Origin of the sequence: Methylocystis sp., from assembly GCF_050251305.1 — a bacterium.
Classification (GTDB): Bacteria; Pseudomonadota; Alphaproteobacteria; order Rhizobiales; family Beijerinckiaceae; genus Methylocystis.
The window spans coordinates 1-42,024 of record NZ_JBFWNB010000027.1; the positions used below are offsets into that span (position 1 = coordinate 1).

Annotated in this window: 47 protein-coding genes and 1 tRNA gene; 25 read left to right on the forward strand and 23 right to left on the reverse strand. The window is 62.9% G+C overall.

Annotated features, from left to right (window positions below; all coding sequences use genetic code 11):
* The 14 genes from AB7F41_RS10460 to AB7F41_RS10525 all read left to right on the forward strand — a co-directional run.
* On the forward strand, nt 1-1,626 hold a 1,626-nt coding region (locus AB7F41_RS10460), incomplete at its 5' end, for a peptidyl-prolyl cis-trans isomerase (protein ID WP_428406569.1).
* Entirely contained in the window at nt 1,623-3,152 is a 1,530-nt protein-coding gene (trpE, locus tag AB7F41_RS10465; protein WP_428381843.1) for an anthranilate synthase component I, read from the forward strand. The genes AB7F41_RS10460 and trpE, both read left to right, overlap by 4 nt.
* 47 nt (nt 3,153-3,199) lie before the next feature.
* Nucleotides 3,200-3,718, forward strand: coding sequence for a DUF6163 family protein (locus AB7F41_RS10470; protein WP_428381841.1), 519 nt, complete (start codon nt 3,200-3,202; stop codon nt 3,716-3,718).
* A 215-nt stretch (nt 3,719-3,933) separates the two neighbouring features.
* Nucleotides 3,934-4,434, forward strand: a complete 501-nt coding sequence (ldtR, locus tag AB7F41_RS10475) for a transcriptional regulator LdtR (RefSeq protein WP_428381904.1) — start codon at nt 3,934-3,936, stop codon at nt 4,432-4,434.
* Between the two features lie 150 nt (nt 4,435-4,584).
* Entirely contained in the window at nt 4,585-5,697 is a 1,113-nt protein-coding gene (locus AB7F41_RS10480; protein WP_428381839.1) for a site-2 protease family protein, read from the forward strand.
* Between the two features lie 60 nt (nt 5,698-5,757).
* Nucleotides 5,758-6,372: an anthranilate synthase component II gene (locus AB7F41_RS10485; protein ID WP_428381837.1), complete on the forward strand. Its 615-nt coding sequence runs from the start codon at nt 5,758-5,760 to the stop codon at nt 6,370-6,372.
* Nucleotides 6,373-6,443: 71 nt separating this feature from the next.
* A complete protein-coding gene (gene trpD, locus AB7F41_RS10490; protein ID WP_428381835.1) occupies nt 6,444-7,466 on the forward strand; it encodes an anthranilate phosphoribosyltransferase in 1,023 nt (340 codons plus the stop codon).
* 123 nt (nt 7,467-7,589) lie between these two features.
* On the forward strand, nt 7,590-8,429 hold the full coding sequence (gene trpC / locus AB7F41_RS10495) for an indole-3-glycerol phosphate synthase TrpC (RefSeq protein WP_428381833.1): 840 nt from the start codon (nt 7,590-7,592) through the stop codon (nt 8,427-8,429).
* Nucleotides 8,374-8,910, forward strand: coding sequence for a cyclic pyranopterin monophosphate synthase MoaC (moaC, locus tag AB7F41_RS10500; RefSeq protein ID WP_428381831.1), 537 nt, complete (start codon nt 8,374-8,376; stop codon nt 8,908-8,910). The genes trpC and moaC overlap by 56 nt, the downstream gene beginning before the upstream one ends.
* Nucleotides 8,911-8,978: 68 nt before the next feature.
* Nucleotides 8,979-9,905: a hypothetical protein gene (locus AB7F41_RS10505; protein ID WP_428381829.1), complete on the forward strand. Its 927-nt coding sequence runs from the start codon at nt 8,979-8,981 to the stop codon at nt 9,903-9,905.
* The gene (locus AB7F41_RS10510; protein WP_428381827.1) at nt 9,902-10,087 is read left to right on the forward strand and encodes a hypothetical protein; all 186 of its coding nucleotides are present in this window, start codon (nt 9,902-9,904) and stop codon (nt 10,085-10,087) included. The genes AB7F41_RS10505 and AB7F41_RS10510 overlap by 4 nt, the downstream gene beginning before the upstream one ends.
* Nucleotides 10,088-10,094: 7 nt before the next feature.
* The gene (locus tag AB7F41_RS10515) at nt 10,095-11,297 is read left to right on the forward strand and encodes a molybdopterin molybdotransferase MoeA (protein WP_428381825.1); all 1,203 of its coding nucleotides are present in this window, start codon (nt 10,095-10,097) and stop codon (nt 11,295-11,297) included.
* Nucleotides 11,298-11,388: 91 nt separating this feature from the next.
* Entirely contained in the window at nt 11,389-12,087 is a 699-nt protein-coding gene (locus tag AB7F41_RS10520) for a phosphatidylserine decarboxylase (protein ID WP_428381824.1), read from the forward strand.
* A 7-nt stretch (nt 12,088-12,094) separates the two neighbouring features.
* Nucleotides 12,095-12,946: a CDP-alcohol phosphatidyltransferase family protein gene (locus AB7F41_RS10525; RefSeq protein WP_428381822.1), complete on the forward strand. Its 852-nt coding sequence runs from the start codon at nt 12,095-12,097 to the stop codon at nt 12,944-12,946.
* Nucleotides 12,947-12,949: 3 nt separating this feature from the next.
* Here the strand turns inward: AB7F41_RS10525 and AB7F41_RS10530 are convergent, their stop codons facing one another.
* Together AB7F41_RS10530 and AB7F41_RS10535 are read right to left on the reverse strand one after the other, a co-directional pair.
* Entirely contained in the window at nt 12,950-13,150 is a 201-nt protein-coding gene (locus AB7F41_RS10530) for a PIN domain-containing protein (RefSeq protein WP_428381821.1), read from the reverse strand.
* Nucleotides 13,147-14,298, reverse strand: coding sequence for an alpha/beta hydrolase (locus tag AB7F41_RS10535; RefSeq protein WP_428381819.1), 1,152 nt, complete (start codon nt 14,296-14,298; stop codon nt 13,147-13,149). The genes AB7F41_RS10530 and AB7F41_RS10535 overlap by 4 nt, the downstream gene beginning before the upstream one ends.
* Nucleotides 14,299-14,594: 296 nt before the next feature.
* Here AB7F41_RS10535 and pqqB point away from each other — a divergent pair, with 296 nt between their 5' ends.
* The 4 genes from pqqB to AB7F41_RS10555 all read left to right on the forward strand — a co-directional run bounded on the left by pqqB (nt 14,595) and on the right by AB7F41_RS10555 (nt 18,395).
* Complete coding sequence (gene pqqB / locus AB7F41_RS10540; RefSeq protein WP_428381818.1) at nt 14,595-15,524, forward strand: pyrroloquinoline quinone biosynthesis protein PqqB; 930 nt, start codon at nt 14,595-14,597, stop codon at nt 15,522-15,524.
* On the forward strand, nt 15,521-16,291 hold the full coding sequence (gene pqqC / locus AB7F41_RS10545; RefSeq protein WP_428381816.1) for a pyrroloquinoline-quinone synthase PqqC: 771 nt from the start codon (nt 15,521-15,523) through the stop codon (nt 16,289-16,291). Before pqqB ends, pqqC begins: the two co-directional genes overlap by 4 nt.
* On the forward strand, nt 16,284-17,759 hold the full coding sequence (gene pqqE, locus AB7F41_RS10550; protein WP_428406570.1) for a pyrroloquinoline quinone biosynthesis protein PqqE: 1,476 nt from the start codon (nt 16,284-16,286) through the stop codon (nt 17,757-17,759). Before pqqC ends, pqqE begins: the two co-directional genes overlap by 8 nt.
* 231 nt (nt 17,760-17,990) lie before the next feature.
* Nucleotides 17,991-18,395: a flagellar export protein FliJ gene (locus tag AB7F41_RS10555; protein ID WP_428381812.1), complete on the forward strand. Its 405-nt coding sequence runs from the start codon at nt 17,991-17,993 to the stop codon at nt 18,393-18,395.
* Here the strand turns inward: AB7F41_RS10555 and AB7F41_RS10560 are convergent.
* The 4 genes from AB7F41_RS10560 to AB7F41_RS10575 are packed head-to-tail and all read right to left on the reverse strand — an operon-like array spanning nt 18,392 to nt 21,829.
* Nucleotides 18,392-18,970 (reverse strand): hypothetical protein, encoded by a 579-nt coding sequence (locus AB7F41_RS10560; protein WP_428381811.1) that lies wholly within the window; start codon nt 18,968-18,970, stop codon nt 18,392-18,394. The two genes, AB7F41_RS10555 and AB7F41_RS10560, sit on opposite strands and share 4 nt — an antisense overlap.
* Nucleotides 18,961-19,800: a DUF692 domain-containing protein gene (locus AB7F41_RS10565; RefSeq protein WP_428381809.1), complete on the reverse strand. Its 840-nt coding sequence runs from the start codon at nt 19,798-19,800 to the stop codon at nt 18,961-18,963. The genes AB7F41_RS10560 and AB7F41_RS10565 overlap by 10 nt, the downstream gene beginning before the upstream one ends.
* Nucleotides 19,784-20,707: a TIGR04222 domain-containing membrane protein gene (locus tag AB7F41_RS10570; RefSeq protein ID WP_428381807.1), complete on the reverse strand. Its 924-nt coding sequence runs from the start codon at nt 20,705-20,707 to the stop codon at nt 19,784-19,786. Before AB7F41_RS10570 ends, AB7F41_RS10565 begins: the two co-directional genes overlap by 17 nt.
* Nucleotides 20,708-20,716: 9 nt before the next feature.
* Nucleotides 20,717-21,829: a COX15/CtaA family protein gene (locus AB7F41_RS10575; RefSeq protein ID WP_428381805.1), complete on the reverse strand. Its 1,113-nt coding sequence runs from the start codon at nt 21,827-21,829 to the stop codon at nt 20,717-20,719.
* Nucleotides 21,830-22,012: 183 nt separating this feature from the next.
* On the opposite strand from AB7F41_RS10575, the gene AB7F41_RS10580 reads away from it, so the two are divergent.
* A complete protein-coding gene (locus tag AB7F41_RS10580) occupies nt 22,013-22,591 on the forward strand; it encodes a MerR family transcriptional regulator (protein WP_428381902.1) in 579 nt (192 codons plus the stop codon).
* 46 nt (nt 22,592-22,637) lie between these two features.
* Nucleotides 22,638-22,715 (forward strand) — tRNA-Pro (locus AB7F41_RS10585).
* Nucleotides 22,716-22,795: 80 nt separating this feature from the next.
* On the opposite strand, the gene AB7F41_RS10590 is transcribed toward AB7F41_RS10585, so the two are convergent.
* The 7 genes from AB7F41_RS10590 to AB7F41_RS10620 all read right to left on the reverse strand — a co-directional run bounded on the left by AB7F41_RS10590 (nt 22,796) and on the right by AB7F41_RS10620 (nt 28,731).
* A complete protein-coding gene (locus AB7F41_RS10590) occupies nt 22,796-23,839 on the reverse strand; it encodes a tyrosine-type recombinase/integrase (RefSeq protein ID WP_428381803.1) in 1,044 nt (347 codons plus the stop codon).
* A 5-nt stretch (nt 23,840-23,844) separates the two neighbouring features.
* Nucleotides 23,845-24,090, reverse strand: a complete 246-nt coding sequence (locus AB7F41_RS10595) for a helix-turn-helix transcriptional regulator (protein WP_109026432.1) — start codon at nt 24,088-24,090, stop codon at nt 23,845-23,847.
* A 181-nt stretch (nt 24,091-24,271) separates the two neighbouring features.
* A complete protein-coding gene (locus AB7F41_RS10600) occupies nt 24,272-25,303 on the reverse strand; it encodes a major capsid protein (protein WP_428381801.1) in 1,032 nt (343 codons plus the stop codon).
* Nucleotides 25,304-25,352: 49 nt separating this feature from the next.
* Complete coding sequence (locus AB7F41_RS10605; RefSeq protein WP_428381799.1) at nt 25,353-26,666, reverse strand: S49 family peptidase; 1,314 nt, start codon at nt 26,664-26,666, stop codon at nt 25,353-25,355.
* Nucleotides 26,663-27,451 carry a hypothetical protein gene (locus tag AB7F41_RS10610; protein WP_428381797.1) on the reverse strand — a complete coding sequence of 263 codons (789 nt, stop codon included), beginning with the start codon at nt 27,449-27,451 and terminating at the stop codon, nt 26,663-26,665. Before AB7F41_RS10610 ends, AB7F41_RS10605 begins: the two co-directional genes overlap by 4 nt.
* Nucleotides 27,452-27,618: 167 nt before the next feature.
* Nucleotides 27,619-28,116 carry a hypothetical protein gene (locus tag AB7F41_RS10615; protein ID WP_428406572.1) on the reverse strand — a complete coding sequence of 166 codons (498 nt, stop codon included), beginning with the start codon at nt 28,114-28,116 and terminating at the stop codon, nt 27,619-27,621.
* Nucleotides 28,117-28,206: 90 nt separating this feature from the next.
* Complete coding sequence (locus AB7F41_RS10620; protein ID WP_428381793.1) at nt 28,207-28,731, reverse strand: hypothetical protein; 525 nt, start codon at nt 28,729-28,731, stop codon at nt 28,207-28,209.
* A gap of 182 nt (nt 28,732-28,913) precedes the next feature.
* Between AB7F41_RS10620 and AB7F41_RS10625 the strand changes: the two genes are divergently transcribed.
* Nucleotides 28,914-29,189, forward strand: coding sequence for a helix-turn-helix domain-containing protein (locus AB7F41_RS10625; protein WP_428381900.1), 276 nt, complete (start codon nt 28,914-28,916; stop codon nt 29,187-29,189).
* A 475-nt stretch (nt 29,190-29,664) separates the two neighbouring features.
* Here AB7F41_RS10625 and AB7F41_RS10630 read toward each other — a convergent pair whose 3' ends face one another.
* From AB7F41_RS10630 to AB7F41_RS10650, 5 genes are all read right to left on the reverse strand, one after another.
* Entirely contained in the window at nt 29,665-30,597 is a 933-nt protein-coding gene (locus tag AB7F41_RS10630) for a hypothetical protein (protein ID WP_428381791.1), read from the reverse strand.
* Entirely contained in the window at nt 30,594-31,106 is a 513-nt protein-coding gene (locus AB7F41_RS10635) for a hypothetical protein (RefSeq protein WP_428381789.1), read from the reverse strand. Before AB7F41_RS10635 ends, AB7F41_RS10630 begins: the two co-directional genes overlap by 4 nt.
* Nucleotides 31,107-31,499: 393 nt before the next feature.
* Entirely contained in the window at nt 31,500-31,781 is a 282-nt protein-coding gene (locus tag AB7F41_RS10640; protein ID WP_428381787.1) for a hypothetical protein, read from the reverse strand.
* Between the two features lie 22 nt (nt 31,782-31,803).
* Nucleotides 31,804-32,244 (reverse strand): hypothetical protein, encoded by a 441-nt coding sequence (locus AB7F41_RS10645; protein WP_428381785.1) that lies wholly within the window; start codon nt 32,242-32,244, stop codon nt 31,804-31,806.
* Nucleotides 32,245-32,257: 13 nt separating this feature from the next.
* Nucleotides 32,258-32,587 (reverse strand): hypothetical protein, encoded by a 330-nt coding sequence (locus tag AB7F41_RS10650; RefSeq protein ID WP_428381783.1) that lies wholly within the window; start codon nt 32,585-32,587, stop codon nt 32,258-32,260.
* 476 nt (nt 32,588-33,063) lie between these two features.
* On the opposite strand from AB7F41_RS10650, the gene AB7F41_RS10655 reads away from it, so the two are divergent.
* Complete coding sequence (locus tag AB7F41_RS10655) at nt 33,064-33,375, forward strand: hypothetical protein (RefSeq protein WP_428381781.1); 312 nt, start codon at nt 33,064-33,066, stop codon at nt 33,373-33,375.
* A gap of 335 nt (nt 33,376-33,710) precedes the next feature.
* On the opposite strand, the gene AB7F41_RS10660 is transcribed toward AB7F41_RS10655, so the two are convergent.
* The 3 genes from AB7F41_RS10660 to AB7F41_RS10670 all read right to left on the reverse strand — a co-directional run bounded on the left by AB7F41_RS10660 (nt 33,711) and on the right by AB7F41_RS10670 (nt 35,700).
* A complete protein-coding gene (locus AB7F41_RS10660; RefSeq protein WP_428406573.1) occupies nt 33,711-34,229 on the reverse strand; it encodes a hypothetical protein in 519 nt (172 codons plus the stop codon).
* A gap of 152 nt (nt 34,230-34,381) precedes the next feature.
* Nucleotides 34,382-35,335, reverse strand: coding sequence for a hypothetical protein (locus AB7F41_RS10665; RefSeq protein WP_428381779.1), 954 nt, complete (start codon nt 35,333-35,335; stop codon nt 34,382-34,384).
* Nucleotides 35,332-35,700 carry a hypothetical protein gene (locus tag AB7F41_RS10670; protein ID WP_428381777.1) on the reverse strand — a complete coding sequence of 123 codons (369 nt, stop codon included), beginning with the start codon at nt 35,698-35,700 and terminating at the stop codon, nt 35,332-35,334. Before AB7F41_RS10670 ends, AB7F41_RS10665 begins: the two co-directional genes overlap by 4 nt.
* A 232-nt stretch (nt 35,701-35,932) precedes the next feature.
* Here AB7F41_RS10670 and fabG point away from each other — a divergent pair, with 232 nt between their 5' ends.
* Nucleotides 35,933-36,718, forward strand: a complete 786-nt coding sequence (gene fabG / locus AB7F41_RS10675) for a 3-oxoacyl-ACP reductase FabG (protein ID WP_428381775.1) — start codon at nt 35,933-35,935, stop codon at nt 36,716-36,718.
* A 29-nt stretch (nt 36,719-36,747) separates the two neighbouring features.
* Here the strand turns inward: fabG and AB7F41_RS10680 are convergent, their stop codons facing one another.
* Complete coding sequence (locus AB7F41_RS10680) at nt 36,748-37,680, reverse strand: ribose-phosphate pyrophosphokinase (RefSeq protein WP_428381898.1); 933 nt, start codon at nt 37,678-37,680, stop codon at nt 36,748-36,750.
* A gap of 242 nt (nt 37,681-37,922) precedes the next feature.
* Between AB7F41_RS10680 and mnmA the strand changes: the two genes are divergently transcribed.
* Nucleotides 37,923-39,155 carry a tRNA 2-thiouridine(34) synthase MnmA gene (gene mnmA, locus AB7F41_RS10685; protein WP_428381774.1) on the forward strand — a complete coding sequence of 411 codons (1,233 nt, stop codon included), beginning with the start codon at nt 37,923-37,925 and terminating at the stop codon, nt 39,153-39,155.
* A complete protein-coding gene (locus tag AB7F41_RS10690; protein WP_428381772.1) occupies nt 39,152-39,877 on the forward strand; it encodes a class I SAM-dependent methyltransferase in 726 nt (241 codons plus the stop codon). The genes mnmA and AB7F41_RS10690 overlap by 4 nt, the downstream gene beginning before the upstream one ends.
* Before the next feature lie 231 nt (nt 39,878-40,108).
* Here the strand turns inward: AB7F41_RS10690 and AB7F41_RS10695 are convergent.
* A partial coding sequence (locus tag AB7F41_RS10695) for a hypothetical protein (RefSeq protein WP_428406574.1) occupies nt 40,109-42,024 on the reverse strand: 1,916 nt, incomplete at its 5' end.

A 42,024-nucleotide genomic window follows, 5' to 3' on the forward strand; every position in this document is an offset into this window, starting at 1 on the left:
CGCCTGATCACCGAAGTCGCACTCGATCAGGAGGCGGGGCAGCTCGGATTGGCGATGAGCGACGAGACTGTTCAGCGTCTGCTGGCGTCGGAAAAAGTGTTTCAGGGCGCCGACGGCAAATTCGACGCCATGCGCTTCAAGCAGATCGCCAACGACGCCGGCTTCAGCGAACGCGGCTTCCTTGCCGATCAGAAGAACGCCTATCTCCGCAAAACCCTCACCGACATCGTCGTCGCCGGAGTCGAGCCGCCGAAGTTGATGGTCGAGGCGATTCATCGGTTCCGCAATGAATCGCGCACGATCGAATATTTCGTGCTGCCGCCGTCGCTGGTCGGCGCCGCCGCGACGCCGTCGGATGAAGAGCTCAAGAAATACTTCGACGAGCGCGAGCAGACCTTCCGCGCCAAGGAGTATCGCAAGCTGACGACGCTGGTCGTCAGCCCTTCCGCCATCGGCAAACCGGACAGCGTTTCGGCTGAAGAGGCGCGCAAGCTCTACGACGAGGTGAAATCGAAACGCTATGGGACGCCGGAAAAGCGCGATGTTCGGCAGATCGTCTTGAAGTCCGACTCGGAAGCCGAAGCCGCGCTCGCCAAGCTGAAGGCGGGCGCGGATTTCGACGCGCTGGCGGCCGAGCTCAAACTCAATCCGAAGGACATCAATCTTGGCCTGGTCGAACAGCGCGACTTCGGCGACGCCGCGGTCGGAGCGGCGGTTTTTGCGCTGTCCGCGCCGGGGCTGACCGAGCCGGTCCATACAGCCTTCGGGACCGTCGTGTCTCAGGTCAAGAGCATCACCCCCGCCGTCTACAACAAGACCTTCGAGCAGGCGGAGCCGGAGCTGCGCGCGGAAATCGCAGCACAACGCGCGACGCCCGAAGTGCGCAAGCTCCATGAACTCATCGAGGATCAGCGCGCCTCCGGCAAACCCCTCGCCGAAGCCGCAAAGGCCGCGGGACTGGAGACGCAAGTCTTCGAGGCCGTCGACGACGCCGGCAATGATCGCAGCGGCAAGCCGATCGCAAGCCTCCCGTCCGGACCGGACCTCGTCAAGGCGGCTTTTGCGTCCGACATCGGCGTCGACAACGACACCGTCGCGACGCGTGACGGCGGCTACGTCTGGTATGAGGTCGAAGGCATCGAGCCGGCGCGGCAGAAAACCTTCGAGGAAGTGAAGGAAGCGGTCGCCGACGCCATGCGCAGCGAAGCGGCGCAGAAGGCGCTCGCGGCCAAGGCGGACGAGGTCGTCGCCAAGCTGAACGCCGGTCAGTCGATCGAAGAGGTCGCCAAGGAGCTCGGGCTTCAGGTTCAGCGCGCGAATGACGTCAAGCGCGAAGCGCGGCCCGATTTCAACACCAACGTCATTGTCCAATTCTTCGATGTCGCGCCGCGCAACGCCGGCTCCGTCGTCGTCGACAATGGACGGCTTGTGTTCTTCGTTCGCGACTCGAAGACGCCCGTCTTCGACCCGAACTCGATCGAGTCGAAGACCATCGCGCAGCAGCTCAAGCCGGCGTTGAACAACGACTTGCTGGAGCAATATGTCGGCGGTCTGGAGAAAGCGCTCGGAGTCGACATCAATCAGCGAGCGCTCCAAGCTGCGACCGGAGCGGAACGCGACAGGTGAGCGGCGCGCTGTTCGAGCCTGATTTCGACGCCTTCGGCGCCGATTACGGGGCCGGTCGGCCGCAGCTCGTCGTCACGCGCCTCGTCGCCGATCTCGAAACGCCGGTCTCCGCCTATCTCAAGCTCACGCGCGACCAGCGCGGGGCGGCGTTTCTGCTCGAATCCGTCGAAGGCGGCGCCGCGCGCGGCCGCTATTCGATGATCGGCCTCGATCCCGACGTGATCTTTCGCGCGGTCGGCGACAGAGCGGAAATCAATCGCGCCGCGCTCGACGATCCAGGCGCCTTTACGCCCTGCGAGGCGGCGCCGCTCGTCGCTTTGCGCCAGCTCATCGCCGAGTCCGCCGTGCCGCTGGCGGTCGGAATGCCGCCCATGGCGGCAGGCGTCTTCGGCTATCTCGGCTATGACATGGTGCGCCAGATGGAGCGCCTCGCACCAGCCAAGGAAGACAGGATCGGCGCGCCTGACGCGCTTCTCCTGCGGCCGACGGCGATGATCGTCTTCGACACGGTCCGTGACGAAATATCTATCATCACGCCCGTTCGCCCGAAAGCGGGCGTGGCGGCGAAGGCGGCCTATGAGGCGGCGCTCGTGCGTCTCGACAAGGTTGTCGCAACGCTGGAGGCGCCGCTGGAGCATCGCGACGGCGGGGCGGATGCGCATCTTCTCGCCGAGGAGCCGGTTTCAAACACGCCGCAGTCGCGCTTTCTGGAGATGGTCGAGCGCGCCAAGGAATATATTCGCGCCGGCGACATCTTTCAGGTCGTGCTGTCGCAGCGGTTCACCGCGCCGTTCGCTCTGCCCGCCTTCTCGCTGTACCGCGCGCTGCGCCGCGTGAATCCGGCGCCGTTTCTCTGCTTTCTCGATTTCGGCGAATTCCAGATCGTTTGCTCAAGTCCCGAAATTCTCGTGCGCGTCGCCGACGGCAAGGTGACGATCCGACCGATCGCGGGCACGCGCTGGCGCAGCGACGTGAAGTCGGAAGACGAGCGTCTGGCGGCCGACCTTCTCGCCGACGAAAAGGAACGCGCCGAACATCTCATGCTGCTCGATCTCGGTCGAAACGACGTCGGTCGGGTGGCGCAGACCGGCACGGTGCGCGTCACTGACAGCTTCGCCATCGAGCGCTACAGCCACGTGATGCACATCGTCTCCAATGTCGAAGGCGAACTCGACGCGCGCCACGATTGCATCGACGCGCTTGCCGCAGGTTTTCCTGCAGGCACTGTGTCCGGCGCGCCGAAAGTGCGCGCCATGGAGATTATCGACGAGCTCGAAACCGACAAGCGCGGCATCTATGGCGGCTGTATCGGCTATTTCGGCGCCGGCGGACAAATGGACACCTGCATCGTGCTGCGCACGGCCATCGTGAAGGACGGCAAGATGCATGTGCAGTCCGGCGCCGGCGTCGTCTACGACAGCGAACCCGAATATGAACACCGCGAATGCGTGAACAAGGCGAAAGCGCTGTTTCGCGCCGCCGAGGAAGCGGTTCGCTTCGCGACGCGCGCGCGGCGAAGTCAGTAGCCATTCCGCGATAGCGCGCGGACAGCGAAAGGGCGACGGCGCATCTGATGGACGGCCCAACGATCTACGACGACGGCGACGATCCCTATCGCGCGATCCGCGTCGGCGAGCCGAATGGCGGCGACACGGCGAAATGGGGCGCGCTGCTGTCGCGCTTCATGCGCATCGTCGCCCTCTTCTGGCTCGTGCAGGGTTTGATGCAATGGCGGATCATCCTCGCCGCCGAACGTTCGATCTTCGAAACCATGCCGCAGAGCGCGGCCTTCGCCATCATCTTCTTCGCCGTGCTCGATCTCATCGCCGGCGTGGGTCTGTGGCTGGCGACGCCGTGGGGCGGCGTCTTGTGGCTGCTCGTGGCGAGCGCGCAGATTTTTCTCACGCTCAGCATGCCGGGGTTTTTTGTCGGCGGCTATTGGCTGATCAGCGTCAACGCCGTGCTGATCGCCATGTATTTCGGTCTGACCTTTGAGGCGGGACGCGACGTCGAAGCGCTGCGCATGCGCGAACGCCGCCGTCGCCGCAGATTTGACAGAAAATCGTCGAAACCTTCCGAGCCGCAGAATTGAAGCGCCCGCGCGCGATCGGCCACAAGGAAACGTTAGCGTAAATTGAACCTTTCGGTTCATCTCTCATTCACCGCAAACGGCCCTATCGGGGTAAACGGCCGATTCAGGCTGTTGTTTAAGCCGCCTTTCATCTGCCTCGATCTAATTTGATTTCATCGAAGGCCGAACAAGAGATGCGGGATGCATCCGCTGTGATGGAGAAGACGATGAGCGCCATGACGAACACCGCCCCTCAGATCCGCGAGGAGCGCGCCAGCGAGATCCAGCCGGTTTATCTCGAAGCGCTCACGCTCGTCGAACGCCTTCACCGTCGTCTGCTCGACGTCATCAAAGATGAGTTTGACCGCCGCGATCTCGGCGACGTCAATTCGGTGCAGGCGCTGCTGCTCTACAATATCGGCGACAAGGAGCTGACCGCCAGCGAGTTGCGCACGCGCGGCTATTATCTCGGCTCCAATGTGTCCTACAACGTCAAGAAGCTGGTCGAGACCGGCTATATGCATTACGCCCGGTCGCGCCTCGATCGCCGCTCGGTGCGCATCAGCCTGACCCCCAAGGGCAAGCAGATCCACGACATCATCGCGCAGCTTTACGAGAAGCACGCGCGGACGGTCGAGCAGATCGGCGGCGTATCCTGCGACGAGTTTCGCAATCTGAACACCTCGCTTTCGCGCCTGGAGCGCTTCTGGACCGACCAGGTCCGTTACCGCCTCTGACGCGACCTTCGATCCTTCTCGTCTCTCTCCTGTCGCCGGCAAGCGCCTTAAGGCCGCTTCGCCGGCGCTTTTCGTCTCCGCGCCGCTCTAGCGCGGGCCGCCCCTCAGTCCTATGTTACCGGCTGTTAACCACGACCGCGGGATGCCCAGATGCGATGGTCCCTCACGATCGGCTCCTTCAAGGGAACCGCCGTGCGCATTCACGTCACGTTTCTGCTCCTGCTGGGCTGGATCGGCTTTGCTGCCTATCAGCGCGGCGGCGCCATCGCGGCGCGAGACAGCGTTCTGTTCATCATTGCGATCTTCGTGTGCGTCGTGCTGCATGAGTTCGGCCACATATTGACCGCGCGGCGCTTTGGAATCGTCTCGCCCGTGATCACGCTATTGCCGATCGGCGGCGTCGCGGACATGGAAAAGATGCCCGAGAAGCCCGGTCAGGAGCTGCTGATTGCGCTCGCCGGCCCGGCGGTCAATGTCGTGATCGCGATCGCGCTGATCCTGTTTCTGGGCGCGGTCGACGTCTCCGACGCCATCAAGATCGGCGATCCGTCCGTCAATCTCCTCAAGCGCCTGGCGGCGGTGAATATTTTCCTCGCTGCGTTCAATCTGATCCCGGCCTTCCCGATGGACGGCGGCAGGGTGCTGCGGGCGGCGTTGTCGATCTGGATGGGGAAGGAGCGCGCCACGCGCATCGCCGCGCAGATTGGCCAGGGCTTCGCTTTTCTCCTCGGCTTCCTTGGATTGTTCGGCAATCCGCTGCTGCTCTTCATCGCGATTTTCGTCTATATCGCGGCGGCGGGCGAGGCGCAGATGACGTCGATGTCGGAAGCGGCCCGCGGGCTGAAAGCCGCCGACGCGATGGAGACGCGCATCGCCGTGATCGATCGCGCTTCGACCGTCCGCGAAGCGATCGACATTCTCCTGGCGACGTCGCAGGACGAATTCCCGGTCGTTGACGCCTCGCGTCGCCTGAACGGCTTCCTGTCTCGCGCAAATATCATCGAAGCCTTACGGGCGTCCGACCCGGGCGCGCCGATCGCGCCTTTCGTGCGCCAGGAGCCGCTGACGATCGACGGCCGCGAGACCATCGACGCCGCCCTGCCCAAGCTCACGGGCGGAGAGGCGGTCGGCGTCACCGACGCCGAGGGGCGGCTGCTGGGGCTTCTCACCCGCCAGTCGCTGGCCGAGATCATGATGATCAAAGACGTCAGGCCCGACTGGCGCTTCTCGCCGCGCAACGAAAGCCCGCCAACTGTTGCCTAAGGCCGCCCGGCGGCCTATTGCAACTCTCTGACCCGCGCAGGAGCGCCGAACCGCAGCCGAATGTCCAACGTCACGCTCATCGACAATTACGACAGCTTCACCTTCAATCTGGTCCATTATTTCGGCCAGTTGGGCGCGAACGTCACCGTGCATCGGAACGACGCCGTGTCGGTCGCCGAGGTGCTGGCCGGAGGGCCCGACGCGATCGTGCTGTCGCCCGGCCCGTGCACGCCGCATGAAGCGGGCATCTGCATGGACCTGATCTCGGCCGCCGCCGAGACCGTGCCGATCTTCGGCGTCTGCCTCGGCCATCAGTCGATCGGCGAAGTGTTCGGCGGCGACGTCATTCGCGCGCCGCTGCCGATCCACGGCAAGATGGCGACGATTCTGCACCGCGGCGACGCCGTATTTCGCGGCATCGAAGGACCTTTCCAGGCGACGCGCTATCACTCGCTGATCGTCAGCCGCGACACGCTTCCCGAGTGTCTGCAGATCACCGCGGAGACGCCGGACGGCCTCATCATGGGCCTGTCGCACAAGACCCTGCCGACGCATGGCGTGCAATTCCATCCCGAGAGCATCACCTCGCAGCACGGCCATAAGATCCTGCAGAACTTCCTCGACCTCGCGCGCGAATGGAACGAGGGGCCGCGGCGACGCGAGAAAGCGGCGTGAAGGCCCCCGTCGAGATCGGCCATCCGCCCTCCGCTGCCGGTCTGGCGCACGCTGATCGGCGCTGAACTGCGGTGAGCGAGGATTTCAAATCCTATCTCGCGGCGCTGGCCTCGGGCGCGCCGCTCGCCCGCGCCGAGGCGAAAGCGGCGTTCTCCCTGGTTTTCCAAGGCGGCGCCACGCCGGCGCAGCTTGGGGCCTTTCTGATGGGCCTGCGGCTGCGTGGCGAGACGATCGACGAAATCATCGGGGCCGCGGAAGCGATGCGCGCGGCGATGACGGGCGTCGAAGCGCCGCCCGGGGCGATCGACATCGTCGGGACCGGCGGCGACGGCGCCGGCACCTACAATATTTCCACTCTGGCGGCGATCATCGCCGCCGCCGCCGGCGCGATCGTCGCCAAACACGGTGGCAAGGCCGCCTCCTCGCGCTCGGGCGCATCAGACGTTCTCGGCGAACTCGGCGTGAAGGTCGGGATTTCGCCCGACGCCGCGCGCGCGTCGCTGCGGGACGCCGGAATCTGCTTCATGGCCGCGACCACGCACCATCCGGCCATGCGTCACGCCGCGGCGACGCGAAGCGAACTCGGCGTGCGCACGATCTTCAATTTGCTCGGTCCCCTGTGCAACCCCGCGCGGGTCGAGCTGCAGACGATCGGCGTCTTCTCCCGCGACTGGCTCACCCCCCTCGCCCGCGCGCTTCGCGAGCTCGGCGCGAAACGCGTCTGGCTGCTGCACGGCGACGACGGGCTCGACGAAGCCACGACGACCGGCGTCACCCATGTCGTCGCGCTCGAAGACGGGAAGATCCGGAGCTTTGAACTTTCGCCGGAGGACGCGGGATTGCCCCGCGCCACGACGCAGGAGCTTGTTGGCGGCGACGCGGCGCATAACGCCAGAGCCTTGCGCGCCGTTCTCGACGGCGCGAAGAATCCCTACCGAGACGTCGCGGTCCTGAACGCCGCCGTGGCGCTCGTCGTCGCCGGATGCGCCGCAAATCTGCGCGAAGGGGCGGCGCTCGCCGAATCCGCGCTCGATTCCGGCGCCGCGCGCGACAAGCTCAATGCGCTGATCCGCTGCTCCAATCGAGACGCCTGATCGGCCTTCGTCGCCGATCGGGATAGGATTGCGCCCGGTTATCGGCTATTCATGGGCAGCCGGCAGTCGGCGGAACGAATTCGAGCGAGGCGGTCGCGGCCCGCCTTCGCCGCAGGCAAGAAGATGACCGACATCTTAAGAAAAATCGAAACTTACAAGCGCACCGAAATTTCCGAGGCCAAGGTGCGCATGCCGATGGCGACCCTCGAACGGCAGGTGCGCGATCATGATCCTCCGCGCGGCTTCGTGCATGCGATCGAGCAGAAGCTGAACGAGCGGCGCATTGCGCTCATCGCCGAGATCAAGAAGGCAAGCCCGTCAAAGGGACTGATCCGCCCGGACTTCGATCCCCCGAAACTCGCGCGCGCCTATGAAGCGGCTGGCGCGGCCTGTCTTTCGGTGCTGACCGACACGCCCTCTTTCAGCGGACGGCTCGAAGATCTCGAAGCGGCGCGCAAGGCGACCCATCTGCCGGCGCTCCGCAAAGATTTCATGTTCGATCCTTATCAGGTCTATGAGGCGCGCGCGTATGGCGCGGATTGCATTCTCATCATCATGGCCGCAGTCGACGACGACGAAGCGCGGGCGCTGAACACCGCCGCGCATGATCTGCGCATGGACGTGCTCGTCGAAGTGCACGACGACAAGGAGCTGGAGCGCGCCTTGAAGCTGGAGACGCGTCTGATCGGCGTGAACAACCGCAATCTCCACGACTTCAAAGTGTCGCTCGAAGTGAGCGAAAGGCTCGCCGAGAAGATTCCGCGGGACAGGATCATCGTCGCCGAAAGCGGGATCGCGACCCATGACGACTGCCTGCGCCTCGAGAAGTCGCATATCTTCGCCTTCCTCGTCGGCGAAAGCCTGATGCGCAAGCACGACGTCGAATCGGCCGCGCGCGAACTCCTGTATGGCGGCGCGGCCCATCAGAATTCGGGCGCGCATCAGTCACCCGCCGGCGCATGACGTGAGCGCGCTGAGTCATATCGGCGCCGCCGGCGAAGCGCATATGGTCGACGTTTCGGCGAAGGCCGAGACGTCTCGCGTGGCGATTGCGCGCGGCTGCGTGGCGATGGCCCGCGAAACGCTGCGTCTCGCTCTCGAAGGCCAGGCCAAGAAGGGCGACGTTTTCGGCGTCGCCCGCATCGCCGGCGTCATGGCGGCGAAGAAGACGAGCGACCTGATTCCGCTCTGCCATCCCCTCCCCTTGTCGCGCGTCTCGGTCGAGATCGCGCCCGATGAGGCGTTGCCGGGCCTTCGGGTGAGCGCCGAAGCCTCCGTCACCGGCAGGACCGGCGTTGAGATGGAGGCGCTGACGGCCGTTTCTGTCGCCTGCCTGACGATCTACGACATGCTGAAGGCCGTGGATCGCGGCATGCGCATCGAAGGCGTCGAACTCGTCGAAAAGCGAGGCGGCAAGTCCGGCGACTGGCGACGCGCCGAATAATTCGACGGAGGCCGCGCGGCTCTGTATCGTCGTCCATGACATATTTGATGATTGGTGGAGGCGCCGCCATGCGGCTTTTATTTTCCGCCGTTGCGTTGCTGCTGCTCACGAGCGCGCCAGCCCTCGCCGAACGCGCGAGCGAATGCCGACGCCAGTGCGGCGCCGACGCGGCCTGTTATCGGCGCTGCATGGGAACCGCCTATCGACCCTATTCCGGCTGGAGCGGCCGGCATCGGTCCCGCGCCTACAGGCGCGTGCCGTCGTCGTTCAGCGCGCCGCAGACCATCGCGCCCTCGGAGGCGAGCGGCGACATTGGCGGACGGCCAAGCATCTTGGGCACGGCCTACGACTATCTCTACGCGCCCGGCGCAGAGTCGGCGGGCTACGGCCTCTATTCCTATGTGATCCTGCCTCGGCCAAATGACCGCGCCGTCGCCTTTCTGCGCGAACTCGTCGGCCGTTTTCCGGCGGCGTCGGACGTGGCGGAGTCCAAGGCGCGGATCAATATCCTCTACATTCCGACCAAGACGGGCGCGCGCGGGCAGGCCGCCTTTCCCGCCGACGTCGAGCCCGCCGTCGTCAAGACCTTCCTGAGCAGAAACTATGATTTCGCTATGGCGCAGCGACTGCTGTTCCATTTATGCGACAGGCCGGCACCGGCGGTGGCGCAGCTTTGCGCGAACGATCTTTCCGGCGGTCCCTATCTCCTCACCTACGCAACCCGGATCAGCGATCTCTCGCCCCTGCCGCCGCCGTTTCTATTCGTCGATCTGACCAATGTGCGTCCGCGCGCCTTTCCCTTGTTCGTTGCCGCCTACGCGGCTCAGGTCAAACGCCCCGAATTCGCCGACGGCGCAAGGCTCGCCGATTTCCGGCTCCAGCTCGCCAATATCATCCTGACCGCCGCCGATTGGGTGGAGCCTGTCAGCGCGGCGGTCGCCGACATCGCGCATCTCGTCGAGGCGCAAAAAAGCGGCGGGGAGGCGCCGAAATGAAATTTTCCCCTGCCCGCATCGTCGCGGTTTTTTTGCTGGCGCTCGCTCTTGGCGCAGCGTTCTCCTTCGCCTATCCCACCCTCGACATTGACGCGGCGCTTGCGACGGTGATCGTGCTCGTCGCGCTCGCGGTTGAAAGCCTGATCGCCTTCCTTTACCGCCGCGTCGCGAACCGGGGATAATTTTCGCGTGGATCAGCTTCTATCCGTTTCCGACGCCCTAGCGCGCGTGCTCGCCGGGGCGTCTCGGCTTGGCGAAGAGTCGGCGCCGCTGGCGCTGGCGCGCGGCCGCACGCTCGCCGCAGACCTCGTCGCCCGCCGCTCCCAGCCGCCGGTCGCCGTCTCGGCGATGGACGGCTTCGCGCTGCACGCCGCCGATCTTGCGGCGGCGCCGCTGCGCATCGTCGGCGAAAGCGTCGCGGGCTGCGCGTTCGAAGGCGCGCTCAAACCGGGCGAAGCCATTCGCATCTTCACCGGCGCGCCCGTTCCGCCGGGCGCGGACGCGATCCTGCTGCAGGAAGACGCCCGCGTCGCGGACGGCGTGCTGACTGCGAGCGCCCCGCCCGGCCCGCATATTCGCGGCGCCGGCCTCGACTTCCGCGAAGGCGCGGTCGCGCTCTTCGCCGGCGCGCGCCTTGGTCCCGCCGAACTCGCGCTTGCCGCGGCGATGAACCATGCGGCGGTCCCCGTCGCCCGACGCCCGCGCGTGGCGATCATCGCTTCGGGCGACGAGCTCGTGCCGCCGGGCGCCGCGCCAGGCCCGGCGCAGATCATCTCCTGCAACAATCTGGCGGTCGCCGCCATCGCCGAAGACGCCGGCGCCGAAGTGATCGATCTCGGCATTTTCAGCGACGATCTCGCAGAACTAGAACGCGGCATTGGCCTCGCCCGCGATGCGCGCGCCGACGTTCTGGTGACGCTCGGCGGCGCGTCAGTCGGCGATCGCGACCTCTTGCGGCCGGCGCTGGCGCGTCAGGGCATGTCGCTCGACTTCTGGAAAATCGCCATGCGGCCGGGCAAGCCCCTGATCCACGGCGCGCTCGGCGACGCCCGCATCCTCGGCCTGCCCGGCAATCCGGTCGCGTCTTTCGTCTGCGCGCTGGTGTTCCTTGCGCCTCTTCTGCGCGCCCTGCAGGGCGATCCCGACGCGGGAGCGGACCGCAGCGACGGGGCGATCGCAGGGAGCGACCTCCCCGCCAACAAGGGGCGGCGCGACTATATGCGCGCGCGGCTCGCCACGGACGAAAACGGCCGACTTGTCGCGACGCCGCAGCCGCTGCAGGACTCGTCGCTCTTGACCGAGCTGACGCAATCCCAGGCGCTGCTGATCCGCGAGCCGGGCGCTCCCCGCGCGGCGAAGGGAGACCCTTGCCGCATCCTACGGCTGCCGTGATCCGATCGGTCGCGCGCGCCGTGACTTTGGCGCTGCAACATGCCAAAGGAAGCGCGCGCGCTGAACGGAAGCGCGAGAAAAGCAGGCCCGCATGTCGATCATTGATTCCGTCCGTAAGTCGCTCGTCCCGATCCATCCGGAAGGCTATGTCTTCATTGCCGGCTTCGCCGCCGTCGCCTTCCTGCTCGACTGGCTGTCGCCGACGCTCGGCTGGATCGGCTTCATCGCCACCGCCTGGTGCGCCTACTTCTTCCGCAATCCGCCGCGGGTGACGCCGCTGCGCGAGGGGCTCGTCATCGCGCCCGCGGACGGCGTCGTCAGCGCCGTCGGCTTTTTTCTGCCGCCCGCCGAACTCGGACTGGGGGCCGAGCCGATGCAGCGCATCTCCGTGTTCATGAGCGTCTTCGACGTGCATGTGAACCGCGCGCCGATCACCGGCCGCATTTCGAAAATCGCCTATAAGCCGGGCCTGTTTCTCAACGCCGATCTCGACAAGGCCAGCGAGGACAATGAGCGCAGCGGCATGGTCATCGACGCCTCCTTCGGACGGTTCGGCGTGGTGCAGATCGCAGGCCTCGTCGCCCGGCGCATCGTCGGATTCGTCAAGGAAGGCGAACAGATCGGCGTTGGCGACCGCTTCGGCCTCATTCGTTTCGGCTCGCGCGTCGACGTTTACATGCCGTCATCTGCGCGGCCCATGGTGGCTGTCGGTTCGCGCGCCATCGCCGGCGAGACGATCCTCGCCGACATGACCGCCGGCGCCGCCGCGCTGACCTTCAAGGCGGGTTGACCAAACGATGGATGATCCCTTCTTTTCAGGGCGCGATGCGCAAGAGGGATCGCTGACTCCCTCGGAACGGCGCCGGCTGCGTTTTCGCAACATTCCGCTGCGCATCGTCCTGCCGAATCTCGTGACGCTCCTCGCGCTGTCGATGGGATTGACCGCGATCCGCTACGGCATCGAAGGACGGTTCGAGACGGCCGTCACCGCGGTGATGGCGGCGGCGGTGCTCGACGGACTGGACGGCCGCCTGGCGCGCGCTCTCAAGGGCACGTCGCGTTTCGGCGCTGAGCTCGATTCGCTTTCGGATTTCGTCGATTTCGGCGTTGCGCCGGGCCTGCTGCTGTATCTCTGGACGCTGCACGAAATCAAAGGACTCGGCTGGTTCGCCGTGCTCGTCTTCGCCATCGCCTGCGCGCTGCGTCTCGCCCGCTTCAATGTGACGATCGACGATCCTTCGAAGCCCGCCTGGCACGCCGAATTCTTTGTCGGCATGCCGGCGCCTGCGGGCGCGGTGACGGTACTCTTGCCGCTCTATCTGCATTTCTCGGTCTTGGAGCTGCCGGCCTCCAAGGCGATGACGCCCTTCTACATCGTTTATGTGCTGGGGATCGCCTTTCTCATGGCGAGCCGCATTCCGCATTTTTCCGGCAAGCGCATCGGGCGCATCCCGCGCGATCTTGTCATTCCGGTGCTTTTCGGCGTGGGCGTGACGGCGCTGCTGCTGGCGATCTATCCGATGGAGTTGCTCGCGGTGCTGAGCATCGCATTCCTCGCCGCCATTCCGCTCAGCGTGCGGCGTTACAACAAGCTGGCAAAGGCCGAGGCGGAAAGGGCGGCGCCGACAGGGGCGTCGGAAGCGCCGTAGCGCCTATGATTTGATCTTCGCGACGAAGAGCACGTCGGGCAAATCCTTGAAGTGCGCGTCGCATGTCAGGACATCCGCGCCATAATGCAGCGATGTGGCGTAGACGATCGCGTCAGCAGTGGCTAGATGATGTTTGGAGCATAGTTCCGCAGCGGCGAGCGCGATTTTCGTGTCGAGCGGCGCCACTACGCAAAGCAAGCTCATCGCGCCGCGAGCGGCGGCAGCGGCTGCGTCTCGATTTTCTGATTGAGAGGCGCTGGCGCGGCTTCAGGCGCAGGCGGCGGCTCGGCGCCACGCGCATCGATGACGGCCTGAGTCTCCGCTTCCCCCGGCCGCGGCGCCGTCAATTGCGCGCCGATCTTGCGCACCACGTCCGGCGCTTCGGCGAAGGCGCCGTGACCGACGAAATCCGTCGAGAATGACGATATGTCGTGCACGGCGACGCCGAGCCGATCGAGTTCCGCCTTGTCTTCGGGATTAGTCGGATTCATCGCGCCCAGTCGCGGACGGTCGCCGGCGATCCGCGACGAGAGCGACAGCGCGCGATCATTGTTGGCGACGAAGATCGAGACATGCCGGGGATCGACGCGCGCGACCTGTTGCCGGAAGACATTCAGATCGATGTCGGGCGCGGCGAGCATGACCTCGCCGAGCTTTCCGTCAAGATCCTGATGGCCCGACTGCGCGACGCCCCGCAGCGTCTCCATCGTCAGCCACGCGCCCATTGAGTGGGCGAGCACATGGATGCGCCCCACGCCCGGCGTGCGCGACAGATCGACAACGAGCTTTTCCAGCGCGTCGCGCGAGACGGTGGCGGCTTCCTTGTCGGATTCGTAGTTGAACAATCCGCCCCGGGAATTCCAGGCAAAGAGCGCGGGAACGCCAGAGAAGCGTCCGTCGGCGACGATCTGCGCCAGCCGGTAGCGCGCCTCATCGACGCCGGTGTTGAAGCCATGCACGTAAAGCAGCACGTCGCGCGAATTGCCGACGCGGCCGGAGACGTGCGAGGCGACTTCGCCGTAGAACTCCTGCTCGTCCATGTTGCGCTTCGACAGCACTGTGAAGTGACGCCGCTGATCGGCGCCGCCGAAGCTTGGCCGCTCGACATTGCCGGGGCGGTGATTGAGCGGAACGCCGATCGACGTCAGCGAAAAATGCGCGCGCCCGTCATCCTTGGCGCCTTCCGAACGCCGGGTCGAAGCGACGAAAAGCGCGACGTCCGCCGGTTCGCCTTCGGGCCCAGCGACGAGCGACACGGCGTTGCCGACATGGCCGTCCACCATGCGCATGCCGTCCGACACGCAGCCGGCAAGCGACGCCGCGGCGAAAAGCGCGCATAAGCGCGTCAGCATGTGCCTCCAAACGTTTCGCAAATTGATCGGCTCGATCCAGCGCCTGCTCGGAACTGCGTTCCTCTCGCGGCGCGCTTCGACCTGAGGCGCCTCGTCCTCTTCGCGCCTATTTGTGGCCCGAGAAAGCGACGAAACAGGGGCGACGCGCCCGCCGCAATTGGGAAAAAGTCTCGACATTTCATGACGGCGCGCAAATCGGTCGCACTTGCGCGAAGGCGGACCGCCTGCGCATAGTGCCAAGAAAACAACGTCAGGGAGAGCCGACGCCACGGCCCACAGCCGCGTCGGAAATGCAAATGCGGATCATAGTCTTGGGATCGGGCGCCGGCGGCGGCTTCCCGCAATGGAACTGCAACTGCGCCAATTGCCGCGCGGTTCGCGCGGGAACGCCGGGCTTCGTGCCGCGCACGCAGTCGTCGTTGGCGGTCAGCGCTAATGGCTCCGACTGGCTGCTGCTCAACGCCTCGCCGGATCTACGACAGCAAATCTCCGCCACGCCCGAGCTTGCGCCCGGACCCGACGACGGTTTGCGCGCGAGTCCGATCAAGGCGGTGGCGCTGACCAATGGCGACGTCGATCATGTCGCCGGCCTGCTCAATATGCGCGAAGCGCAGCCCTTCAGCCTGTACGCCGCCGGGCGCGTGCTCGATGCGCTCGGCGCCAACCCGATCTTCACCATCCTGCAGACGCCGCTCGTGCCGCGCATCGAACTGCACATGGGGGAAGCCGTCCCCGCTACCGGCGCAGGTCTCGATCTCGGCCTCGCCATCCGCGCGTTCCCGGTTCCCGGCAAGATCGCGCTCTATCTCGAGAACGCGAACGCGCCAAATTTCGGGACAAGCGCCGGCGACACGCTCGGGCTGGAGATCATCGAAGCAGAGACGGGCCACTCGTTCTTCTACATTCCGGGATGCGCCAAGGTGGATGCGTCGCTCGCCGATCGCCTTCGCGAAGCCAAGCTTGTCTTCTTCGACGGCACGCTGTTTCACGAAAACGAGATGATCGAACAGGGCCTGCTCGGCAAAACCGGTTCGCGCATGGGCCATATCAATGTCAGCGGCGACGACGGCTCCATCGCCGCTTTCGAACCGCTCGACGTGCAGCGCAAAATTTACGTGCACATCAATAATTCCAATCCTCTGCTCAACGAGTTCTCGGAAGAATACGCCATCGCGCAAGCCGCCGGCTGGGAAATCGCTGAGGATGGCATGGAGGTGAATCTGTGAACGAGATCGTAGCCATTGATTGGCGTGACGCCGCGCCGCTTGCCCGCGACGAATTCGAAGCCGCGATCCGCGCCGTCGGCGCCGAGCGCTATCACGACAAGCATGAGTTTCATAAGCTGCTGCACGGCGGCAAGCTCGACAAGGATCAGGTCGCCGCCTGGGCGCTCAACCGTTACTGTTATCAGGAGGCGGTGCCGCGCAAGGACGCCGCCTTCATGAGCCGGGTCCACGACCGCGATCTGCGCCGCGAGTGGATCCATCGCATTCACGATCACGATGGCCTCGGCGATGAAGGCGGCGGCATCGAACGCTGGCTCGTGCTGACGGACGCGCTCGGCTTTTCGCGCGATTACGTGACGTCTCGCCGCGGCGCCCTGCCGGCGACGAAATTCGCCGTCGAAGCCTATGTGCGCTTTGTCGTCGAGCAGCCGCTCACGGTCGCGGTCGCGTCTTCGCTGACCGAGCTTTTCGCGCCGTCGATCCATCGCGAACGCATCGTGGGAATGCTGGAAAACTACGACTTCGTCGACGACCATGTGATGGCCTATTTCAAGCGCCGACTGACCCAGGCGCCGCGCGATTCCGAATTCGCGCTAAGCTACGTGCTCGACAACGCCAGAACCCGCGCCGAGCAGGAAGCCTGCGTCGGGGCCGTGCGGTTCAAATGCGACGTCTTGTGGGCGCAGCTTGACGCATTACATCACGCTTACGTCACGCCTGGGCTGATCCCGCCCGGCGCATGGCGTCCGGGAGAAGCGAATGTCTGAGGCGCCAGCCGCGCGGTTCGTGATCGGCCCCGACTCGCGTCCGGGCTTCACGCGCTACGCGCGGCTGCACGACGACCGGGCGCGTTCTCGAACCGTCATTCTCGCGCCCGAGCGCGCCTATGAACTCGATCAGATCGGGCTGATCGTCCTGCGCGCGATCGACGGCGCGACGCGCGTCGCCGATCTTTGCGCGAGTCTCGCGCAGCAATACGCCGCCCCGCTCGACGTCATCACGCGCGACGTCGCCGCGCTGCTGCAGGGCCTCGCCGACAAGCGGCTGCTGCGCGACGGCAAGGATGCGTTTGCGGCGCTGCCGCCCTCCCCCTTCGCCTCGTCGATCGCGCCATTCGCGGGCGGGCCCGCAGGGCTGCTCGCGGAACTCACCCATCGTTGTCCGCTGCAATGCCCCTACTGCTCCAATCCGCTCGAGCTCGAGCGCCCGAATGTGGAGCTGACCGCAGACGAATGGGGCGAGACGTTCCGTCAGGCGGCGTCGATCGGCGCTCTGCAGCTGCATCTTTCCGGCGGCGAACCGACAGCGCGACGCGATCTTGAAGCGATCCTCGCGCATGCGGTGGACGCGGGGCTCTACACCAATCTCGTCACCTCCGCCGTGCTGCTCACGCGCGAGCGTTTGCAACGTCTCGCCGAGATCGGCCTCGATCATGTGCAGGTCTCCGTTCAGGACGTCGTTCCCGAAAGCGCCGACCGCATCTCTGGCTATCAAGACGGCGTCGCCAGAAAGCGCGACGTCGCCCGATGGACGCGCGAATTCGGCATGGGATTGACGATCAACGCGCCGATGCACCGACAGAACATCGCGCATCTGCCGCAGATCATCGATTTCGCCGTCGAGGTCGACGCGCAGCGCATCGAGATCGCGCATATTCAGTATTACGCGTGGGCGCAGGTGAATCGCGCCGCGCTCATTCCGACGCGCGAAACCTTTATGGAAACGGTCGGAATCGTGGACGAGGCGAAAAAGCGTCTCGCCGGCGTGCTGAATTTCGATTTCGTCATCTATGATCATTACGCCAAGCGGCCCAAGGCCTGCACGGGCGGCTGGGGACGATCGATCATGGCGGTGACGCCGTCGGGCAAGGCGTTGCCCTGCCACGCCGCGCAGACCTTGCCGGGACTGAGCTTCGACAATGTGCGCGATGCGCCGCTCGCCGAGATCTGGCGCAACGGCGCGGCCTTCAACGCCTTCCGCGGCACGGAATGGATGAAGGAGCCCTGCCGTTCCTGCGACCGCCGCGAGATCGACTTTGGCGGCTGCCGGTGTCAGGCTTTCGCGATCGCCGGCGACGCGGCGGCGACGGATCCTGCTTGCCATCTCTCGCCCGACCATGCGCGCTTCGCCGCCTATGCCGAAGTGGAGTCGCGCGCCCCGGCGCCGGACTTCGTCTATCGCCGCTATGGCGGCGCCGCGGCGGCGCCTGCGCGCGCCAAGGAACCCGCCGTCTAGCAGCTGACCGAATGCCCGCGTGCGCAAGCGTCACGGCGAGCCCGCCGGGCGACGCGTGCGCCGGGAAAGCGCGCCCCGCGCTCAAGGCGATGCAAAGAAGACACACTGCGGCGCCGGCGTTCAAGAAATTCGATTTCGGTAAGAAAAGAGCAACTTCCGCGGGGCATATTAAGCCTTGTCTCGCGGAGTTAAGGATTTGTTTCGTATAAGTCGCGTAACGGAGCTTGTCGCATGAAATCGCGGGATACGCTTGTCCGTCTCAAACGGTTCCAGGCCGAGGAAAAACGTCGGCGCGTCCTCCAACTCAATGCGATGATCGCCGAATTCACGCGTATGGCCAATGAGCTCGAACGCGAAATCGGCCATGAAGAGCAACGCGCGAACATCACCGATCTGAACCACTTCGCCTATCCGACCTATGCGCGGGCGGCGCGCGGGCGGCGCGACAACATCGTCGCGTCGATCTCCGAATTGCGAACGCAGCTCGAAGACGCCGAGGCGCAGTTCAAAGAGGCCAGCGACGACCTCGCCAAGGCGCAAAGCCAGGAGTCGCGGGATCGCGGCGCCGAGCGCATGATCGACGTGGTCGTCGAACGGCGCCATGCCGAAATGCCGCAAGCGTTACGCCGCGCTTAGATCCTGAAAAGCGTCCAGCGCAGCCTGCCGCCGGAACGGCGGGCCCACACGCCCAGCGTTTTTCGGCGCCTTGGGCTGACCTCTTCGCCTCTCGCGAGGCCCTTCGCGATTGACGCGACGTCGAAGCCGAACCGTCGAAGGAACAACGCTGCGCCTGAACCTCCGGCGTCGACAAAGGCGAGTTCGAAGCGCGCGAGATCGCCGATCCAGTCGGGCTCCAGCTCGCGCCCCGCGACCCCTAGGTCTAGAAGCGCCGACAGCGCCGCCGCGTCGGCGCGATGTCTTTCGTCCCGCGCGACGCTGCGGATCGCCTTGCGGAAAAGTCCGTCGAATTGATCGCCCAATACGCGCGCCGTCAGCGGCAGCGCCTTGCGCGCATAGAGCGCGCGCTTACCGATCAGGCTCTGCGCAAAGGCTTCCATTTCGCGGGGGTCGATCGCGACGAGGCGCTGCGTGTCATGCATGCTCAGACCCAGCCGAGTCGCCACGGCGATCGGCGACTCGAAGAATTCGCGACGCAGATCGTCGTCTGTGAAAAGGCGCGCCAGCAGCGCCTGCATCTCGGCTAAGGCCATCGCCCCGCTTCCGTGAGCGTCGATCGGGCGCGCGCCGCCTCGTCGAGAAGTTCGCCGAACGGCGGAATGTTTTCGTCGCGCTCGAGAATGACCGCCTTGACCGGCGCGCGCGCGACGATGCGATCGAAGAGCGTCCAAACCGCGTCGCTTGTCGCCGCGTCGTGGCTGTCGATCAGCATGCCGTTGCGTTCGCGGCCGCCGGCGTAATGGATTTGCACGAGCCTGTCCCATGGCCAGCGCTCGAACGTTGCGTCGAGATCGCCGCCGAAGTTGCTCGCATTCACATGCATATTGGCGACGTCGCACAGCCAGCCGCATCCCGTCGCCTCGAGCGTGCGCGACAAAAATTCCGCCTCGTCCATTTCGCCGCCCGGAATGCGAACGACGGTGGTGATGTTTTCCAGGATCAGCGGCGTCCTGATGCGCCTGCGCACGGCCTCGACGTTGCGCGCGACGACGTCGATCGTCTCCTGCGTGTAGGGCAGCGACGCAAGATGGCCGATGCTGACGCCGCCGGCGCGCGTGAAGCACAGATGGTCGCTCCACCAGGGCGGATCGATCCGCTCGATCAGCGCGGCGATCTTGTCGAGATTGCGTGAATCGAGACCCTCCGCGCTTCCGATCGAAAGATCGAGGCCATGCGCGACGAGCGGGAAATGCGCTTTCAGAAGCTTGAGTTCGTCGAGCTTCTCGCGCGATGCGTCGAGATAATGATCCGCAATGATCTCGATGAAATCGATTTGCTCGCGATGCGCGAAGAGATCGGCGCGAAACTGCGGGCGATAGCCGAGTCCCGAGCCGAGCGCGGGCGCGTCAATCGCCGGCGCCACAATCGCTCGCCCCGCCATCGCCGCAACTGCCGCCGCAGCTCGTTCCACAGTCGGCGCCCTGGCTCCCGGAGCCGCGGCTGAAGGCCTCTACGAACATCGCCTCCGTCGTGCCTTTGAGCGGCGCGAATCCAAACAGGCCGATGAGAAACAGCGCGGCGCCGTGGAAGGCGCGCGCCTCCGGTCCGGGCGAACCGATGTGCGCGATCGCCTCCTTCAAGCGTCCGCCGTAAGCGAGCCGCATCGCTTCGAGATAGGCGTGGCCGCGACGGCTGGCGTGCGTTCTGGTCATCACATAGGCCAGCGCAAACAGCGCCGCGAGGGACGCGCCTGCGAGAAAGACCAGATAGGCGACATTCGCCGGGCCCCTCACCCATTCGACATAGATTTTCGCCAGCGCCAGACCGACGATGATCAGCGTTCCGCCGATCTGCGCGCGCCGGCGCCAGATCTTCACCGATTCGGGCTTGATCAGCTCCTCCGCCGCGAGGCGCGCGCGAACCGGCGCGAGTTCAACCAGCAGCCGCCGCCGCAGACTGCGGTCTTCAAACAGCGTATGCGCCTTCGGCTTCGACCGAACAGCCTCGAGCAGACGCGTCTCCATGGCGTTGAGTTCGCCCGGCTGCGGCTGCTTTTCTGTGGGGATCACGTGATCCTCCGCGGCGAGCGCGACGAAGCCGCGCTGCGCAAGGTCATAGATCAGCGTACGAATGACCTGATTGACGCCGCCCTGCAGGAAGGCGACCTCCATCGCGTCGGGGTCTTGCGGCACGGGCGGCGGCGCACGACGATCCGTGCGATCCGCAAAGCGGATGCAAAGATACGCCCCCGCCAGCACGAGGATGACGACAAGCCCGAACACGTTGAGAAATTCAGGTCCGGGAAGATCGAGGATCGGAAGATTCTGCACGTCGTCGCCTCAATGCGTCATGGCGTCTTGCGCAAGGCGTCGCGCCTGCAGCGTCGCGACGGCCAGGACCGCCATGCCGATCGCCTGATGCGCCAGCGCCAGCCCAATATGCGGCGCGCCGGAGAATGGCGGCTCGACCAGCACCAGCGTCGCAATTCCAAGCGCGATCTGCATCAGTACATGGCCGAACAGGATCATGGCGCCGCGCCGCGCCCGTCCCTCCGCATTCATCCAGGCGTCGAGAAGATGTCCGAGCGCCAAAGCGAGGATCAGATAGGCGATCATCCGATGGAAGAATTGCACGGTGACGGGATTGTCGACGAGGTTCGTCCAGACCGGCTCCAAGCGCCACAGGACGTCGGCCGGCGGGATGAACGCGCCGTCCATCAGCGGCCAGGTGTTGTTGACGAGGCCGGCGCGCAATCCGGCGACGAGGCCGCCGACGAAAATCTGCAGAAAGACGACCGCGAGGATTGTCAGCGCCACGGCCTTCAGCCGGCCCGCGCCCTCATGCACGAAAGAGGCGGCGCGCGGGCCGAGGCCGCCGGCGACCCATAGACAGGCGGAAAAGATCAGCGCGGCGAGCAACAGGTGAATCGCGAGACGCTCCTGCGCCACCTCGACGCGATTCACGAGGCCGGACGCGACCATCCACCAGCCGACGCCACCCTGCAGCGCGCCGAGCGCAAGAATGCCGAGAAGCTTTGGCTTCACCGAGCGCGGCAGGCGGCCGGTCGCCCAAAACCAGATCATCGGAACGGCAAAGACGACGCCGATCAGCCGCCCGAGCAGACGATGCGCCCATTCCCAGGCGTAGATGTATTTGAACCCGGCGAGATCCATGTCCGGGAACAATTCCTTATATTGCGGAATCTGCTTGTATTCGTCGAAGGCCTCCTGCCACTCCTGCTGCGACAGCGGCGGCAGCGCGCCGGTGACCGGCTTCCACTGCACGATGGAGAGGCCTGATTCGGTGAGACGGGTGGCGCCGCCGACAATGACCATCAGAAAGACCAACGCCGCGACGAGCCACAGCCAATTGCGCACCGCCAGGGCGTTCGCCTCGTTGGCGTGGTGTCTGATCGCCGGGACTGGATGAGGAAAATGCAGCCAATCTTCCATGAGACGCCAAGGGTTGGGAGCTGGATGACGGCGGTCAGTTAAGGGATGCGGCGGCCGCTTGTCCACACCCCCGGGCCAGCTTCCGCAGGCAGGTCGATTTTTGGCTGATGAGAGCGCCGGCGGATGTATGAATAGCCTGTCTTGGAGTCGAGGGGCCAGGTGACGGGCAGAACCGAAGAAGCGATGCGCACGATTGGCGAGGTCGCGGCGAGTCTCGACCTTCCGGCGCATGTGCTGCGCTTCTGGGAGACCCGCTTCAAGCAGATCAGCCCCTTGAAGCGCGCCGGCGGACGCCGCTTCTACCGTCAGCGCGACATCGAGCTCGTGGTCGCGATACGCCAGCTGCTCTACGACGAAGGCTATACGATCAAGGGCGTGCAGCGCATCCTGAAGGAACAGGGGCCGGAAGCGGTCATCGCCGGCGCCGGACGGCGCGGTCCAGAGCCGCCAACGGCCGAGAGGCCCCTCCCCGTCGAAGACGGAGCGGTCGACGCGCGGATCGGCGCGGCGCGAGACGAAGCGGTGGCGCGCCTCCGGGGGCTCTCGGCCGACGAACGCGACGCGCTGCGCGCGCACGACCCCGATCTCGATGACATTGATCGCCAGAGCGCGGCGCCGGTCGTCGAGATCGAAGAGCGGCTCGACCAGGCGGCGGCGTCCGCCGAAGCGCGCGAACGCCATGAGGCGCAGGCGCGCATCCTGCGCGACGTTCTTGCGGAGATCGAAGAATGCATGCGCCTGCTCAAGCTTACCAAAGGATAGAGCCGGCGTTGCCAGCGCAACGCGGCCTCACTATAAGGGCGCGAGTCGGAGTGTAGCGCAGCCCGGTTAGCGCACTTGTCTGGGGGACAAGGGGTCGTGGGTTCGAATCCCGCCACTCCGACCATTTCCATTTTGACTTCCTTTGCTTTCAGATGCTTACGCGAAAATTTGTCAAACCTTTCGCCTCGGTTTGACAATTTTTGTTCACTCTTCCCCCTTCCCTCCGAACGCCTGGACGATCTTTGCGCTCGCCGCTTTGGCGAGCCGCGCCTTCTCCGCCTCGCGCGTGTAGCGCTCGATCTCGGAGAGCGTCCTGTGACCGGTAATCGACGCGATTTCGTGCGTCGTGCACCCCGCCTCGGCGAGACGTCTCGCAGCGGCCTTGCGGAGGCCGTGAAGCGACAATTCGTCCGAAAGGCCCGCGGAGCGCACCGCCTCGCGGAACCAGTTGCCGAGGCCGGCGGGCGTGAAAGGCGCGCCGATCGACGTCGCAATGAACGTCAGCCGGTCGCGAGACAGAAGATCCAGGGCGGCGCGCAGCTCAGGAACGATCGGGACCGCGACCGCGGCTCCCGTCTTCGATTGCTTCAAGTTGATCGCGCCGCCGGCGACGTTTCGCCAGCCGAGCCGAGCGAGATCGCCCCGGCGCTGGCCGGTCCCGAGCGCAAGCTCGAATGCGAGGCGCTCGCGGGAGCCGAGCGGCCAGCGAGCGCGAAAGGCGCCAATGTCGTCCTCGCGCCACGTGGCGAAGCCCTCGCTCTTATGGCGGAAGCGCTTGATTCCGAACGCCGGATTGTCCGGCCGCATCTCTTCGGCGACGGCGTGATCCATGAGAAGGGAAATCATGCCGAGCAGCCGGTTCGCCGCGTCCGGCGTAGCCGCCTTGGCGGCGATGATCGCGCGAACGTGGCGCGCCTGCATTCCTGCGACGCTCTTGTGACCGTGCTCCTCGCGGAACCGTTCGACGATGTTGCGATAGACGCGCGCCGTCGAGGGCCGCAAAGACGTGAACCCCGACGACTTGTAGTAGCTCACGATCAGAGCGTTCATCGTGCCGGGGATCGTCCGAGCCGCGCCCACCTCGAGCGGAGCGCCTTCGCTTGCTGCCTGATAGGCTGCGAGAAACTCGGCGCCCCCGTAGGGGCCGGGAAGAGCGATGCGCTTGTGGCCGGGCTTGCGAAAATAGAAGCGCAGCCGGCCGTGGCGATCGATGAATCTTTGAACGAACGGAAAGTCCTTGCGGGGCATGGCGGCTAGTCCCAGTCGGATGGCGCATTCGGCGCCGCGCCATCGTAAGGGAGATCGTCAACCCGCGCGTCGAGGTCGCGCGCGTCCCACGCTTTCACGGCCGAGCCGAGGCGCTTTGGCGGCGGGAGAGCGCCCGATCTCACGAGCGCGTCGAAGTGAGCGGGGGAAATGTCGAGATAGGCGGCCGCGCGCTCGCGCCGCAGCAACCGCGGCGTGATTCCCAAACGTCGACGATTTTCCGCAACCGTCATGACTCATACCATCCGAGTTTAGGTTCCATGCGCCCCGCCGCTACATCCGCGGTCGAGGCGCATGGGCGATCTCCCGGTCTTGCGAGATTGAGCGCTTCCGAGGCTCCCGGAGACCCCGCATGGAAACTCCCAGATTACGCTCGCGTGAATCCGCTCGCGAGTGATGCGATTTGCAAAAACATCAGGTGCGACGCCCCTGATGCAACGCCTGCGGCATAGTGCACACCGGCAACGGATAGGAGTAGACTTCGACATTCGCCCATGCGCCGCGATCCCTGTCGACGACGATGCGCGAGTAAAACTCCTTGCCGAGTTGTCCGAGGTCTTCGAAGCTTTCGCCGGGCGACATCGCCCAGCGGAAGACGCCCGCGCCGACCGGAAAGAACTTGCACTTGTCGGCTCCGACCGTGAGCGACGTGCCATCATCGGTGCCGCGATAGTTGATGAAATCGATGTTGCCGTAGTTGAACGTCGAGTAGACGGCGCCGAGGCCGTTACGCAGCCATGCGCCAGCCTGGTCCGACCGGTTTTGATATGTGGCGATGATTTCGGGGTGAGCCGTCAAATCGTCCCAGAACTCGTCGCCACACAGCCCCACGATGCGCTGCGGTTCGCCCACGCCTTTCAGGCCTTTCAGAATTGAGCGAGTGACCTCATTGCACTTTTTTCTGACCGCGCCAGACGCCGGAGAAGCATTGTCGAGGTCAAAGTCGACTTCTGTCGGAATCGACTGTCCAAATTCCGCCGCCCAATCGTAAATCGTCGAACCGTCTGCGTCCTTGACATGGCCGAGCACCGCGCCCATGCGCAGATTTTCCATGGTGAGACCCATGTTGCGTTTGATCTTAAACTGACGCCGCGCGACTTCGGTCGTAAGCTGTTTCACTTCTGTCTCAGAGCCCCACTCGCGGATTCCCAAGAGAGCTGACGCATCGATGCGCGAGACGTCGGCGACGCGCACTGTCTTGAAAGCGCGGGCGTTGCGCAGATCGTCGACCGTATAATGAGGCGGCGCGCCGCGCGGCGACGTCTGCAAGATGACCGCTCCGGTGTCGCGACCTTCGATCCAGATTTCCTTAGTGCGAACAGGGTCCATCTCGAAGAGCCCGGGGATCGAGCCCAGCAGGCGCGGCACATGGTCGAGCTTGTCGACGGCGGCGGTGAGCGAGGTCGCGGAAAAGGCGTCCTCGTTAAATACGTCCATCGTGATCATGGGGAGAACCTTTCCTGCGATTGTCTGTTAGCGAATGACGTCCCGCGCCCTAGGCGCGGCCGAACTCTCTGTTGACGGTGGCGATGGCGTGCGCCCAGACGTCATCCTTGGCCGCTTGTCGCGGCGCCGGATCTCCGCCTGGTCCGAGATCGGGGCGGCGCTGTTGCGCCATCGCCATTTGCAGCGGCGACATCTTGCTCGCCGGCGCGTCGTCGATCATTTTGGCAAGATCAGCCGCGAGCGCGATCGATGCGCCCTTGCCAAGCGCTTCGCAAAACGCTTGCGCCCGCTTGCTTTCGGGAAAGAGGGCCTGCATCGCGCCAGAAAGCTCTTGCGCAGTCGTCTCCAGGCGCGGCTCCGCGCCGTTTGCGACACTTGACGAACGCTTATGGTCAGCCTGCGACATGTTCGCTCCTTTCACGAATTTGCGGCCCATGCCGCTGCTTTGAAGTTCATCGGCGATGTCGACAAATGCGCCGACGTCATCGGCGAGTCCGACCTCTACAGCTTCCGCGCCAAGACAGGTCCGCGCTTCGGTGGCGCGTATCGCCTCTTCGGTGAGGTTGCTCCGGCCGCGCGCCACCGTCGCGACGAACATCGCGTAAAGCTGGTCGACCTCGGCCTGAAGATCGGCGCGGACGGCTTCGGGAAGCGGCTCGAACGGATTGCCGTCCACCTTGTGGCCGCCGGCGTAGATGAGCGTCGGCGTCACACCGAGCTGATCCATGCGCCGCGACTGATCGAGATGCAGCATCACGACGCCGATCGAGCCGGAGACGCCGGACGGCGTGGTGACGATCCGCGTCGCGCCGGAGGCCATCGCATAGGCTGCGGACGCCGCGAGTGCATTCACGATCGCGACGACAGGCTTTTCCTGCGCAATCGCGTGAACGAAATCGGCAAGCTCGAATGCGCCGCCCGCTTCGCCGCCGGGGCTATCGAGATCGAGCAGGATCGTTTTCACGTCCGGATCCGCGGCCGCCGCGGCGAATTGCGCCGTCACGCCTTCATAGGAAGTCAGACCCGACGCCGCGCCGATGTAGGCGCCGCGATTGACGAGTGAGCCTTCGACGGTGATGAGCGCGACGCCGTTGCGGAAGCGATAGCGTGTTTGGATATAGGAGTCGCCATAAGCATTGGTCACGCGCGGGCCGCGGCGCTCGCCATCGAAGCGGTCAAGCATCTGCGCATGCGCCTCGCGCTCGACCTGTGCCTCAGCCTTTGCGCTATCGATATCCACGAGCGGCGCGACGCCGGCAATGTGTTCCGACAACACCGACGACAGGACCAAAGCCTTGCGCGGGTGCATGAGCAGAGGCGCGTTGTATGCGCGCATCGCGATATGGGCGAGATCCCGCTTCATGACCGCGCAGCCGCCAATCCGAGAACCGCGCGCACGTCGGCATCGGCGCGACGATCGAAGGTCCGGCCGACCGCCTCAGCGGCCGAAATGATCGTTTCCTCCCGAGTCTCGGCGGCGAAGAGTTCCGCAGCGAGCTCCGTGCGCATCCTCTTTCGCGTGGTAGCGTCCAGCGCCTTGGAGTCGTCGGCGGCTTCGTCGATCTCTCGCTCGACGGCCGCGATAAGCGCGTCCCGATGAAGCCAGCAGAGCAACCCCTCGACGTCGATCGCTGCGCCGGCTTTTTCAACGTTGGTGGGGAAACGAAAGTCCTCTCCATGTTCGATTGCGACGCGGACATTGGGGCGCGCCGCGCGCGCTTCTATCTTTGTGCGGGCGCGCTGCTTCACGAGGCCGGACGGATGAGGCGCGCAGTCGACTTGCGCGATGCGGTTGAGGAGATCGCTTATCTCAGCGCGCGTCTTCGCGAGCTCCACATCGAACTTTTCGACGGAAAGTTTGACATCGAGCGGCGCCGTTGCGGCAGGCGCAGCCGAAAGGCTCGAGACAAATTCCGTCAGCCGTCGGTCAAGAATGACCAACGCGTTGCGGCGCTCGGCGTGCGCAGCGATACGAGCCTCCAGCCTATTGCGCGCCTCGACGGGCCCCTGAATTTCCGCCGCGAGTTCGATTGCGTAGGGCTCTTTTTCGCTATGCGACAGGCCGTCATGAGCGCCGGTTAGGAAAGTGTCTAAAAGAGCTTTTTTGGTTTGGATTTTCTCGCGCAGATCATTCGTCTGAGCGGTCAAATCTCGCGCGATCGCGTTGGCCTCTGCGCACCGATCTTTTATCGCGAAATAACTCCGGCAGGACCGTTCGGGCAGCAATCGAGAAGGATCGCCCCCCGGAAACGCGCCGACGGCTTTCGGTTCGCGATTTGTTTCGTCGCGTCGATGATCCGCTCGAACGGCATCCTTCACCATTTGGCCTTCACCTCGCCTTCGAGCTCGTCGAGGTTGACCACGATCGCGACATGCGCCGCGCAGAATTCCGCTTTGGAATTCTCTCGGATCGTTTCCTTGTCGACGCCAGGCTTCAGCGCCTTCGGGTAACGACATTTGGAGGTGAGGAATTCGCCGAGATCCCTGCCCTTTACGAGGTCAGAGGACCAGGCAGGATTGCTCCGCTTCGAAAGATTGCTTTTGTAGGCGACCAAAAAGGCCGAGTCGTCCTTGAAACCGTGAAAGCCGACCTGCGTGAGCAGGCCAGCTGCTTTTGCGTCGATTCCGACCGCATCGACCAGACGCACAAAAACTGCGAGTCGGATGACTTCGGCAAAGGTCCACTCGCGAGTTTTTCCGCGCTCCCCGAAGATTTCCGGCAAGAACTGGTCGCGCGAGATCCATTGTTCGATGCGGGACGAATGGACATGCAAAATCTTGGCCACCTCAGGAAGTGTTTTTCGCTGTTCCATGCTTCTACCTCCGACACGATGTCAGATAATAGATAGGCAACTTCCGACACCCTGTCAAATAATGATACTGGACGAAGGGCGCCGGCGCGCTCATTCCGCGTAACTCACGCCAAAGCCGTGCTGCTCCATCACGCCGTCCATGTCGCCGCAGCCGGAGCGCTCGGCATCGTCGTGTTCGCGCTCGTCGGCGCCGATGTTTTGCTCGCGCTCGTCGTCGTAGCCGCGCATCGCCGTTTCGGGATGGCCGCGGCCCGGAGCCGTCCAGCCGAGCGAAGGCTCCCCGTCGTCTACCGGCCAGCCGCGCGGCGCTGCCCAGGCTCGCTCCTGATTGATGGCCGTTGTCGAGCCGAGCGTCGGCTCACCGTCGGCGCCGTCCTCGAGGAGCTCGCTTTCGTCTTCGCGATCGTCCTTCGCGCCGTGTGGCCAGCGGGACTGATTAAAGGTGTCGGCGTTCCATGTTCCGCCGCACGCGCCCAGGCTCGGCTCGGCGTCGCCGACGTCCTCGGCCGGCGCGTCGTCTTCGAGCGGCTCGTCTTCCTCGAAGTCCGAGTCGCCGTCGATCTGGTCGAGCAACGCGACGAGCGCGTCGACGGCGGCGGCGATGCGCCGGCGCATGGCGGGGCGGTATTCGACGAAGAGAGGGGCGGCGTCAGCGGTCTCAAGGATCATGGGTTTTCTCCAGGCAAGGCGGGGGCGTGCGCCGAGACGGGGGTCTCGGCGCCATGAGGCATTGCAAATTCGCGGAAATCGCGTAATTTTGACGATAATCGTTGACTAAGCGCTTGTCAACGATTTCCGTGTATGAAGGACGGTTTTCGTTGATACAGCTATCGCCCGCGCAATCGCGCGCCGCCCGCGGTCTCTTGGATTGGTCTCAAACTCGGCTGGCTTCGCAATCTAATCTGAGCGAAAGCACAATCAGGGATTTTGAGAAGGGACGTCGCGTCCCGTCAGTAAATAATCTCGCCGCGATCCGCTCCGCCCTTGAGGCGGCCGGCGTCGAATTCACCTCCGGGGACGAGCCCGGCGTGAAGCTGAAGAAACTGAAACAGGGGAACGGGAGCGAGCCTTAGATCCTTTAAGAACACCTCGATCCGCAATCAATTTCAGAGCATGCGAGCACAAATGATTACTGGAGCACAAATTAGAGCTGCCCGGGCCTTGCTCGGTTGGACGGTTTTCAAATTGGCCGGGAAAGCTAAGGTCGGGGTAACGACCGTGCGGCGCACAGAGGAGGTAAATGGCCGGACAAATGTGCCGGCAAACGATGCGATCGCCATCCGCACAGCGCTCGAAAAAGGTGGTGTCGAATTCATTGAGCGAGACGGAGGCGGCCCCGGCGTCCGCCTTCGTGAGACAGAACAATCCGCTCCTACCATCCCCATCGAGGAGTTGAACGCGGAGAATGATGAATAACCTGACGGGGCGAGCAGATTGAGGAAACAGGCTTTGCTCGCTAGATCCTGTGCTAGCTTCCAATGCATATTCAAGCTGAGCAAATTATAGACGGCAAGCGACGTTTCGCGGGCTCGACCAAGTGGTGCTGATTTAGCGTTCTTTGACCCCCTCAGCGCCTTCAAGCGCCCGAGTTGGCTCCGGCACAAAACCGTCAATGAAATCTTGGCGTTTAACTGCCAGATCTTTTACAGTCGACATATATTTGTTGACATCGATCGCGACAATTAGGGCCGCCTGTTCTTTACCAGAGAGAGGATCATTTTGCGTGAACCTACTCACCATAATAGTTTCCTTGCCACCTTTTGGGCGCAAGTGAACCTTTTCCGGGACTTTGTTATTGAGAAACAGAAAAAAACGACCCTTCTCTCCGTCTATCTCAATGTCTTTTCCGTAAACTTCTGAAAACCTGCGTAGCCAATCTACCGGCTCCTTGAGCCCCGCCGTATTCACCCTGGACGGATAAATTCGCCAAGCTTGGTGTACGTGCAGCTGAAACTGATCGCGCTGAGCAGCGACGAGCATCACGAAATCCCTAAGCGGCCACCTCGTCCGAAACAGCTTCAGGAACAACGATATTAATGCCGGCACACCAGGTGCCGTAGGCAGCCCATAATGCTGTTCAATTGAGGGAGATCTGATCGTTGTTTCGATGACTTCCTTCTCCAACGGGAACTGACGTCCATAGAGGTCTACTACGTTGGGAATTATGTTGATCTTGTATAAGTCAGACGGGAGGTCGCCGCGTACAGCTAAACGCTCCAAAGCTGACTGTGTATCGTGAGGTGCAAGCAAACGGTCAGATTCTTCATCCAAGACCTCCGCCAATTTTTCGATCGAATCGGGGCTGTTGTCGTCCTCGGCAATACCCAACCGGTGGCGCACCTCCTCAATAATGTTCTCTCGAACGGTTTCTTCGCCGGCGAGAACGTAGGATGGACGGTTAACGTATCCCAAAGACAAAGCTGCTCGGGCCAGCACCCCGATGGCGGCCTTTCGGTCCATGCCTTCTACAGCCTTAATCATGGTGACCTCACCAGCGGTGATAAGTCGACTATATCGAACTCATGACGTTTTAGATCGCAGATCTGGTATTCCGGTCCGTAGCCCGCCCGGTCGCGCCTTTGCACTTCGGTGAGCCGGGTGGGGTCAAGGCCATTTCGGGGGATGACATATAGCACCGGCTTCCAAATTCGCCATGATCGCGCTTTCACACTCGCGATTATCTCGGTAAACTGGTCGTCAGTTATTGATCCGTCCGCAAGCCATTTCTTAGCGAGTCGGGTAAATGTTTTTTTATGGTCCTTAATGATGCGACAGTGCTCCTCCTGAGCCCTGTACTCCTGAAGAAGATCTTCGTATATTTTGCGCGGGTTCGAGCTGGGAGCGATCATAGTTCCCGACGAGCCTGCGGGCGCATCCCGCTCGCTATCAAAGAACTCACATACCCAGGCAAAATAATTGCCCTCACGGTATTTTTCTGCGACTTCCGTTGAAAACCAAGGGTTGGCGGAATAGAGAATGGGGCCAGCCATACAAAAAGTCCCTAAGACGCGAATATGTAGACGAGAGCTAGCGTGTTTGACCTTCGATGCTCTCACTAAGTCCAAATGCACATAGAGTCTTCCATGAGATCGCGCCACACCCAATGTTAGACTGGCGTGACCCTTCTTTGGTCGATTACGGAAGCATGATCGCGTCAATGCTCTTTCGTCAACCGTTTGAATGCCATAATTCTAGCGATCCAGACGCAATCGCGTCGGAAAGCTTGCTCTGAGCGGGTCATGGCTATACACCTTGCGCACCCCACATCGAGTCTGGTGCGAGAGACGAATTCCGAGGCGCAGTCGGAGCGCGGCCTTTTGTAGGCACCGCGGAAATCGACTGGCGAAGCGCCGACGTGCCACTGCACGCGCCAGCTCGGTCCTCTACTGAACGCCCGCCTTCGCCATCGCGTCCTTGACGCACTTCTTCGTGAAGCTCGTCTTCGCGGCGCCGTGCAGTTTCTTCTCGGCGGCGGCGGCGTCGCATGAGACGCTTGCCGCATCCCTCTCGCATTTTTTCATGAAGCTGCTCAGCGCCGCGCCGTGCAGATCCTTTTCCGTCGCCCGGGCGGCGCAGCCGGGTGCGTCGGGCGTCTGAGCGAAGGCTGTGCTGGCGACGAAGACGCCGGCGGCGAAGATCGAAGCGGAAAAAGTCCTTTTCAACATTTCGCCCTCCAAAAAGAGTGCCTCAAGGCGTAATCGAAGCTGAGGTCGCATTCCTCTTTTGCGCGCGCTCTATGGCTTCATTCATGAGCGCCGTTCTGCGCTCATCGACAAGGCGCACTGCGTCTCTTGTTCTCTTGCGCGCCCGGCGGTCCCTCGCCTTGTCAATCTTACTCAACCCGAAAAGGACGAGACCAGCGCCCGATACGAAGGTACCGAATACATAATTCAGGGCGAGAACAGGAAATCCTAGGACCGTGAGAACGCCCCCAACCCAGTCCAGCAAATCGTCGCCTGGGTCCTTGATTTCGGACCGAAGCTGCTCGGCGGTCCATTGCGCCTCAATTTGACGAGTCCAGTGACGATATTCTTCGTTGACCGTGCTATCTGAAAGACCGGCAGCCGGCGCAGATTGGATATACGCCAGGATGTCATCGGAGTTCTGAAGGGTTGGAAAATCAACCATAAATGTCTCGTAATTATTTGATTAAATCATCAAATTTCTTGTTCCCTTCCTCATGGAGTTTGTCCAATCGGTCGCGATATTCTCGCTCCTCCCGAGCTTCCCTACGCGCGACGTAGAGAGACAGCAGGCCGATGCACGCCGCAATGGCGATAAAAGCGACAGTCACCCAGATCCATACATGAGAATTGCGCACTTGCTCGCTCACGTTTGCATTAACGACAAACGCCATGAAAAGTGCAGCGACTAAAACGAACGACGCGACCGCCAATTGCGGCGGGAAGCTCAATTTCGGAATTGTTCCGCCTTGGGAATGGTCTGTCGTGTCTATTTGATAAACTGACATGAGAACACCCAGCCCGAAGTAATGCGATTTCTATCATCGCTTGCATACAACGCTTTACCCGCGCCATGGTTCCTGGCCGCAAAATTGTTGGGATTTCCCCAGAGCGGTCAAAGAAAGCTGGCCGAAAGATAAGGCCGACTTACACCGACTGCAAACCGCAGCGAGCCCGCTGGCTCCCACAGCGAAAGAAAGCCCGCGACCCAGACCCAAGCCGCGGGCTCCTCCCAGAGGCCCGCCGCCGGCAGGAGCAAGCGGCGGCGGCGCAACTTTACTTAGGCCCTCATCCGAACAGAGCAAGCGTCCAAGAGGCTCGAATGCTACTGACCCGATGTGTCGGACATTCAGAGTTCTAAGAGCCTCGGCTAGGACGGACAGGGGCGCTCGCAAGAGCGGCGAACCGGCCGCGACTCGACTGTGTCAGCACGTCGGTTGAATCGTCAAAACCCAATTATTTCTCTCAAAAGGGAGTTATCCAAATGGCTAATAGAACCATTCGCGTGTGGTGGCACTCCGTCGCCACCGGCTGGCTGAATTTCAACTGGGATCCGATCACGTCGCAGTCCGTAGTTCATATCTCGGCCTGCGAGTGGAAGCCGAGCACCACGATCGGCGGCAAGAGCAAGCACCGGGGCGCCGCGCCAATTTTCGTGAAGAACATTCGCCCGCATGGCAGCAACGTTGAGGCCAACGGCGTCGAATTTTTCGCGCAAGTCGAATTTGGAACGCCGCTCGATGTCGTGTTCGACATCACCGTCTTCGACAACCCGGAGCAGGAACACACCGTCTAGCCCGGGGTCCGATCTTCGACGCCGTCGGTTGACGACTCACAGGCGGCGTCGTCTTCCTCAACTCGTTGCCTTGAGCGCATTGGCCAGAAACGACTCGCACAGCGCGCAAAGCTCGCGCCGCTACCCTAATAGCTTGAGCCTCAGAAAAACGCGCCAGCGAGCTTCGCAAACTCACTTTTCCGCATCGTCTCCATAGAGGCTTCTACTTTAGGTTAGCGCCCTAAATTTTAGGCTCGAAAAGTTGCTGTCACTGGCGTTTTCGCGGGCTCCGTTTGACCGCATACATCCAGACCGCCGGAAGGACCCGCGCGATCGCGGATCCTCATCGGCCGGCATCAGAACGGCTCGTCGTCTTCGTGGAGATCATCGGCGCCTATCCAGCGCCGCGTGTCCGCGATCACGTCTCGTGCGTTGGCGCGCAATTCGAGCAGCCTGTTGGTTCTGGCGAGCGCCGCGTAGTAGTCGGCTCTCACCTCGCGTGCAGTCTTGATGACCTCTGCGATCGACGGCGTGAACGTCGTCGTCGTCCAGATCCGTCGCGTTGCCGCGAAGAGCACGGCCGCCGAGAACCCGCGCCAGTGGGGATAGGTTTCCGGGTCACGGTCGTCGTCCGCATGGATGACTGCGAACGCCAGCGCGTCGCCGTACGACTGCGTTGCGCCGGACGCGGCCGCGGGGATTCCCTCGAGCATGAGCCCGAGGATGGCTCGCGCTTCCCTCTCGCTGGCGGGCTCGTAGAGCGCAGCGCGAAGCGCCTCGTGCTGCTCCTCGAGGAGCTCGCGAGACGGGATTTTTTCCAGCCGCCCCAGGGCGCGCTCGCGGTCTCTGGCGTAGCAGCTGCTCAGTTCCGTCATCTGGGACAGATCCGCGCGGAAGAGCTGGCCATTGCGATGTGCGACGAGCTGCGCGACGCCGCCGAAACGATCCTGCAGGACCGCAATCGCGGATTTCTCCCTCGCGGATTTGGGCTTCGACGGCGCGATGCGCGTGACGTTCTCGGGAAGGTTCATTGCAAAAACTCCTCGACGCGCATGATGCGGAAGCCGTGGCCTTCACGCGGGATGCGACGGAGAGGCGCACCTCCGACGATCGGCAAGCCTTCGAAGGAAGTGGAGGCCTGCGGCGCCGGCTCGTCGGTCCAACGTCCGCCATTGAGCCATTTCGCGGGATGCGGAGTATAGCGCTCGCGCTCTTCCGGATCCGACACAAGCGCCCGCTTCGCCGCGAAGCGCTTCGCGGCCGCAGTGATCTGCTCGGGCGGCGCGCCGCTGCGTACGGCCCGTACGAATGCTCTCATGGCTGCAAGCTTTTCGACGCGAAGCGGGTACGCGTTCCAAAACTCTTCGAAGCCATCGGGCGGAAATTTTGTCTTGCGGGGAGTTGGCGGTTCGCTTGCCTTCTCGCTCGCCGGCTTTTGCGCGTGAGAGGGAGAGGAGGGAGAGTCCTTCCCGGAGTTCAATTCCCGGAGTTCATTTCCCGGAGTTATATTCCCGGAGTTTGTAGCCCCGTGGCGGGGCGGACTCCCCGCCCCGTTTTGGGGCTGGGGGGTAGCCCCGTTTTGGGGCTGGGTGTCAGCCCCGCCTTCGGGCTGGGTTGCCCTAGACCCCGCCCCATTTTGGGGCTGGGCGCTGTTCTCTTCGTGCTGTGTTCCGCCGTCGAAATACCGCTCGGCGATGCGATAGCGGGTCGTCCCGCCGGCCTTTCGTTCGGCGACAAGATGACTCCGTTCCAGGAGCGCATAAAGAGCGTCCCGGACCTTGCTCTCGCTGGCTATTCCAAGGTCACCGCAGAGGCGCTTGATTGCCGGCCACGCCTCGCCGCCATTGTCGGCGCACATGTACTGGCCGACGAGCACATTGGCGACGCGCAAGGCGAGCTTGGGCAGCTCGGCGTCGAGTCCGACGCCAAGCAGAAGATTGAGTTTCGCCGCTGCGAATTTGGTCGGGTCGAGAGCGTTCATCGCGCGCCCTCCCCCAGGTAGACGAGCAGCGACTGGAGATCATCGCCCTTGGCGCCGCTCGCATCGTCGCGCCAACGCCAGGTCAAGCGATTGATACGAAGCGTCGGCCACTTGCGCGCGAGCTTCGCGCGACTCGGCAATTTTGCAATTGCCGACCGGCCGGCGCCGACGTATTCTGATTGATGAAAGTTCGCTGCTTTCTGCTGGTGCAATCCGCCGTGCCGGGATCCAGCCCCCTGCACGGCGGTTTGCTTTTGAGGCGGTCCATCGCGGTTTGACAAAGGCTGAAAAACGCCTGGAAAATCAGTGGGGGCATACCCCTCGGTTTGACGCCCCAACTCCTTGTTTTCACTAGCGGGCGACACTCCCGCCACTCCGACCATGCAACAGCCTGAAATTGTTTATGCAAACCACATTCAAGAAATTGGACTAAAGCGTGAACATTTTCGGCTTTCGGCCACTCGTTCCGCTCGCGCATTCCTCGGTCGGCGTCCAGTCTGACGCCAGGCGCATGATAATTATTCGCGGACGCGCGCAGGCCGCGCCCGCCTTCCCAGAACCGCTCGTTTCAAGCCCCCCGCAAAGAGACGCCGTCCAATGCTCACCTCCATCGCCGATCGTTCGGTCATCGTCACCGGCGGCAGCCGCGGCATCGGACGCGGCGTCGCCCGTGTGTTCGCGGCCAAAGGCGCGCAGGTGCTGGTGGTCAGCCGCGACCTCGCGCAGGCCGAGGCGACGGCGGCCGCCACACGCGCCGAGGGCGGACGGGCCAGCGGTTTCGCCGCCGACGTCAGCAATCCCGACGAGGTCGAACGCATGGCCGCCGCAGCCGTGGAGCGGCATGGCGGCATCGACATTCTCTGCGCCAACGCCGGCGTCTATCCTGCCGCCCGCATGATGGAGATGACGCTGGAGCAATGGAACGAGGTGCAGTCCACCAACCTAGCCGGCGCGTTTCTCTGCGTGCGGGCCTGCGCGCCGGCGCTGGCGACAAGCGGGCGAGGTCGGATCGTGCTCACCTCCTCCATCACCGGGCCGATCACAGGCTATCCCGGATGGAGCCATTACGCGGCGAGCAAGGCCGGCCAACTCGGCTTCATGCGCACGGCGGCGCTGGAACTGACGCCGCTCGGCGTCACCATCAACGCCCTCCTGCCCGGCAACATACGCACCGAAGGGCTCGACGAACTCGGCGAAGACTATCTGGCGAACATGGCCGCTTCCGTGCCGCAACGCCGGCTCGGGAGCGTCGAGGACATCGCCTACGCCGCGCTGTTTTTCGCCAGCGACGAAGCCGGCTACATCACCGGTCAGACGCTCGTGATCGACGGCGGACAGGTGTTGCCCGAGTCGCTCATGGCGCTGCAAGAAGCCGGCGGCTGACCGGCGGTTCGCGCCGGTCGCGGCGGCGATCAATCAAACAGGCTCGAGACGCTCTCTTCGCGCGCCGTTCGCGCGATGGCCTCGCCGATCAGATGGCCGATCGGAATGACGCGGATATTCGGCGCGGCTTCGACGGCGGCCGTGGCGCGGATCGTGTCGGTGACCACGAGCTGCTTCAGCTTGGAGTTGGCGATGCGTTCGGCCGCGGCGCCCGACAGCACCCCATGCGTGATGTAGGCGTATACGGAGCCGGCGCCCGCCGCCAGCAGGGCTTCGGCGGCGTTGCACAGCGTCCCGCCCGAATCCACGATGTCGTCGATGAGAATGCAATTGTGCCCATTGACGTCGCCGATGATGTTCATGACTTCGGACTCGCCGGCGCGCTCACGGCGCTTGTCGACGATCGCGAGCGGCGCGTCGATGCGTTTCGCCAGCGCCCGGGCGCGGACGACGCCGCCGACGTCCGGCGAGACGACCATGACGTTTTTGAGCTCGAGGTGCGACTTGATGTCCACCACCATGACCGGGGCGGCGAAAAGATTGTCCGTCGGAATGTCGAAGAAGCCCTGGACCTGGCCGGCGTGCAGATCCACGGTCAGAACGCGGTCCGCTCCCGCCCGCGTGATCAGATTACTGACAAGCTTGGCTGAAATCGGCGTGCGCGGCCCCTGTTTGCGGTCCTGCCGGGCATAGCCGAAATAGGGAATGACCGCCGTGATGCGACGCGCGGAGGCGCGGCGCAGCGCGTCGGTCATGATCAGCAGCTCCATTAGGTGATCGTTGGCCGGCGCGGACGTGGACTGGATTACGAACGCGTCCTGCCCCCGCACATTCTCCAGGATTTCGACCCAGATCTCCTGGTCGGCGAAGCGCCGAACCTGGGCGCGGCAGAGCGGAACGCCAAGATGCGCTGCGATCGCCTCCGCCAGCGGCCTGTTGGAATTGCCCGCCAGGAGTTTCATCGCCGCCATTCAGTCCATCCCCGCGCCTTAAACGCCGCGGCGTCATAGCAGCGATGGCGGCTCTGAACAATATGACGCGACGATGGCCGCTCCCTCCGGCTTAAAACTTAGACAGGATTGCCTCTTGGATAGGTAATGCTCTAAATGGAGACAGCGGCCTCACCGATGCGCGGTGGCCGGGCGTTTGGATTGCGCCTTCACCCATCTCGCCCATTGCGTACAGACAGGCGTCGCTTCCGTTCATGACGAATAGCGTATCGGATCATGCGCCGCAGCCTTCCTCGCCGCGCGAGACGCGAATCGTCGTCGCCATGTCGGGCGGCGTCGATTCGAGCGTGGTCGCCGCCCTGCTGAAAGAACAGGGCTACGATGTCGTTGGCGTGACGATGCAGCTCTACGATCACGGCGAGGCGACGCACCGCAAGGGCGCCTGCTGCGCCGGGCGCGACATCCACGATGCGCGCAGCGTCGCCGCGCGGCTCGGCATTCCGCACTTCGTTCTCGATTACGAGAGCAAGTTTCGCGAGAAGGTGATCGACGAATTCGCCGCGAGCTACGCCAGCGGCGAAACGCCGGTCCCCTGCGTCGCCTGCAATCAGTTCATCAAATTCGCCGATCTCATGGAGACCGCGAAGGACCTCGGCGCGCATGCGCTCGCGACCGGTCATTATATTTCGGCGCGCGACGACGGGCGCGGCGGGCGGGCGCTGTACCGCGCCAAGGACGCGTCGCGCGACCAGAGCTATTTTCTGTTTGCGACGACGCGCGAGCAGCTGCGGATGCTGCGCTTTCCGCTCGGAGACTACGCCAAGGCCGAAGTTCGCGACATGGCCCGCCGCTTCGGTCTCGAAGTCGCCGATAAGCCGGACAGCCAGGACATCTGCTTCGTGCCGACCGGGCGCTACACCGACGTCGTCGAAAAGCTTGCGCCCTCGTCGGTCGTGCCGGGCGACATCGTGCATCTCGACGGCCGCGTGCTCGGGCGGCACGCCGGAGTGATCCATTATACGATCGGGCAGCGGCGCGGGCTCGGCCTGGGCGCGAAGGTCGCCGGCCGGGACGCGGAGCCGCTCTATGTGCTGCGGCTTGACGCGGCCAAGGCCCAGGTCGTCGTCGGCCCGCGCGAGGCGCTGGAGACGCGCGCGGTGAAGCTGCGCGACGTCAACTGGATCGGCGAGGGAACGCTCGCCTCCCTGCCGCCTGAAGGCCTCGACATCATGGCGCGCGTGCGCTCGACGCGGCCGCCTGTTCCGGCGCGGCTGATCGCCAGCGACGACGGCGAAGCCCTGGTGGTCTTCGCGTCGAGCGAGTTCGGGGTCTCGCCCGGGCAGGCCTGCGTGTTTTATGACGCGGACGAAAACGAAGCGCGCGTGCTCGGCGGGGGATTTATCGCCGCGATCGAGCCCGCGGCAATGACATTGGCATCAAAGGCGCCGCCCCTGCGCGCCGCAGAAGCGCGAAGGGCGCCTCGATGAGCGAAGCACGAAATTTTTTGCGCGAAGTCGAAACGCTGGACAACGGCAATGTCGAAGCCGCCTATGCGCGCTGGGCGCCGATTTATGATCTGACGTTCGACATTCTGTTGAAGCCCGGCCGTCGCGCCGCCGCCGCCGCCGCGTCCAATGCGGGCGGCCCGATTCTCGACGTCGGCGTCGGCACGGGTCTGGAATTGCCGATGTTCGCCACAAAGGCGCAAGTCGTCGGCGTCGATCTTTCGGAGCCGATGCTGCGCCGCGCGGCGCAGCGGGTGCGCCGCGAGCGGCTCGGCAATGTCGCCGGCCTCGTGAAGATGGACGCGACGCGAATGGCCTTCGCCGACGCGAGTTTCGGCTGCGTCGTGGCGCCATATGTTCTGACGGTCGTTCCCGAGCCGCAAGCCATGCTCGACGAACTCGCCCGCGTTCTGCGGCCGGGCGGCGAAATCGTCCTCGTCAATCATGTGAGCGGCAAGGACGACGCCATTGCGCTGTTCGAGGCCTGGCTCGACCGCCATATGGCGCCCAAACTCGGCTGGCGGCCGCAGTTTCCATGGTCGATCATCGGCGACTGGATCGACCGCAACCCGCAGATGAAGCTTGTCGAGCGCCGCCCGCTCGCGCCCTTCGGCCTGTTTACGCTAACGCGGATCGGACGGCTGATTGACTACAGCATTGATGCGCAGCGCAAAGGCGCAGCGCGGGAAACAGAACCCGCTTAAGTCTCGGCTTTCCTGTGCTAATTCGCTTGCGCGGGCGCCGTTACGGCTCTACTCTAAGTTGTGCAAACTTCGGAGGCAGAGTCATGAACAAGCTGGTTTTGGCCTTATATACGACGGCCGCATTGATCGTGCAGGTTGCAGTCGCGGTGGCGGGCGGCCCATCGGGGCCCTAGCGCCGGGCCGTTGAATTCCGGCGTTCCGAGGAAATTCGCCGGAACGCCTCCTCGCCGGTCAGAGTCTTCCTAAATCCGTGTTGGTCCGCCGAATGACCTCGCCGAGGCGTTCGACTACTTCGATTGCTGATGTGCCCGACGTCGTGAACGAAATTCCCTTGTCAGATTGATCAGATCTCCGCCTGTTGCGGTCACGTTCGGCGATTTCTTTTGCAAGCTCCAGCCCCTCCTCGGCCGCGGATAGCCCGCCGCTCAACTGGGATTTCCTCGCAGCAGCATCCTGCAACAGATTTGCATTAACGCGCGTCACCCTTGCGTAGGCGTCGAGATTTTGCGCGCGTAACACCCGTACGTAATTCTCTCCCTTGCGATCTTCCTCAGCATTCGCCCCCACAATCCCCATGCAACTAACGTCAGCATCTCTCAGTTCTTGAGCGTATTCCCGCGCCCTGTTCCGATAGTCGTTGTAGTCGGCTCCATCCAAAACAGCATTGATCCAAGATTGTTTCATACTGAGCAGGGAAGATATAAGACTAAGCTTCATGCGCTGCGGAGGTAAATCCTTTTTACCTGGTATGCTAACCACGTCGCTCCACGCCCAACCATCCCTATGATTCCCGCAAACCCAGTTGGTCGCCAATGTGTTTCTTCCTTGATGCCTGGCTCCAAAAATTGCAGGCTTTTCAATATTTTCTGCAGAAAACGTATTATATATAATGTTATCCAATAACAATATTGTTTTTTCCAAGTTCCTGCGATAAAGCTCGAGAACTGCCTGCGTTTTTGCTATTGGCTGATAATTCATCCATTCATACAGGTAGCCACTAATTAGGCTACGAACACGGACTTCAAAAACTTCCGCTAAAGCCTCATCTTTAATTTTGCCTTTTCTGGTCTTCAGCCAGTTTTCCAATAAAGCGATTGCCGCTACATATCTATGATTATACTCAAATATATTTGCCGCCGCGATCCACGCATACGGGGAATCAGAGGAGCTGACATCGATCATCTCAGCAGCTTTATTCGCATCAACGATGTATTTAATGCCATTTTGAATCGCTTTTTTGTTATTTTTATCAACTATATTTATAGCAGATTTTCCTACTTGAGATTCAATTGTATTTCTATTAACTTCGCATTCTGGGAATGCTTCTTCTATATCTTCATGATCGATCTTTACCATCATACGTATGGATTCATTAAGTTTTTTTGCTATTGGAAGGATTTTGTCACCTGAGCTTATATAGTCCAGATTTTGATTATTTTCTTCCATCAGGCAGGACGCCAGTTTAGCAAAAACCTCATCTGCGAGATTTATATGTTTGGCTAGGCGAGAAAATAACTGAGCTTCAGGCGGCTGTTCTTTATTTTGAACCTGGTCTTTTACAATATTACTATGATTTTCTACGACAAAATGCTTTCCAAGCGCGTAAATTAGCGCGTCTCTGCGCATAGAGTGACCCAGCTCCGCCAGACTCTGCAATCCTTGAGACACGCTCGGCGGCGCATAGGAATTCTGCGCGTTCGCAGGGGGCACGAGCTGGGCGACCGAAGTCTCGCTGGATCGGCTTTCATTTCGGCCGAAAGCAAATTCGAGCCCTCCAGGAAGTTTGACGTTGCCTCCCAAGCGAGCAATCCTGGCTATCGTTTCTTCATCTAGCACTCCGACAAGGAAAACGCCCATCAACAGGACAAGCATAACTATTTCACTGTAAATCCCAAATTTCTGCGTATCTATATCATCATGATGCTGTATATCATCTCCTATATCACGTTCATTATTTTCGACTTGGCGCGCAATATGCACGAAACTGTTCTGCTTTATTTTATACTGATCAGCGCGTATTGCACGCATAAGCCAATAAGATAAGAAATTTCCAAATATAAAACCAAAAACAATTTGCTTGAAGCTTGGTCCATCAAAAAAATACTGCCAATCTATCCAATTATGTGTAATGATCATGTATATATATA

Excerpts from the sequence above, each read along its gene's own strand:
- AB7F41_RS10555 (WP_428381812.1), top strand. The coding sequence starts at position 17,991 with ATGAAATCGCGGGATACGCTTGTCCGTCTCAAACGGTTCCAGGCCGAG.
- AB7F41_RS10520 (WP_428381824.1), top strand. The coding sequence starts at position 11,389 with ATGTCGATCATTGATTCCGTCCGTAAGTCGCTCGTCCCGATCCATCCG.
- AB7F41_RS10660 (WP_428406573.1), bottom strand. The coding sequence starts at position 34,229 with ATGACGGAACTGAGCAGCTGCTACGCCAGAGACCGCGAGCGCGCCCTG.
- pqqE (WP_428406570.1), top strand. The coding sequence starts at position 16,284 with ATGTCTGAGGCGCCAGCCGCGCGGTTCGTGATCGGCCCCGACTCGCGT.
- mnmA (WP_428381774.1), top strand. The coding sequence starts at position 37,923 with ATGACGAATAGCGTATCGGATCATGCGCCGCAGCCTTCCTCGCCGCGC.
- AB7F41_RS10580 (WP_428381902.1), top strand. The coding sequence starts at position 22,013 with ATGCGCACGATTGGCGAGGTCGCGGCGAGTCTCGACCTTCCGGCGCAT.
- AB7F41_RS10590 (WP_428381803.1), bottom strand. The coding sequence starts at position 23,839 with ATGCCCCGCAAGGACTTTCCGTTCGTTCAAAGATTCATCGATCGCCAC.
- AB7F41_RS10605 (WP_428381799.1), bottom strand. The coding sequence starts at position 26,666 with ATGAAGCGGGATCTCGCCCATATCGCGATGCGCGCATACAACGCGCCT.
- AB7F41_RS10525 (WP_428381822.1), top strand. The coding sequence starts at position 12,095 with ATGGATGATCCCTTCTTTTCAGGGCGCGATGCGCAAGAGGGATCGCTG.
- AB7F41_RS10470 (WP_428381841.1), top strand. The coding sequence starts at position 3,200 with ATGGACGGCCCAACGATCTACGACGACGGCGACGATCCCTATCGCGCG.
- AB7F41_RS10655 (WP_428381781.1), top strand. The coding sequence starts at position 33,064 with ATGGCTAATAGAACCATTCGCGTGTGGTGGCACTCCGTCGCCACCGGC.
- AB7F41_RS10615 (WP_428406572.1), bottom strand. The coding sequence starts at position 28,116 with ATGGAACAGCGAAAAACACTTCCTGAGGTGGCCAAGATTTTGCATGTC.
- AB7F41_RS10575 (WP_428381805.1), bottom strand. The coding sequence starts at position 21,829 with ATGGAAGATTGGCTGCATTTTCCTCATCCAGTCCCGGCGATCAGACAC.
- fabG (WP_428381775.1), top strand. The coding sequence starts at position 35,933 with ATGCTCACCTCCATCGCCGATCGTTCGGTCATCGTCACCGGCGGCAGC.
- AB7F41_RS10680 (WP_428381898.1), bottom strand. The coding sequence starts at position 37,680 with ATGAAACTCCTGGCGGGCAATTCCAACAGGCCGCTGGCGGAGGCGATC.
- AB7F41_RS10620 (WP_428381793.1), bottom strand. The coding sequence starts at position 28,731 with ATGCGCCGGCGCATCGCCGCCGCCGTCGACGCGCTCGTCGCGTTGCTC.
- AB7F41_RS10650 (WP_428381783.1), bottom strand. The coding sequence starts at position 32,587 with ATGTCAGTTTATCAAATAGACACGACAGACCATTCCCAAGGCGGAACA.
- AB7F41_RS10485 (WP_428381837.1), top strand. The coding sequence starts at position 5,758 with ATGTCCAACGTCACGCTCATCGACAATTACGACAGCTTCACCTTCAAT.
- AB7F41_RS10535 (WP_428381819.1), bottom strand. The coding sequence starts at position 14,298 with ATGCTGACGCGCTTATGCGCGCTTTTCGCCGCGGCGTCGCTTGCCGGC.
- AB7F41_RS10530 (WP_428381821.1), bottom strand. The coding sequence starts at position 13,150 with ATGAGCTTGCTTTGCGTAGTGGCGCCGCTCGACACGAAAATCGCGCTC.
- AB7F41_RS10690 (WP_428381772.1), top strand. The coding sequence starts at position 39,152 with ATGAGCGAAGCACGAAATTTTTTGCGCGAAGTCGAAACGCTGGACAAC.
- AB7F41_RS10630 (WP_428381791.1), bottom strand. The coding sequence starts at position 30,597 with ATGATTAAGGCTGTAGAAGGCATGGACCGAAAGGCCGCCATCGGGGTG.
- ldtR (WP_428381904.1), top strand. The coding sequence starts at position 3,934 with ATGACGAACACCGCCCCTCAGATCCGCGAGGAGCGCGCCAGCGAGATC.
- AB7F41_RS10560 (WP_428381811.1), bottom strand. The coding sequence starts at position 18,970 with ATGGCCTTAGCCGAGATGCAGGCGCTGCTGGCGCGCCTTTTCACAGAC.
- AB7F41_RS10595 (WP_109026432.1), bottom strand. The coding sequence starts at position 24,090 with ATGACGGTTGCGGAAAATCGTCGACGTTTGGGAATCACGCCGCGGTTG.
- trpC (WP_428381833.1), top strand. The coding sequence starts at position 7,590 with ATGACCGACATCTTAAGAAAAATCGAAACTTACAAGCGCACCGAAATT.
- AB7F41_RS10645 (WP_428381785.1), bottom strand. The coding sequence starts at position 32,244 with ATGGTTGATTTTCCAACCCTTCAGAACTCCGATGACATCCTGGCGTAT.
- AB7F41_RS10505 (WP_428381829.1), top strand. The coding sequence starts at position 8,979 with ATGCGGCTTTTATTTTCCGCCGTTGCGTTGCTGCTGCTCACGAGCGCG.
- moaC (WP_428381831.1), top strand. The coding sequence starts at position 8,374 with ATGGCGGCGCGGCCCATCAGAATTCGGGCGCGCATCAGTCACCCGCCG.
- AB7F41_RS10635 (WP_428381789.1), bottom strand. The coding sequence starts at position 31,106 with ATGGCTGGCCCCATTCTCTATTCCGCCAACCCTTGGTTTTCAACGGAA.
- AB7F41_RS10600 (WP_428381801.1), bottom strand. The coding sequence starts at position 25,303 with ATGATCACGATGGACGTATTTAACGAGGACGCCTTTTCCGCGACCTCG.
- pqqB (WP_428381818.1), top strand. The coding sequence starts at position 14,595 with ATGCGGATCATAGTCTTGGGATCGGGCGCCGGCGGCGGCTTCCCGCAA.
- AB7F41_RS10640 (WP_428381787.1), bottom strand. The coding sequence starts at position 31,781 with ATGTTGAAAAGGACTTTTTCCGCTTCGATCTTCGCCGCCGGCGTCTTC.
- AB7F41_RS10510 (WP_428381827.1), top strand. The coding sequence starts at position 9,902 with ATGAAATTTTCCCCTGCCCGCATCGTCGCGGTTTTTTTGCTGGCGCTC.
- AB7F41_RS10665 (WP_428381779.1), bottom strand. The coding sequence starts at position 35,335 with ATGAACGCTCTCGACCCGACCAAATTCGCAGCGGCGAAACTCAATCTT.
- AB7F41_RS10480 (WP_428381839.1), top strand. The coding sequence starts at position 4,585 with ATGCGATGGTCCCTCACGATCGGCTCCTTCAAGGGAACCGCCGTGCGC.